Genomic DNA, 54,416 nt, shown 5'->3' with positions numbered 1-54,416 from the left:
TCGGGCGCGTGCGTAAGGCGCGTGAATTCGTCCACGTCGATGCCGATGGGAAAGGCCTGCACCTGCACCGTGCCGCCGAACGCGCGAAGCCGTTGGGCGTCCACCTCCTCGGCGCTGCCTTCGTTGCGCACGTAGCGTGTGAAATGCGACACGTCGGCCTCGCTCTGCAGGCCCACCAGGTCGTAGGCGAACAGCGAACGCATCAACCACTCGTGCTGCGGAATGGCTGCCATGATGAGCGGCGGTGGCATCGGAATGTGCAGAAAAAAACCGATGCGCTGCTTGCAGGCCATGGCACGCAGCTCGGCGGCCAGCGGAATCAGGTGGTAGTCGTGCACCCAGAGGATGTCATCGTCGCGCAAGAGCGGCAGCAGCTTGCGCGCAAACATCTGGTTCACGCGCCGGTAGCCCGCGATGTAGCTGGCATTGAAGTCGGCCAGGTCCAGGCGGTAGTGAAACACCGGCCACAGCACGCTGTTGCTGTAGCCATGGTAGTAGCTGTCATGGTCTTCGCGGCACAGGTCCACGGTGGCCAGGGTGACGGCACCAGCCTGCCGCGTGTGCAGTTCACCCTCGCCGGGTGTCCCTCCTTCGACCACGTTGCCGCTCCAGCCAAACCACAGCCCGCCTGTCTGGTTCAGGGCCTCTCCGAGGGCGACGGCGAGGCCGCCAGCAGCGGGTTTGCGGGGATCGGCGAGGCGGTTGGAGATGACGACAAGGCGGCTCATGGGTCGATCATCGTTGTGGATCGCCCCAGGCCGTTGTCGGACAGGGCCTCAAATCACGCTGTCCCAGGGGGCTGACAGGCGCACGGCAGCGTTGATCACGCCCACCATCGAATAGGTCTGCGGGAAGTTGCCCCACATCTCGCGCGTTTCGGGGTGCGTGTCTTCGGACAGCAGGCCCAGCGGGTTGCGGGCGGCCAGCATGGTCTCGAAGATGGCGCGCGCCTCGGCCTTGCGGCCAATGCGCGCCAGGGCATCGATGCGCCAGAAGGTGCAGATGTTGAAGGCTGTTTCGGGCTTGCCGAAGTCGTCGGCCGCCTCGTAGCGGCGCATGTAGGGGCCGTCGCACAGGCTCTTTTCCATGGCCTCCACGGTGCTCACGAAGCGCGGGTCTTTCGGGTCGATGAGGCCGACCTCGGCCATCAGCAATACGCTGGCATCGAGTTCATGGCCGCCAAAACTTTCGGCAAACGCATGGCGCGCTTCGCACCACGATTTGTCCAGGATTTCGGCGCGCATGCGGTCCGCATGCTGCTGCCAGTGGCTGGCGCGGTCGGCCAGCTGCAGGGTGGCGGCGATCTTGGCCAGCCGGTCGCAGGCGGCCCAGCTCATCAGGGCGGACGAAGTGTGCACCCGGGCACGTGTGCGCAGCTCCCACATGCCTGCATCGGGCTGGCCGTAGACACGCACTGCGTTCTCGCCCACCTGTTCCAGCCGCGTGAATTCGGCCAGGCCCGCGCGGTGCAGCAGGCGGTGGTCGTGAAAGGCCTGGGCCGCGCCCAGCACGATGTTGCCGTACACGTCATGCTGGAAATGCTCTGCCGCCTGGTTGCCCACGCGCACGGGGCCCATGCCCCGGTAGCCCGCCAGCTGGGGCACAAGGCTCTCGGGCAGTTCTTGCTCCAGGCCAATACCGTACAGCGGCTGGATGTGGCCATCGCCGCCTTCCACCACCACGTTGCTGAGCCAGCGCAGATAGTCCTCCATGGTGCCCACTTCGGAGATGCTGTTGAGCGCGCGCACCACGAAGAACGCGTCGCGCAGCCAGCAGTAGCGGTAGTCCCAGTTGCGGCCGCTGTGGGCGGACTCGGGGATGCTGGTGGTCATGGCGGCCACGATGGCACCGGTGTCCTCGTACAGTGAGAGCTTGAGCGTGATGGCCGCACGGATGACGGCTTCTTGCCACTCCAGCGGCACGGCCAGGGCGCGGGTCCAGCTGCGCCAGTAGGCCGTGGTCTCCTGCTCGAACAGGCGCGCGGTGTCGGCAATGCCCTCCACCAGCGTTTCGTCGGCCCCCAGCAGAAAGTTGTGTTCGCGCGTGAGTACAAACGCCTGGCCTGACAGCACGTGCGAGACCGGTGCATCGGTGGACAGGCGCAGCGTCATGCCCTCGCCCACATAGCGGATGTGATTGCTGCCGCGCGTGATTTCGGGTGTGGTCTGGCCCCAGTCGTAGCGCACCTTGAGCGCCACGCGGATGCGCGGCGCGCCCTGGATGGGGCGCACCCGGCGTACCAGCGTCATGGGCCGGAAGTAGCGCGAGCGGCTGTAAAAGCGCGGCGCAAAGTCGGTGATCTCCACCCCATGGCCTGCCTTGTCAAACAGCTGCGTGCGCAGGATGGCGGTATTGGGCTCATACCACTGGTGGGCCGAGGCGAGGTCTTCGAGTTCGATCGCGAAGTGGCTGCCTTCGTCGCCGGGCTGCAGCAGGGCGTTGAACACCGGGTCTCCATCAAAACGCGGCAGGCAGCACCACACCATGCGGGCGTGGTTGTCGATCAGTGCGCTGATGGCGCAATTGCCGATCATCCCCAGGTTGAGCGATCCCGCTTGGGGGTCGTTGGCGGCTGTGTTCATGGTTCGCGCTCCGGGTTCAGGTGGTTCCAATGGGTTCGCGTGGCCGACAGCCAGCCACGCAATGCGGCGGGTGTCATGCAGCGGTGTTGTGCCATGGTCGGCCCTTCGCCCACCTTGATGCCCCAGCCGCCCAGCGCCTGCACGGCGGCAAAGCCAGCTTCGTCGGTGACGTCATCGCCCACGAAGACTGGCATACGTCCTGCAAAGGGTGCCTGGGTCATGAAATCAGCAATGGCCTGGCCCTTGTCGACGCCACGGGGCTTCACTTCAAAGACGCATTTGCCATGCAACAGTTCCACGCCCTCCACATGGCGCATGGCGCGTACCAGGGTGTCGTGGCACAACGCGGCCAGTTGGGGGGCCTGGCGGTAGTGCAGGGCCACGCTGACGCGCTTGGGCTCCACCAGCAGCCCGGGGTTGCGCGCTGCAAGGTCGTACGCAGCCCGAAGAACGGGCTCCAGATCCGGCGGTAGAACGGCCGGAAGCGAAGTGTCGGCCAGGCGGTATTGGGCACCATGCTCACTCGCCAGCGGCAGGCGCAGCGGGGCCAGGAATCCGTCGATGTCGGCCTCAGGCCGCCCGGTCACGATGGCCAGCGCACCCCCCAGGTGGGTGTACAGCGATAGCAGCGTTGGGACCAGCCCGGAGGCGACGCGCACCGCCTCGGGGCGTGGTGCCAGCTCGGTGAGCGTGCCATCGAAGTCCAGAAAAAGCGCATGGGCAGTTGTCAGTAGGGGGAGCAGCTGCATGGGTCAAACCTTAGCAGACGCCGTGAAGCTGACCGGGGGGAAAGGGTGATTCAGCGTTGGTAAACGCGCGCAAGGTGTGCGACCCATTGCAACATTGGGCCGCCATTGCCATTGGTCTGGCAGGACCACCCTTGAAACGCAAAGCTTCTGCCGCAATGTGTAAAAAACCCGCTCTTGCTCTTGCTTGAACCTGATCTCACCCCATGACCGAAGCCCTGCACATCGTCTGCCCGCACTGCCACACCACCAATCGCGTGCAAAGCGCAGATCTGGCCCATGCACCCGATTGCGGAAAGTGCCACCAGGGGCTTTTTGTGGGCGCCCCTCTGGAACTGGATGGGGCGAGTTTTGACAAACATGTGGGGCGCAGCCACATTCCGGTGCTGGTGGATTTCTGGGCGCCCTGGTGTGGGCCGTGCCGCCAGATGGCGCCCGCCTTTGCCCAGGCGGCCCGTGAGCTGGAGCCGCGTGTGCGCCTGGCCAAGCTCAATACCGAAGAACACCAGGCCATCGCGGCACGTTATGCCATCCGCAGCATTCCGACCATGGTCCTTTTTCAGCAGGGGCGTGAGGTGGCGCGTATCTCAGGCGCGCTGGGTGCTGCGGACATCGTGCGCTGGGTGCAGACGGCCGCGGGCTGATGCAAGGGTTTCAGCGAATTCCCAGCACGCGGTCCAGCGACACATTGCCCGCACCGCGCCCTGCCAGGTACAGCATCAGCCCCGCCCACGACAGGTGCGTGGGCCAGGCATCCGGATACACAAAAACCTGAATGACCAGTGTCATGCCCAACAAGGCCACAGCCGACAGGCGCGTGAACAGGCCCAGCACGAGCAGGATGGGAAACACATGTTCGGCCACGGTGGCCATCTGCGCCGCCAGTTCAGGCGGCAACAAGGGCAGTTTGTATTCTTCGCGGAACAGCGCGTAGGCGCTGTCGGAGATCGTGAACCAGCCATCGACCTTGGTGCGGGCAGACAGCCAGAAGATGCCCGCGATGGCCACGCGGTTGACCAGGGCCAGCAGACTGTGGGGGGTGAGCCAGGCAGCGGCATCGGCCAGGCGGGCCAGCAGAACGCGGGGGCCTTTGGTGGGTGCTGTGGGGAAGTGGGGGGATTGGGTGTGGGTGGTCATAGGGCCTCCTCGGCCTGTGGGTGTGAATGTGGATGTGAATGGGGTGGGACCAGGGCCCCCGCGTCCAGCAAGGTGCCCAGGAGCGCGGCAAAGTCAGTGGCGGGATCGGTATCTAAGGCGCGGGTGGCGGCGGCTTCCAGAGTCTGGCCCTCTGCGCAGGCGTCCAAAAAAGCAACCCCTGCGCGCGAAAGCGGGCGCCAGGTCACTTCCGCGTGTGGCCGGGTGAGCAGGCCGCCATCACCCGCCCAGGCCAGCGATTCGGGTAGGGCCAAGCCTTCACGGTGGCTCTGCCACAGGCGATAGGCCGGGTGCCCATTGCACCAGGTCCAGTGCGCAGCGGGGTGGGGATGCAGTTGCAAGGCGGGCAGCGTTTCTGGCGCTTGCCGGGCCCACCAGGCTCGGTCCACGGCGGTAGCGTCGGCTGCCAGATGGCACTCGGTCCAGCCGCGGTCCAGGCGCGCTATGGCGGGCAGGTAGGGCAACCCGGCCGCAGGTTCAAACCCGGCCAGGAAGTCGCCAAACCCAGCGCCGTAGTCCACTAGCAGTCCATCACAAGGCGGTTGCTGGCGCGCATAGACCGCTGCGGCGGCGCGGAACCAGCCTTCGCCCACCAGCTGGCACACCGTGGGGTAGCTGGCCTGCAGGGCATCGACACAGCCCTTGAGCACGGTGTTGCGGTACACGGCAAAGCCGGGCTGGGCCTCCAGGGCCACTAGCCACGCGGTGGTTGGGGGATGGCCCGCGCCGAGCAGGGCGGCCGAGAAACCATCCTGAAAGTCGGTCAGCTGCATGCGGCCTCCTCGGTGTGCGCAGCCATGAGTACATGGTGGGCCTGGTCACGCTCGCCCAGCAGTTCACAGAAGTCGGGCAGGTTGTCATCACGCTCGATGAGGGTGGGGATGGGACCTACGCGCTCGATCACGCGTTGGTACAGCGCCCACACGGCGGGCGCCACTGGGGCGTCGTGGCTGTCGATGAGCAAGGTGTTGCCATGCACCGGGTCGGCATGGTGGCCCGCCAGGTGGATCTCGGCCACGGCGTGCAGGGGAAACGCATCCAGGTACGCCTGCGCGCAAAAGCCCAGGTTGTTCGCGCTGATATGGACGTTGTTCACGTCCAGCAGCAGCGCACAACCGGTGCGCCGCACCAATTCGGCCAGAAAGTCGGTCTCGGCCCATGCGTGGCCATCGATGTGCAGATAGTGCGTGGGGTTCTCGATGGCGATGGGCCGTTGCAGCACATCCTGTGTGCGGGCGATGTTGCTTGCAATGCGGTGCAGCGCCGCGTGCGTGCGGGGAAACGGCAGCAGGTCGGGCAGATACTGACCGCGCCAGGTGGACCACGCCAGGTGCTCCGAGATGATCACAGGCTCCACGCGCCGCGCCAGTGCCGCCAGGCGGCCCAGGTGCGCCGCATCGGGCGGTGCATCGGCCGCAAGGGACAGGGACACGCCGTGCAGCGCCATGGGGTGGCGTGCGCGGATCGCATCCAGATACGCCAGGCGCGGGCCGCCATCGGCCAGGTAGTTCTCGGGGTGCACCTCCCACCACAGGCCGGGGGCGGTGCACTGCAGCGCCTCGCCGTAGTGCTGGGGCTTGAGGCCCAGACCAGCGGTGAGGGGGCGCGGAGTCATGGCATCAGCCTCTTAGGCCTTGGCGGGTGCCAGCGAACCCATGCCCTTGGGCGTCTTGATCGACGCGCAGGTGCCTGCGGGCACGAACTTCCAGGCGTTGCCCTGGTAGTCCATCTTGGAGGTGCCGGCGCAGGTGGTGCCGGGGCCTGCTGCGCAGTCGTTCTTGCCAGCCATCGAGACGCCGTAGCACTTCTCCATGGCGGGCTTGGCTCCTTCCATGGGGGCGGTCTGGGCCATGGCGGCGCCAGAAGTCAGGGCAATGAGGGCGAATGCGCCGAGGCTGAGGGTGCGAGTGGTCATGGTACGGTTCTCCAAGGGTTGGGTAGTGGTTGAATCCGACCGGGTTGCGACACAGAGGTCGCGTTGAATGGCCCGATCTGCGTTGTAATTCGCGCTGTGCAGCAGGCGGGTTACAGCGCTGCGCAAAAGAATCGTGGCGGCATGGCGTAAATATTTTTTCTGTTGCCTGTAACCCATTGGCCTCGGAGTACGAATTCCTTGCAGGGAGACACCATGGAGATAGTGGAAGAGCGCCTGCGCGGTTTGCTGCTGCAAGGGCTGGACGCCGACGCAGCCGCCTACCAGCGCTTTCTGAAAGAGCTGAGCGCACACCTGCGTGCGTTTTTGCGCCGCCGTCTGATGCAGCGGCCCGACGAGGTGGAGGACCTGGTGCAGGAGACGCTGCTGGCGGTGCACAACCAGCGCCACACTTATCGGCCCGAGATGCCGGTGACGGCCTGGGCGCATGCGATTGCGCGCTACAAGCTCATCGATTGGCTGCGCTCGCACGCCGTGAAGGAAGGGCGCAACGACCCGCTGGACGATGCCGATGAGTTGTTTGCCAGCAGCGACAGCGAGGCCGCCGAAGCCCGGCGCGACCTGGGGCAGTTGTTGCGCACCTTGCCCGACAAGCAGCGTCTGCCGATCGAGTGCGTGAAGCTGGAAGGTTTGTCGGTCGTCGAGACGGCGCGCCTCACGGGGCTGTCGGAGTCGGCCGTCAAAGTCGGCGTGCACCGGGGGCTCAAGGCCCTGGCCGCCAAGATCAGGGACATGACTTACGCGCAACAGGGGTCAGGCAAACCGCCGGGTACAGAAGGCCGGTCGTTGTTGCATTCTGATGTGCGTAAGTCCCAGGGGAAATAGCATGAAAACCGATGAATTGATCCACCTGCTCGCCGCCGATGACCGGCCGGTGCAGAACAACGCGATAGAGCAACGGTTTGCCGTGGCCGCCGCAGTTGGCATTGCCGGTGCCGGGGTGCTGATGCTGGCCCTGTTCGGGCTGCGCCCCGACCTGCTGGCGACCATGGCGCTGCCCATGTTCTGGGGCAAGCTGGTGTTTGCAGCTGCACTGGCCGCCGCTGGGCTGGCGCTGCTGCGCCGCATGGCCCGCCCCGGCATGGCGGTGGGGCCTGCGGCGCTGCTGCTGGCAGTGCCGCCGCTGGTGTTGTGGGCCATGGCATTGTGGGCGTTGTCGCAGGTGACTGCGGTAGAGCGTGTGCCGCTGATCCTGGGCAGCACCTGGCGCACCTGTCCGTTCAATATCGCGGCGCTGTCGGTGCCTGCGTTGGCTGCGGGCTTCTGGGCCCTGAAGGGGGCCGCGCCCACGCGCCTGGCCTGGGCGGGCGCGGGCGCCGGGTTGCTGGCGGGCGCGTTGGGCGCTTTGGTGTATGCCCTGCATTGCCCCGAGATGGCCACGCCGTTCCTGGCGGTCTGGTACCTGGCGGGCATGGCCATCCCGACGGCGCTTGGGGCCGTACTGGGGCCGCGCCTGCTGCGCTGGTAATTGCTATCTGGGCAGCGGCGCGGTGGCGGTCAGGTCAGGCCGCTACCCGCCTGTTGTAGGCGCGAAAGACGGTGTCCTGCGTCCAGCCCAGCGATTCGTAGAGCGACTGCGCCGTGGTGTTGGTGTGCGCCGTGGTCAGATCCATGCGCACCTTGCCGTGCGCGCGGGCCGTGGCTTCCGCCGCCACCAGCAAGCTGCGCCCGGCGCCTGTCTTGCGTGCTGCGGGGGCCACGAACAGGTCGTACAGCGTGTAGATGGGCGCTGCCTCCACCGAGCAGAAGGTTGGGTAAAGCTGGCAAAAACCTATCGCTGCTCCCGATGCATCCAGTGCCAGCAGCACCACGGACTCCCCGCGCTCCAGCCGCTGTGCGATGAATGTCCGGGCTCCAGCGAGGTCTGGCGCCTGCTCGTAGAACTGCCGGTAGGCATCAAACAGCGGCGCGATGGTGTCGGCGTCGGCCGGGGCGGCGGGGCGGATGTGCACAGCGGTCATGGAGGCGTTGGAATGGCTGTAGGGCGCGAGCATGCGCCAGGAACTTGCAAAGGTGCACCCCGGGGCGGGGCGCAAGCGGACGCGGATTGTAGGAAGTTTTGCCCTCGGTTTTTGACGGGTGTGCCTTGTTTTCCGCGGCCCTGGGTCAGGTGGCGTTGTTGTTGCCTGTCCACTGCGCCACCGCTTCCACCCGGGCCTGGTGGATCAGCGTGCCCACCTGCGGCCCGCTCATGCCCTTGGCCGCTGCCCGCGCTGCAATGTCGCGCGTGACCACCGACTGCACCGCCGCCAGCACGGCGGSGAGCCGCTGGCGCTGGGGGTAGGCCGACTCTTCAAATCCCAGCCGCCCGCGCGCATCGCATTCGCATGCCAGCAGGATGTCGGCAAAACGCTCGGGCTTGCGAATGGCATCGCAGCGCTCCAGCAGCCGCACCAGGGCGGCGGCCGACAGTTCGTGGCTGCGGTGGATGTGACCGTGTTCACGGGCCACCACATCGGCTGTCTCGCGGCAGTCCACCGGCACGCGCAGGCGCTCGGCCACGACCTTCAGCAGCTCGGCACTGCGCTCCTCGTGTCCGATGTGGCGTGGCAGCACGTCGGCGGCCGTGGTGCCCTTGCCCAGGTCGTGCGCCAGGCAGGCAAACCGCACAGTGAGTGGCGCCTGCAGCCGCGCGGCCATGTCCAGCACCATCATCAGGTGCACGCCCGTGTCCACCTCGGGGTGGTACTCCGCCCGCTGGGGCACGCCCCACAGGCGCGCCACTTCGGGCAGCAGCACCTGCAGCGCGCCGCACTCGCGCAGCACCTCGAACATGCGCGAGGGCTTTTCTTCCATCAGCCCGCGCGCCAGCTCCTGCCACACGCGCTCGGCCACCAGGTGGTCCGCCTCGCCGTGCTGCACCATCTCGCGCATCAGCTGCATCGTCTCGGGCGCCACCGTGAAGTCGGTGAATCGCGCCGCAAACCGCGCCACACGCAGGATGCGCACCGGGTCTTCGCGGAAGGCGTCGGTCACATGCCGCAGCACCCGCGCCTCGATGTCTTGGGCACCAAAATAGGGGTCAAAAATGCCTCCAGAGCTTATCCCATAAGCGCTGGTAGCTATTGCATTGATAGTAAGATCGCGGCGCGAAAGGTCTTCTTCCAGCGTCACATCGGGCGAGCTTTCCACCACAAAGCCCCGGTAGCCGCGCCCGCTCTTGCGCTCGGTGCGGGCCAGTGCGTACTCCTCGCGCGTGTCGGGGTGCAAAAAGACGGGGAAGTCGCGCCCCACGGGCAGATAGCCCAGTTCCAGCATCTGCTCGGGCGTCGCGCCCACGACCACCCAGTCGTGGTCGTTCACGGGCCGGCCCAGCAGCTTGTCGCGGACAGCGCCGCCCACCATGTAGATTTGCATCGGTGTAGTTTAGGCCGGGCCCCCGGCCGTATATTCCAGCCCACCATGTCCCTATCGTCCGACCTCACCATCGCCCAGCTCAACCCCGACGGCAGCGTGCCCGTGCCCACGGCGCCCGACGCAGCCGCCAACGCTGCAGCGGAAGCCCTGCAGCGCGAGGCGCAGTTCGAAGCTTTGAAAGCCAAGGTGGACGACCTGCAGGAGATCCTGGCCAAGCCGCTCAATGAAATCCTGGCCGATCGCGACAAGTTCAAGGAAGCGATGGCCGCGTGGGATGCCTTTGGCGCCATGTGGATGCTGTCGCAGCGCGCCATGAAGCGCGTGGCGCTGGACCTGGCCGCGCAGCAGGGGGTGAGCGAGGAAGAGGTGGTGGCGCGTGCGCTGGCCTATGCCAACCAGGTGCTCAACGCGGAAGAGGAAGACCTGGGCGGCACCGTGGCCCCCGCCCAGTTGGCGCACATCGCGCGGCACAAGCCGTTTTTGCGCAAGCAGTTTCGGTAGCGTGGGCGATGAAAAAACGTGTGACGGTGTTTACTTTTGCCTTGGCGGCTTTGCTGACGGGAATGGCTCTATGGCCGTACGCTCCTCCGCTTGAAACACTGACGGTGGAGAGTGCCACTGTCGGAGTAAAGCACCCGGGGCCGATGGCGCGCGAGGCCGTCTTTCGGACAGCGTCGGGCGCGCAGGTGTCCTGCGCGCGTGGACACAAATCGGGGGGATGCCCTATAGAACACTTGGTTCGAATGGAGGCGCGTCAAGCGCAGCTCACCGTGTGGCACGATGGCGCGCGCGTGTTCCAGATCGCCGACAAGGAGCGGATCCTCTATCCATACGAAGCTGTCTCCGATGGCCGCGCATTTCTATTCGCGATCGCAGCCATTGTCGCGCTGGTGGGATTGGGCCAGATGGCGATTCACATTGGCTGGGCTAACGAATATGACGATGAAGGCAAGCTGATCCAGCGCGAATAGACAGAGTCCTCGCGCTGGGCTTCCTACTGACCCGACCTGAAGTCTTAGTTGAACACCGGCCTGAAAAAACTCCGCTCGTAGCTCACGATGCACCCCGTCTCCTCGGCATAGCGGAACGCCGCCTGGCATTCCGCATCCTGCATCGACTGCTGGCGGTACACCTCGTAGGCCGCGAGGCTGTCAAAGGTGAACAATGCCAGTGCGATGTTGTTCGCGCCCTCGCTGGGCATGAAGTAGCCGTGGTGCTGGCCGCCGAACTTCTCGACCAGCGGTATCCACAGTTTTCCGTAGTGCTCAAACTCCTTGAGCTTGCTGGTGTTGAGCACGTAGCGCAGGTAGATGGTGACGGCCATGGCGGTGCTCAGCCTTCGGTATGGCGCAGGCGATAGGGTTCTTCGAAGTCCAGAAAGTCCTTCTCGGCCAGGGCGTCGTCGATCCAGGCCTTCACGCCGGGCAGGGCGCGCACGCGCTGCACATAGGCGGCGATGTGGGGTGGCACGGGCAGGGCGTAGGTGTGCAGGCGCATGCACACGGGGGCAAAGTAGGCGTCGGCCACGGTGAACTCGCCAAACAGCATGGGGCCGCCATGTTCCTGCAGCAGCGCGCTCCACATGTCCACCAGGCGTTGCACGTCGGCGCGCACGCCGGCCTGGTCGCGCCAGATCAGGGCGCCGGTGTCGGCCAGGTTCGCCTCGATGTTCATGGGGCAGTTGCTGCGCAGGGCGGTGAAGCCGCTGTGCATTTCGGCGCAAATGCTGCGGGCGCGCGCACGGGCCTTGGCGTCCGTGGGCCAGAGCTTTTTGTCAGGGTGGGTTTCAGCCACGTATTCGGCAATCGCCAGCGTGTCCCACACCACCAGGTCACCATCTGCCAGGACGGGCACCTTGCCCGTGGGGTTCACGGCGCCAATCGCGCGCTTGAACTCTGAATCGGCGTCAAAGCTGTCAAAGCGCACGCGCACTTCTTCAAACACGATGCCCGCCTGTTTGAGCAGCACCCAGGGGCGCATGGACCAGGAGGAGTAGTTCTTGTTGCCGATATAGAGCTTGAGCATGGGGCACCTGCCGATGGAAAACAGAGAAAAGAAAGTCAGCCCGCCATGCTAGCGGCAGTGGCGCGCGCCAGCGATGCGAAAACACGGCCTGAATGATGCGTGGCACGCATCACGGGCAATGGCGCAGCGGTTCAGACCGGCCAGACCACCCCGTTGTCGTTCAGGATGGCATCGAGCGGCAGGTCGAACTCTTCGGGCTCGAAGTCGTCCAGGTAGCCATTGGTGAAGCCCAGGCCCACCGTGAACGGCTTGGGCTGCAGGGTGGCCAGCGTGCGGTCGTAAAAGCCGCCGCCATAGCCCAGCCGATAGCCCCCGGGGGCGTAGCCCACGCAGGGCACGAACAGCAGGGTGGGCACGATGACCTCGGTGTCCTTGGGCTTGGGGATGCCGTAGGCGTCTTCCTCCATGGGGCAGCCGGGGTACCAGGCGTGGAAGGTGAGGGTTTTGTGCAGCTTGTTCACCACCGGCAGCCCGATGCGGCGCAGTTGGGGTTCGTCCAGCAACTCGCCATCTTCCTTCCAGCGGTGCAGCGCGGGCAGGGGGTCAAATTCGCCCTTGATGGGCCAATAGGCTCCAATGACCGTATCCGGCCGGTTCACCAGCCAGATGCGCATCACCTGTTGTAACAGGTCGGCTCGCTGTAGGCGGTCGGGCAGATTGAGGCGTTCTTCTATCAACGCGCGCCGAAGGGCTGCTTTGTCCATCAGATAATTCCCCCATGCAATTTCTCAGAGCGATTCTGACACCCCTTGTCGCCGCCACCGTGCTGGCAGCCACCGCGCCCCTTGTCATGGCGCAAAACCGTGGGGACGATACCCTGCTGGAGATGCAGCAGGCCTTCCGCAAAGGCGACCGCAACAAGCTCGCGCAGCTGCTGCCCACTGCGCGTGGTCATGCGCTGGAGCCCTGGGCCGCTTACTGGGAGCTGCGGGTGCGCCTGGGCGAGGCGTCACCACAGGAGATCCAGTCTTTCCTGCAGCGCTACGCCGGCAGCTACCAGGAAGACCGCCTGCGCAATGACTGGCTCTTGTTACTGGGCCAGCGCCGCGACTGGAGCCAGTTCGCCGAGCAGCACCCCAGCTACCGCATGTCGGACGACCGCGAGGTGCGCTGCTACGCGCTGCTGATCGACCAGATCAAGGGCACAGCCAGCCCCACCGTGGCCGAGGACGTGCGCAGCAACTGGTACGCCCAGCGCGACGGCGACGACGGCTGCACCCACGCCGCACGCGAGCTGCATGGCTACAAAAAACTCTCAGCCCTGGACGTGTGGCGCAAGGCCCGCCTGGGGGTCGAGGCCAATCGCCCCCGCGTGGTGCGCGCGGCGGTCGAGATCGTCTCGCCCGAATCGTTGCCGCAGGTCAAGGACGTGCTGGATGCGCCGAGCAAATACCTGCTGTCGCGCGCCACGGCCGCCGGCAAGGCCAAGCAGGAACTGGTGCTGCTGGCCCTGTTGAAACTGGCCACCGGCGACCCGGACGGCGCGGCCTACCAGCTCGACAGCAAGTGGAGCGTGCACCTCTCGGCCGAGGAGCGCAATTGGGCCTGGGCCGTGATCGGCAAGACCGCTGCGCAAAAGCTGGCCAGCAACGCCCACAGCTACTTTGCGAACGTGACCAAGGACAGCGACCTCAACGACGACCTTCTGGGCTGGAAGGTTCGCGCCGCCCTGCGCGCCGGCCAGTGGAAGGCCGTCGGAAAGGCTGTGGACGCCATGGGCCCCGAAGCCCGCCAGGACAGCACCTGGGTGTACTGGAAGGCACGCTCGCTGCTCGCAGGCCGCGTGACCGACGCCGAACGCGCCGAAGCGCGCCAGCTGCTCGAAGGCATCGCCAGCACGCGCGGCTTCTACGAGCAACTGGCGCTCGAAGAGATTGGCCAGCGCATCACCGTGCCGCCCGCGCCTGCCCCCCTCACCGCCGAAGAAAAAGCCGCCGCCCGCGCCAACCCGGGCCTGAACCGCGCGCTGTATGCCATCCTGCTGGGCCTGCGCAGCGAAGGCGTGCGCGAGTGGAACTACACCACCAACCTGCACCAAAGCGGCGGCATGCCCGACCGTGAACTGCTGGCCGCCGCCGACTTCGCCTGCCAGCGCGAGGTGTGGGACCGCTGCATTAACACCAGCGAACGCACCAAGAGCGTGGTGGACACCACCCAGCGTTTCCCCACGCCGTTTCGCAGCGCGGTGGTGGAGCGCGCCAACGGCATCGGCCTCGACCCGGCGTATGTCTACGGCCTCATCCGCCAGGAAAGCCGCTTCATCATGGACGCACGCTCCCACGTGGGCGCCTCGGGCCTGATGCAGGTCATGCCCGCGACCGCGCGCTGGACGGCCAAGAAGATCGGTTTGAACAACTTCACCGCCGACCAGATCAACGACCGCGACACCAACATCACCATCGGCACGGCCTACCTCAAGCTCGCGTTGGACGACTTTGCGGGCTCCATGCCCATGGCCGCTGCCGCCTACAACGCCGGCCCCGGCCGCCCGCGCAGCTGGCGCAACGGCCCGGTGCTGGACGCCGCCATCTGGGCCGAAAACGTGCCCTTTGCCGAAACGCGCGACTACGTGAAGAAGGTGCTGGCCAACACCACCAACTACGCCGCCATGCTCACCGGCCAGCCCCAGTCGCTCAAGAGCCGCCTGGGCACCATCGGCCCGCGCGACGCGGCGGCGCCCGAAGTGAACAAGGATCTGCCTTGAGTCTTTGTGCCACGTTTGTAAACAAATTGCTATAAAAATAATAGCTATTACCGCTTGTTGAGTAAGCGGTGGATGCCTTTTTGACCATGAATGGAGGGATGGAGATGATGAAGAAGCTGTCGTGGCTGGCGATAGCCGCCCTGGTGTCAGGGCTGGGGGTGGGCGTGCAGGCGCAGCCCGTCTACAAATGGGTGGATGCCGAGGGCAAGACCCACTACGGTTCGCAGCCCCCGCCGTCCAAGGCAGACGCCGAGCCGCTGAAGCTCCAGGGCAGCAACGGCACGACCAAGAGCTCGTCATCCTCGTCCGGCAAGCCGGGCCAGCAGTACAACGCCGACGGCACCAAGAAGATCTCGAAGGACGTGGAAGAGTTTGGCCAGGGCATGAAAAAGGCCCTGGAGACGGTGGACAGCAAATCGGTGACGCTGAACTGCTCCGCCGCCGTGGACAACATCCACTACCAGGCCGACCAGATGCTGGAAGTGGGCCAGAAAAACGTGCGTGACGGCTACATGGCCCAGGCCGACTTCGACAAGACCGCACCCAAGATCCGCGAAGCCAAGGGCAAGTACAGCATGTCGGACTGCCAGGGTGCGTCGGGCAACAAGAAGGCGTTTTACCAGTGCATGTCCAGCAGCAACAACCATGTGATGGGCTGCGACAAGCAGCACAAGCATTGAAGGCCTGCTGAGGCGTTTCGCAGCGTCCCCCGATGATAGGGACGCAGCGGCCCCGCTAAGCCGGGTCCACGGTGGCACTGATCCTGGGGGCTGGCCAGCTGCAGCGGGCAATGCGCAACACCAGGATTCCGGGGGAAGCCATGTCTAGGTGTTGTGCAGCATGTCGCCCTGGCGGGTGGCCGCACCGGACCGCACCAGTTCGTCGGCCAGGCTGCCGAGCCATTCGGCCTCGGCCTGATCGGCGAAGTGGCGCTCGCGCAGCATGCCGAAGTACGGCGTGGCCTGCGCCCAGCCCGCCAGCTCGGCCATGGGGATCTGCTGCCACTCCAGCAGTTTGTACTTGAGCAGCACCTTGGCTGCATAGAGCGCATGTTTGGAGGGATTGCGCACAAAGCCGTCCAGGCGGCGGCGGGCGCCGTCGATGGCGCGCGGGGCATCGGCAAACACCGGCCCGTGGCCCGGTATGACGACTTGCGGCGCCAGCTTTTCGATCACATCCAGCGTGGCGGCAACGTGTGCGAATGCGTCGTCGCCTTCCAGCTCGGGAAACACCACACCAAAGCCGTTTTCCCACAGCGCGTCGGCCGAGATCAGCACACGGCCCTGGGGCTCGAACAACACCACCGAATGCGGATCGTGCCCCGGTGCGGCATGCACCTGCCAGGGCTTGTCGCCCAGCAGCACGCAGGATTCCGGCATGAGCAGCGTATCGGCCCGAAAGGGCGGGCATTCCTGTCCTGTGGGGGTGTAGCTCAGTGCGTAGGCATCCCACTGGCGCACATGGTCGGCCTGGCCGGGCGGAATGGCTGTGAGCACGCCGGGCCAGGCCTTTTGCAGCGCCGCATTGCCGCCGCAGTGGTCGCTGTGCAGGTGGGTGTTGAGCACGCGGTCCAGCGGGCGGCCTTGCAGCGTGCCGCGCACCAGCTCCACGGTCTGCTCGGCATGGCTGCAGTAGCCGGTGTCCACGATGGCCGTGTCGTGCTGGCCGATGAAAAGGATGTTATTGGCCGACAGCCAGCCGCGTTCGAGGACGGTGATTTCAGGAGGCAGGAGATCGTGGGGCGCGATGGTGGGCATGGGTGCAGGAATTCGGGGCGTCGGTGGCGGGCATCATCCGTGCCGCGCCGTGGGCTGCGGTCCAGCGTACCGCAGGTAGTGCCTGCCCGAAGTCCTCCAAAACCCGCAAACGAAGGTGCAGCCATGGCTTCGCAAGCCCCAAGCTGTATCAGAACGTCACGCCCGCCACCAGGATGACGTTGGCATACGGCGTGCACTCGCCGGTACGCACCATTGCGCGGGCCTGCTGGGTGAGGCGCTTGAACTCCTCGTGCGATACGGCCTGGGGCTCCACCGGCAAGTGGCACCAGGCGGGCAGCTGCCCCCCATTGCGCTCCACGGCTTCGGTGGCGATCAGCGCTTTTTCGACCTGCATTTCTTCCAGCACCACCCGCAGCACATCGGCCACGGCCGGGATGCCCGGGGTGAGCGCCAGGTCGATGCGGCGCGGGCCGGGCGGAATGGGCAGGCCCACGTCGCCGATCACCAGCATGTCGCCATGGCCCAGGCTGGCGATGGCGTGGGAGAGTTCGGCGTGCAGCAAGGCGGTGCGTTTCACAGGGGGCTCCAGGCGGGTGGTTGGGGGCTGTGCGCGACGGCTGCGCGGGTGGGAATGGAGGGCTGGGCGCCGGGTTGCGTGACGCACAGCGCGGACGCGCGGATGCCATCGCGCACGGCGGTATCAAGCGGCTCGCCGCGTGCCAGCGCCACAGCCAGTGCGCCCAGGAAGGTGTCGCCTGCGGCAGTGGTGTCCACGGCCTGCACGACGAGGCCGGGGTGGTAGCGGCAACCTGTGGCATCCGCCGCCACGGCACCGGCGGCGCCCAGGGTCACCACCACCTGGGCGGGGCCCTTGGAGCGCAGGGCTTGTGCGACCTGCGCTGCGTCTGCGGGGGTGGCGACGCTCTGGCCTGCCAATGCTGCGGCCTCCACTTCGTTCACGACCAAGATATTGACCAGCGGCCACAGCGCATCGGGCAGCGGCTGAATGGGAGAGGGGTTGAGCAGCACCGGGCAGCCTGCGGCATGGGCCACGTCGGCGGCGGCCAGCACCTGCGGCATGGGGATTTCCAACTGCAACACCAGGCCGCCCGCGCCTTGCACACTGCCGCGCAAGGCCTCTGCATTCAGCACAAACCTGCCATTGGCGCCGGGCACTACCACGATGCGGTTTTGCCCCGTGGTTTCCACGGTGATGGCGGCCACACCGGTGGTGACTTCGGTATCGGCCTGCACGCCACGGTGGTCAATGCCATCGGCGTCAAGCCCGGCGCGCAGCGTGTGGCCGTAGCCATCGTCGCCCACGCGGCCGAACAGAAACACCTGGGCGCCCTGGCGGGCGCAGGCCACGGCCTGGTTGCCGCCCTTGCCGCCAGGCACCAGGAGCAGGGCATCGGCCAGCACGGTCTCGCCGGGGCCGGGGGCATGTTGCACCTGCAGCACCAGGTCCATGTTCAGGCTGCCGACCACGGCGATGCGGGGGGGCGGGAGGTTGGCGGTCACAGCAGTCACGGCGGTCATGCAGGCCTCCCTCCACGGCGGGCGTCGGGGGCGACCATGGTGGCGGGGGCCGTGGAAGAGCGCACGCGCAGCTCGGGCTGCAGCATCACCTTGCGCGCGTCCTGGCGCTTCCCGTCGATGCGCTCCAGCAGCATGTCCACCGCCAGCGCGCCGATGCGCTGCTTGGGCTGGGCCACGGTGGTCAGCGGCGGGCTGGTGAAGGCGGTCAGTTCAATGTCGTCAAAGCCCACGATGGACAACGCCTCGGGCACGCGCAGCTCGCGTTCGTGCGCCGCGCACAGTGCGCCCATGGCCATGAGGTCGTTGCACACGAAGACGGCGGTGGGCGGCTCGGGGGCGCGCAGCACGGCGTGCATGGCTTCATACCCGCCCTGGCTGGTGAAGTTGCCATGCCATAGCAGGCCGTCGCCTGTGCCGCAGCCTGCGTCGGCCAGCGCAGTGCGCCAGCCGGCGATGCGCTGCTCGCTGGGAGCAATACCGGCCGGGCCGCCAATGCAGGCAATGCGCTGGTGGCCCAGCGACAGCAGGTGCCGCGTGGCCAGCAGGCCGCCTTGCATGTGGGCGGTTTCCACCAGGTCGCAGGGCTGCTGCTCGGCCAGCTCGATCTCGCGGTCCACCAGCACGGTGGGGATGGACAGGCCCGCCAGCTGCGTGGGCAGCGTGGCGTCGTGCCCGGTGGAGACCACGATGAGCCCGTCGATGCGCCGCTCGGCCAGCACCTGCAGATACGTGCCCTGGCGGTGCGCCTCGTCGTTGGTGTTGCACAGAATGAGGTTGTAGCCCGCGCCAAAGCAGCGGTCTTCCACGCTGTGCACGATCTCGGCAAAGTAGGGATTGGAGCTGTTGGGGATCAGCATGCCCAGCGTGCGCGTGTTGTTGCTCTTGAGGCTGCGCGCAATGGCGCTGGGCACATAGCCCAGCGCGCGGATGGCTTTCTCGACCCGCTCGCGTCCCTCGGGACTCACGTGGCGTGTGCCGTTGACCACGTGCGACACCGTGGTGACCGATACATCGGCGTGGCGCGCAACGTCCTTGATAGTAGCCATGCGAAAAGTGAGAAGTCGTTGGGTTGGAGTGGTGTCAGACCGTGATTCAGTGCGCAGCGCGGCGCTGGCGCAGCGTGTCCACGATGACGGCCGCCACGATCACAAAACCCGTGATGATGCGCTTGCTGGGCTCGCTGGCGCCCACCTGGGCCAGGCCGGCCTCCAGCACCGCGATGATGAGCACGCCAAAGGCCGTGTTGATCACCGAGCCGCGCCCGCCCATGAGGCTGGTGCCGCCAATCACCACGGCGGCGATCACCTGCAGCTCCATGCCGGTGCCTGCGTTGGGGTCTGCGGCTTCGAGCCGGGCCGACTGCATCAGCCCTGCCAGCCCCGCGAGCAGGCCAGTCATGGCAAACACGATGATGCGGATGGGGCGCGGGTCCACACCCGCCAGGCGCATGGCTTCCTCGTTGGTGCCGATGCCCACCACACAGCGGCCGAACACCGTGCGCGACAGCACCAGCTGCGCCACCACCACCAGCACCACCGCCAGCAAAAACGCGAACGAGATGCCGCCAAAGAAGGGGGCCGACAGCCACGAGATCGCATCGCCCACGTACTGCGTGCGCGAGTCAGTGACCACATACGCGCTGCCGCGCACGGCTTCGAGCATGCCCAGCGAGACGATGAACGAAGGCAGCCGCCAGGCCACCGAGATGGCCCCCGTGATGGTGCCGCACACCAGGCCCGTGGCCAGCGCCAGGGCGGCGGCGGCGGGCACTGTCCAGCCCCACTGCAGGATGGCGGCGGCCGAGGTGGCTGCGGCCAGCGCCATCACCGAGCCCACCGACAGGTCGATGCCCGCGATGATGAGCACAAAGGTCATGCCCACGGCCATCACGGCCAGGGCCGGGATCTCGTTGGCGATGGTGATGAAGGTTTCGGTGCTCCAAAAGTACTCGGACAGCGACGAGAACAGCGCCACCATGCCTGCCAGCACGGCCAGCAGGCCCAGGTAGGTGCCCAGTTGGCTGCGCCAGACCGAGGCGGAGGAAGGTGCTGGCGCGGATGCGGCAGCCGACGTGATGGGGGCGTTCATGCGGTGACAGGAGAAGGGGTTAAAGAGGTTGTGTTGGTGCGCCCGCCGGGCTCGGAAAACGCCGCCGCCAGCAGGGATTGTTCAGACCACTCACCGCGCTCGAACACCGCCACCAGGCGGCCAGCGCTCATCACGCCGATGCGATCGGCCATGGCCATCAGCTCGCGCAGGTCGGACGACACCATGAGCAGCGCGCGGCCTTCGGAGGCCATGCGGTCCAACTCGCCATACAGCTCGGCGCGTGCGCCCACGTCCACGCCACGCGTGGGTTCATCCAGCAGCAGCACGCGGCCTTCGCGGTGCAGCCAGCGGGCAAACACCACCTTTTGCTGGTTGCCGCCCGAGAGCTGGCCCACAGGCTGCTCGGCGCTGCGGCAGCGGATGCCCAGCGTGCGCACAAAACCTTGCACCAGGCGGTTTTCCAGCCCACGCTGCAGCCAGCCGCCGCGCGAGACGGCCGACAGGTCGGACAGCGTGGCGTTGATGCGAATAGGCTGCGCCAGCAGCAAGCCCTGGGATTTGCGGTCTTCGGTGACCAGACCCACGCCTGCGGCGATGGCCTGCAGGGGGGAGGCGAAACCACGCGGGATCGTGCGCGGTGCGGCTTGGGAAGCCTTCGGGTTTTTGTTTGCTATGTTTTTTGTGGCTGATGGCGCTTGTTCATCAAGCGCCAGGGCCTGTTTTTGTTCAAATTCGGGGTGCAGTGTGACGCTGCCCCGGTCTGCCCGGTCCGCGCCAAACAGCAGCCGGATCAGTTCGGTGCGGCCCGATCCGACCAGCCCGGCTATGCCAAAGATCTCGCCCGCGCGCAGCTCCAGGCTCACGTCCTGCACGGCGGTGCCCCGGCCCAGGCCCTGGGCGCTCATCACCACCGGGCCGACGGGGCGGCGCGGGCGGTGGTCCAGGTCGCTCACCACGCGGCCCACCATGCGCTGCACGAGGTCGTCCTCGCTCATGCCGGCCATGGGGCGCACGTCCACCAGGCGGCCGTCGCGCAGCACGGCCACGCGGTCGGCAATGCGGCGCAGCTCTTCGAGCCGGTGCGACACATAGACGATGGCCACGCCGCGTGCGGTGAGGTGCGCGATCTGCTCGAACAGGTAATTGGTCTCGCGCGGCGTGAGCATGGCCGTGGGCTCGTCGAGCACCAGGATGCGTGTGTCGTCCTGCAGGTTGCGCGCAATCTCCACCATCTGCTGCTGGCCAATGCCCAGCTGCGAAACGGGCGTGGCGGGGTCGATGCTGTCAAGCCCGATCTTGGCCAGCTGCGCGCGTGCAGCCGTGTGCAGCGCATCGCGCTGCAGCCAGCCCAGGCGGTGGGGCAGGCGGCCCATCAACAAATTCTCGGCCACGGTGAGCGTGGGCACCAGGCCCAGCTCCTGCATCACCATGCGCACGCCTTGGCGCTCGGCATCGCGGCGCGAGGTGGGCGTGTAGGTTTGGCCGCCGAGCAACATGCCGCCGCGCGTGGGCTGCTCCAGCCCGCACAGGATCTTGGACAGCGTGCTCTTGCCCGCGCCGTTCTCGCCGGTCAGCGCCAGCACCTCGCCCGCAAACAGCTCCACATTCACGCCATCGAGCACCGTGGCGGTGTAGTCCTTGCCCACGGCCTGGATGGCGAGCAAGGGCGTGGACTGGGAAGTGGGGGAGGGGATTGGCATGGTGGGGTTCGCTGAGGCGGGCCGCGGAGTGGCGTTCATTCTTTGGGCGGTGAACAAAGCTCCGCGAAACGGTTCTGGCGAGGCACCGTGTCGCAGTTAGTACGGGTAGTACGACAAGACACGGCAACAACGCCAGAAGCGTTTTGTTCGCCGCTCTCTGGCTTCTCTGCTGGTTGCTACTTACTTACTGCCCTTGGTCACCAGCACCACATCCGTCTTGACGGCTGCAGGCAACTGCGCCTGGGGCGTCTTGGCGGCCAGCGCCTTCTGGGCCAGCTCGATGCCGAACACGGCCTGCTTGGCGGCGTACTGGTCGGCAGTGGCCAGCACGCGGCCATCGGCCAGCATGGGCTTGATGGCGCCGATGTTGTCGTAGCCCACCACCTGCACCTTGCCGGCCTTGCCAGCGGCCTTCACGGCGGCCACGGCACCCAGGGCCATGCTGTCGTTGCCGGCCAGCAGGGCGACCAGGTCAGGGTGCTCGCGCATCATGCCGGCGGCCACGGTGTTGCCTTTTTCGATCTCCCAGTTGCCGGACTGCACGCCCACCACGGTGATGTTGGCGGCCTTCATCGCGTCCTGGTAGCCCAGGGTGCGCTGCTGTGCATTGAAGGTGGTCGACACGCCTTCGATGATGCCGACCTTGTCGCCGGCTTTCAGCGTCTTGGCCAGGTGGTCACCCACCAGCTTGGCGCCCGCGCGGTTGTCGGGGCCCACGAAGGGCACGGTGATGTTCTTTTCCTTCAGCGCATCGGTATCGAGCTGGTTGTCGATGTTGACCACGATGATGCCCTTGTCGATGGCGGCCTTGACCACGGGCACAAGGGCCTTGGAGTCGGCCGGGGCCAGCACGATGGCACTGACCTTTTGCGCCATGGCCTGCTCGATCATCTTGATCTGCGCGGCGGTGTCGGTCTCGTTCTTGATGCCGTTGGCCACCAGCGTGTATTCGCTGGCGTGCGCCTTCTGGTGCGCCTTGGCGCCGTCTTCCATGGTGCGGAAGAACTCGTTGGCCAGCGACTTCATGACAAGCGCGATCTTGGGCTTGTCCTGCGCAAACGCAGGGCTGGCCAGCAGGCTGCCCACAACGGCGAGGGCGGCGGCGGTCTGAACGGAACGGCGGGTGAACTGCATGGGTTGTCTCCTGTTGGAATGGTGGGCGAGAAAGGCGAGCGGACAGCGGTGCGCAAGGTGCGCGAAACCCGGGGAAAAGCCACGAATGCGCGCGACCCGGTGCCTTGTCGCCAGTGGATCATATCCAAAGCAAACGTTTGCGCAAACGTTTGCTAATCAGTAAAAACCCGAACAAACGGGAGCTGAGAGGGGTTGCTGGACGGGTTCTCCGTGGCCCTTCACCCGTGCCGAAACCGTGCTGTGTCTCCCCGTTTTCACAGGAAACGGGCAAAGAAAAAGGGCGCCGGAGCGCCCTTGGTTGCAATGGAGGGGCTGCCACGCTGATTTGCGCAGCCACCGGGTGAAACGCTCTAGGCCTTGCGCAGCTCCCTGCGCAAGATCTTGCCCACATTGCTCTTGGGCAGCTCGTCGCGGAACTCGATGTACTTGGGGCGCTTGTAGCCGGTGAGGTTCTCCTGGCAGTAACGGGCCACGTCTTCCTCGCTGAGGGTGGGGTCGTTCTTGATGATGAACACCTTGATGGCCTCGCCCTGTTTCTCGTCGGGGATGCCGATGGCCGCGCATTCCACCACGCCAGGGCACAGGCTGATGACCTGCTCCAGCTCGTTGGGGAATACGTTGAAGCCGCTCACCAGGATCATGTCCTTCTTGCGGTCGATGATGCGGGTGTAGCCCTGGGCGTCCATGATGCCGATGTCGCCCGTGCGCATGAAGCCGTCGGGCGTGAAAGCCTTGGCATTTTCTTCGGGCTGGTTGTAGTAGCCCGTCATCACGTTGGGGCCGCGGATGCAGATCTCGCCCGACTCGCCCTGGGCCAGGCTGTTGCCTGCGTCGTCCTTGATGGCGATGTCGATGCCCGGCAGCGGCAGGCCGATGGTGCCGCTGAACTCGGTGTTGGTCACGGGGTTGTTGGTGCCGATGGCGCAGGTTTCGCTCATGCCCCAGCCTTCGATCATGGTGCTGCCCGTGGCCTTTTGCCACTGCTTGGCCGTGCCTTCGCTGGCCGCCATGCCGCCAGCCTGCGACACGCACAGGTGCGAGAAGTCGAGTGTCTTGAACTGCGGGTTCTGCAGCAGCGCGTTGAACAGCGTGTTCACGGCGGGCAGCATGTGGAAGGGGCGCTTCTTCAGCTCGGCAATGAACTTGGGGATGTCGCGCGGGTTGGGGATCAGCGTGAGGCTGGAGCCCTGGCGGATGGCCAAGAGGCACAGCGTGAGCGCGAAGATGTGGTACAGCGGCAGCGCGGCGATGGAGTTGGCTTTACTGAGGTCACCCACCTTGGACAGCGCCGGGGTGAACCAGGCTTCGGCCTGCAGCGTGGCGGCCACGATGTTGCGGTGGGTCAGCACCGCCCCTTTCGACAGGCCCGTGGTGCCGCCGGTGTACTGCAGGAAGGCAATCGAATCGAGCGTGGCCTGGCTCGGGGTGAGCGACTTGTGCTCGCCCAGCGACAACGCCTTCTTGAAGGTGACGACCTTGCGGCCACCCGTCAGTGGCAGTTCGTAGGCGGGCACCATCTTGGCCAAATGGCGCACGGCAAAGGTGATCCATTTGCCGAACCAGAAGCCCAGCAGGTCGCCCATGGACGCCATCACCACATGTTTGACGGCCGTGTGGTCAATGACCTCGGCCAGCGTGTGCGCAAAGTTCTCCAGGATCACGATGGCCGTGGCGCCCGAATCCTTGAGCTGGTGCTCCAGCTCGCGGGCGGTGTACAGCGGGTTCACGTTGACGCAGGTGTAGCCCGCGCGCAGCACGGCGGCCATGGTCACGCCGAATTGCGGAATGTTGGGCAGCATGATGGCCACGCGCGCACCGGGTGCGAGGCCCAGGCTTTGCAGGTAGGCACCCAGGGCCGCCGAGTGGCGTTCCAGTTCGCCATAGCTCATCCACTGGTCCATGCAGACCGAAAACGGGCTCGATGCGTGTTTGCGGAAGGACTCTTCCAGCAGGTGGGCCACAGAGCGGTATTGCTCGGGCTGCACGTCGTGCGGTACGCCCGGGGGGTAGCTCTTGAGCCAGATCTTTTCCATGCGCTTGTTTCCTTCGCTTGTGCTCGCCAAATGCCATTGATAGGTGGGCACAGATTGTGGAAGCAGGTGGGGATGATCGGTTACCGGGCTTGTCCTAGTGTGTTTGCGAGTTGGGTCCCGCAGGTGACAGCATCCGCGTCGAACAGCTGCTCCATCAGGCTGCGTTCACGCGCTTCGATGGTGGCCAGGAACTGCTCCACCCCGCCGCGCTGGCGCGCGAGCTGGCCGAAGGTGTCAAACCCCGCCTCCAGAAACCGCTGCAACGCGCCCATGCCCGCAGCGTTGGCCGGGCCGCGCATCATGCGCAGCATCATCCGCAGGCCGGGCGTGCGCGTGAGGCGCGCCAGGTCATTGCCCATGGCCAGCACGCGCTGCAGCTGCTGCTGGCGGGTGTGGCGCTGGCCTACGGTGCGCCAGGCGGCGGTGTAGCGGGTCGGGTCGCTGGCTGCGTCCGCAGCATGCGCCAGCCACGCACGGCCCATGTCCTGGTCCAGCCCCTCGGTCTGCGCATGCAGCACCGCCAGGGCCATGGCCGTGGCCACCACGGGCTGGGGGAACATGGTCTGCAGCGTGCCGGCGATGCGGCCAAACTGCAGATCGCGGTCGGTGTAGTCGGTGTCGCTGTACAGCTCTTCCAGAAAAAACCGGGCCGCCGGGCCAAACGAGGGCGAGCCCATCAGGTCCGCATAGGTGCCCCGAAAGCGCCGCGCCTGCAGGCTTTTGACGCTGCACACCGCGGCCCCCAGCGCCGGGTCGCCCGTGCGGTGCAGGCGCAGGGCGGTCACGTCGGCAATGCAGTCGCGGATGGTCTGGGCGGCATCCATGGGGCGGGGTCCTTTCTGCGTTCTGCGGGGTGCGGTGTCGGGCTGTGGTCAGACCGCACAATGCGGCTGGTCAATTACAACATTTGCCCATCACCACCATGATCGCGCGCTGGCAACGAATCCTGCTCCTGTTCATCCTGCTGACCATGGCCGCCTGGCTGGTGTGGCAATGGCCGCATTCGCCGTTGCGCGCCGTGCTGGGAGCGCTGTTGCCGCTGGGCATTTACCTCTTGGTGATGGCGGTGGAGTTTGTGCTGTTGCACCACACCAACCGAGCCGATGCCGCGCCGCGTGCGCGCCCCTCGCAGGTGCTGGACGCCTGGTGGGCCGAGGTGTGGGTGGCGTTGCTGGTGTTCTGCTGGCGCCAGCCGTTTCGCTACCAGTCACTGCCCGACTGGCTGCCCGCCACGCCAACGGGCAAGCGTGGTGTGGTGCTGGTGCATGGTTTCATGTGCAACCGGGGTCTGTGGCTGCCCTGGTTCGCGGGCCTGCGCGCTGGGGGCCATGCCCATGTGGCGGTGAACCTGGAGCCGGTGATGGGCTCGATTGATGAATACGCCGACATCATTGAAGACGCTGTGTTGCGGGTGACGGCCGCCACGGGCCAGGCGCCGGTGCTGTTGTGCCACAGCATGGGCGGGCTGGCGGTGCGGGCGTGGCTGCGGGCGCACCAGGCCGATGGGCGGGTGCATCGGGTGTTGACGCTGGGCACGCCGCATGGGGGCACGTGGCTGGGGCGTTTCAGTCGCGCTGTGAATGGGCGGCAGATGAGCCTGGCGGGGGACTGGGTGTTGGCGTTGCAGCGGGCGGAGCCGGCGGGGCGGGCTGCGTTGTTTACCTGCTGGTATTCGAACTGCGACAACATCGTGTTCCCGGCGACCACGGCGGCGTTGGCGGGGGCGGACAACCGGTTGGTGGAAGGGGTGGCGCATGTGCAGATGGCGTTTGACCCTGGGGTGATGAAGGCTTGTCTTGAGGAGATGGGGCGGGGGTGATTTTTTGATTGTTTTGGCCTCTAGCGCTTATGTATAAAGCGCTAGCAGCTATTGTTTTTGTAGTTGTCGAGTTTTCGCCTACCGTTCGGGCTGAGCCTGTCGAAGCCTGGGCGCGCTGGTTTGAAGCGCATGCTTGTGGCGAGTGCGGAGGCCGGGAGTCACCCCAGCACCCGCTCTCAACCCAGGCACGCCTTTCAAACCAGCGCGCCCAGGCTTCGACAAGCTCAGCCCGAACGGTTGAAGGTTTGCTATAGAAGTAATAGCTTCCAGCGCTTTATGGACAGGCGCAAGCAGCCAATTTCATCAAAAAAACTCAAGCCACCACCGCATCCCGCTCATCCGCCGCAAACTCCGGCAACCCCCGCAGCCGCTCATAGATCGGCGCAAAGTCCGCCGCCGTCATCTCAAACAGCTGCTCAAAACTATCGATCACAAAATACGTCTGCTGGTACGTATCAATCTTGTACTTCGTGCGCATCGTCCTCTCCAGCGCCAGCGGAATCCGCTGCGGCTCCGGGCTCTGGACCGAATACGCCAGCTCGCCCGACGAACTCAAAATGCCCGCGCCGTATGCCCGCAGCTCCCCCGCCTCGCGGATCAACCCGAACTCGATGGTGTACCAATAAAGCCGCGAGAGCATCTCGCACGACCCCAGCCCCTGCGCCTTCAGCCCGCCCTGCCCATACCGCTGTACGTAGTCCGCAAACACCGGGTTGAACAACAACGGCACATGCCCGAACAGGTCATGAAAAATGTCAGGCTCGACGATGTACTCGAACTCCTCGGGCTTGCGGATCCAGTCCGTCACCGGGAACTTGCGGTTGGCCAGCAGGGTGAAGAAGGGCACCTCCGGGATCAGCCCGGGCACGCCCACCAGCTCCCAGCCTGTGGCCTTGTAGAGGCGCTCGTTGACCTCTTCGAAGCGCGGAATGCGGTCGCTGGCGCCCAGCGAGGGCAGGGCGTCAATGAACGCCTGGCTGGCCAGGCCCGGCAATAGCGCGCGCTGGCGTTCGTACAGGCGCCGGTACGTGTCGTGATCGGCGGCGGTGTAGCTCGCGTAGTCCTGCGGGCAGGTGTAGTCCTCGCTGGCACGCGAGTAGTCGCCACGCGGGGGGCGGGTGGATTGACCATAGACGACAGGGGCTTGTCCCATTTTTTTCTCCTTTGCCGCCATGGTCGGCGCACCGTGACAGTGGTGCGCACCAGCCCACGCGGCTGCTAATCGATCTTGATTTTTGCGGCCCGGATCAGGAACTCGTACTTGCTGTTTTCCGAGCGCACAAACTGCGCAAACCCGTCGAGCGTGAGCTCTTCGGGCGTGATACCCATCTTCTTGAACTTCTCTTTGCCGGCTGGCGAGTGCATGGCAGCGGTGAACGCGTTGGCGTAGCGGCGCGCATCGGCGTCGGGCAGCGAGGCGGGCGCAAACAGGCCGAACCAGGTCGACACGTTGAAGCCCTGCACGCTGTCGTTGATGCTCGGCACGTTGGGCAGCGCCTCGTTGCGGCTCAAGGTGGTCACGCCCAGCGCCAGCAGCTTGCCCGACTGGATCTGCGGCAGCGCCGAGGCCAGGTTGTCAAACACCATCAGCACCTGGCCGGACTCCAGCGCAGCCAATGCGGGCTTGGAGCCCTGGAACGGCGTGTGGCCCATCCTGGTGTTGGTGAGCGACTTGAACATCTCGGCCGAGATGTGGCCGATGCTGCCGTTGCCGCCCGAGCCGTACTTGGCCTGGTCCGGGTTCTTCTTGAGGTACTGCACCAACTCCGGCGTCGTCTTGATGCCCAGCTTGGCGGCCTGCTCGGCATTCACCACCAGCACGTTGGGCGTGCGTGCCACAAGGGCGATGGGTTTGAAGTCCTTGAGCGCGTTGTAGGGGAAGTTCTTGTACAGCCAGGGGTTGACGGCGTGGGTGGCCACGGCGCCCATCAGCACCTGGTTGCTGGTCTTCCCGGCTTTGGCGACCTGGTCGGCGCCGGTACTACCACCCGCCCCCGGTTTGTTCTCCACGGTAATGGAGCCAAGCTGGGCTGCAGCACCTTCGGCCACGATGCGGGCCGAGATGTCCAGCGGACCACCAGCGGGGTAGGGCACCACGATGGTGAGCGGGGCAGAGGGGCTTTGGGCCATGGCAATGGTGGCCACACAGGTCAGGCCAACACTGAACAGGGTGCTACGGAGCGACATCGGGATCCTTTTGAGTTCCGGGGAGCGCGCAGTATAGGCATCTGTTCAGGGTTAACCCTGGATGTCTGATGTCTTACGTGTTCAGTACGCCGCGGCGGATCTGGTCGCGCTCCAGCGATTCGAACAGCGCCTTGAAGTTGCCTTCGCCAAAACCGTCGCGGTAGTCGCCTTCGCGCTGGATGAATTCAAAGAACACCGGCCCCAGCATGGGGGTGGAGAAAATCTGCAGCAGCAGGCGCGGCGTGCCATCGGCGGTGGTGCCGTCCAGCAGAATGCCGCGCGCCTGCAGTTCGGGCACGGGCTGGCCGTGGGCGGGCAGGCGGGTGTCCAGCATTTCGTAGTAGACGTCGTTGGGCGCGGTGGCCAGCGAGACGCCGGCCATGCCCAGCTTGTCCACCACGTCCTGCAGGTTGTCGCAGATCAGCGCGATGTGCTGGATGCCTTCACCGTTGAACTGCATCAAGAATTCTTCGATCTGGCCGCCGCCCTGCTTGGATTCTTCATTCAGCGGGATGCGGATCTTGCCGTCAGGCGCGGTCATGGCCTTGGACGTGAGGCCCGTGTATTCGCCCTGAATGTCGAAGTAGCGGATCTCGCGGAAGTTGAACAGCTTCTCGTAGAAGTTGGCCCAGAAACCCATGCGGCCGCGGTACACGTTGTGCGTGAGGTGGTCGATGAGGTTCAGGCCGTGGCCCACAGGGCGGCGGTCCACGCCTTCGATGAATTCGAAGTCGATGTCGTAGATGGACTTGCCGTCTTCAAAGCGGTCAATCAAATACAGCGGTGCGCCGCCAATGCCCTTGATGGCGGGAAGGCGCAGCTCCATCGGGCCGGTGGGGATCTCGATGGGCTGGGCACCCAACTCCAGCGCGCGGTTGTAGGCCTTGTGGGCGTCCTTCACGCGGAAGGCCAGGCCACAGGCCGAAGGGCCGTGCTCGGCGCCAAAGTAGGCGGCCTGGCTGTGGGGCTCGCGGTTAAGGATGAAGTTGATGCCGTTCTGGCGGTACAGCACCACGTCCTTGGAGCGGTGCTTGGCCACGAGCGTAAAGCCCAGCTTCTCGAACACACCTTCCAGCACGCCAGGGGTGGGCGAGGTGAATTCGACGAATTCGAACCCCATCAGGCCCATGGGGTTGTCCCAGGCTTCGAGCTGGGCGGCGGTTTGTTGCGGCAAGGCGGCGTTCATGGGGTGTCTCCGGCATTCGTTGAGGAATGTCATGGACTGTAGGCGCGCCCTGCCTCATGTTTCTGGCGAAATCAAGAGGCTTTGGCCTCCGATTTGCAGGAATGTTGTGAATGATCAAATTTCAGCGCAAGACCAGGGCGCTACCCCGGTATGTGGCGGCTGTCTCTTGCGTGGGGCCAGGGGAGCTCAGGAGCCTGACGCAGCAGGTGGCAGGCGCCGCAGCGCCAGGGCGGCGTCGATGCGTTGCTGCTCCTCGGCGGAGAAAAGCTGCTGGCGCAGTTGCTGCAATGCGGGGCCTTCGCCTTGTTGGCCGCGCGCCTGGTTGTACTGGTCAAGCCGCTGCTGCCAGTGTTGTTCTTCCCGGTCGAGCTGGGCCATGGCGTGGGCAGCGGCCTCGCCGTATTGCGCGCTGCGTGCTGCATGGCGGGTGCGCTCGTCGGTGTTTTGTGCGTTGAACGCGGCGGTCTGGGCGGCGGCGTTCATATGTTCGGTGGTCGCGGCGCGCTCTGCGCGGCGTGCTTGGGGCAGTTCGTTCTCTGCATCGCGCAAGGCCTGGGCGCGTTGCTCGGCGGTGAGCTGGGGGTTGCGTTCGATTTCCAGGCGCGCCAGGGTGTATCGGTCCAGTTCCGCCTCGCGGGCGAACAGGGCGTCGTGCTCGGGGCCGTCAAAAAACTGCTGGCGCACCTTGTGGCGCGCTTCTAGCGCCTCGCGCAGGGCAGCGGGGTCGTTCGGGTCCTGGGGCGTGCGCAGCTGGCCCAGCGCCACGCGGTAGTCCACGTAGCGCTCGGCCAGTGCCAATGCGCGCGTGGCCAGGGCTGCGGGGAAGTGCTTGCCCACCAGCCCGGCCAGGCGTTGTTTGAGTGCGGCGGGGTCTGTCGCGCCGTCCTCCAGGGCTTCTGTGAGCAGCGCCTCCAGCGTGTCGCGCAGGCCGTGCACCAGCAGGGGGTCTTCACTGCGGTCGGGGTCGGTGGCGCGGCGGGTGGCAAAGAAGCTGCTCTCCATGGGCCGTGCCGACGGGGGCTGGCCCGCCCCGGTGGCCTGCGCGGCAGCGGCGCCGGGCTCCGGGCGCAGGCCCGCCGCGCCCGGCAAGCCTTGCTGCGAACCCAGCCACCAGACCACGGCGGCCGTGGCGACGGCCAGGGCCGCTCCTGCCGCGAAGGCACGGGCGCGTTTCACGGCTTACAGGCCCTGCGTCTTGAGGCGGTTGGCCTGCTGGCGGTACAGCGTCACCGGGTCTGTCGAGAACCAGTCGCGCAGGCCCAGCAACTGGTTCACTTCATCGAGGTGGTTCTGGCGGTAGTCGCCCAGGTGTTTTCCCAGGCGGGAGGAGCAGGCCGACACCAGGCCATCGTTGGCTTCGCCGAACACCAGGCCCAGCACGCCCAGCAGCGCGTCGCTTGCATCCAGCACGTTGGTCAGGGTCTTGGTGCCCGTCCAGGAGTAGTAGCGCACGCCGTTGACGAGTTCTGCGCCACTGCCGCAGCCCGAGGTGGGCACGCCTTGTGGAAAGCGGCGGTTGAAAGTGGCGGAGCCGGCCGTGGTGAGCGAGTCCAGCGCTGCGGTGGGCATCTGTGGCAGGCCCGAGCCGCCCGAGGTCAGGTTGATCAGTGCGACCAGCGCCGATGCGGCCCCGCTGGCGATGGTTTCGGAGACCGAACCTGCGGGCGCCACGCCGCGCATGATGTCGGCCACCCGCGATCCACGGTTGACCCCACCGACCGAGGTCACCGAGGCAACCTTGCCCGGCGCCACCCCGGCCACGTAGCGTGCCGTAGGCCCACCGTGCGAATGCCCCACCAGGTTCACCTTGGCCGCGCCCGTGATGGCCAGGATGGTGTTCACCTGCGCGAGCAGTTGTTCGCCCCGGACCTCGGTGCTGTTGGCGGCCGACACCTGGGCCACGTAGACCTTCGCGCCGCCCTGGCGCAGGGCGTCGGGGATGCCGTAGAAGTAGTCGACGCCCAGGGCCGAATCAAACCCGAAGAGTCCATGTACGAGCACGATGGGGTAGCGGGTCTGGGTGGTGCCCGTCTGGGCCTGCGCGCTGGCGCCGACGAGCAGCAATGCGGCCGTCGCGGCCAGAAAAAATCGCCTCGACAAGCGGCTGAGAAATCCGGTCATGCAGTTGTCTCCATAAATATGTTTTTTTGTGCCTACAAAAAAGAACGACCGTTCGTTTTTGCAGGATTTATTCTTCTTTTCTTCGTGCGTAGTCACTATCGGGACATACCCCAGCCTGCAATTCAAAAAGCGCAAAAAGTAAAAACTTCATAAAATATTGCGCCATGCAAGCCTTAAACGCACTCGACAAGCTGGACAGGGCCATCCTGCGCCGCCTGCAAGAAAATGGCCGTGAGACGTACGACGTCATCGGCGAGCAGGTGGGCCTGTCGCCCAGTGCGGTGTTGCGCCGCGTCAAGCGCCTGGAAGAGAGCGGCGTGATCGACCGGTACGTTGCATTGGTGCCCCCCGAGGCCGTGGGCCTGGGGCTGACCGCCTACCTCAACGTTCGCCTCGAAAAACACACCGAAAGCCACAAGCGCAACCCCATGGACCTGTTCCGTGCCAGCGTGCAAACCTGGCCTGAAGTGGTGGAGTGCGCATCGCTCACGGGCGAAATGGACTACCTCCTGCGTGTGGTGGTGGCCGACATGGCGCACTACAGCCGGTTCATCATGGACACGCTGCTCAAGCACCCCAGCGTGCAGGACTGCAAGACCAGTTTTGTGCTGGACCGTGTGAAGGCGACCACGGCGGTGCCTGTGTGACAATCCGCGCGCCCTCGATGGTGGGGGAGAACCTGTTCAAGGTCTTTTCGGGGATCGCATTGGAGTGCAATCGGGATGAGTGGATGCTTCGGATGCGCCGCATGGGCTCATGCCCATGCAAGCAGCGGGGCGTCCAATCGCCCGATTTCACGCCAACCCTTCGGGCAAGGTACTTGTGCAACCCCGAAAAGACCTTGAACAGGTTCTTACGGATTGTTCATGATCGCCATCGATAACCTGCAATTCGGCTATGGCCGCCATGCGCTTTACCAAGGCTTTGGTGCGCGGATCGATCAGCCCGGCATCTACGGTCTTTTCGGGCGCAATGGCAGTGGCAAGTCCACCTTGCTCAAGCTGATCTGTGGCCTGCTCACGCCCTGGGCCGGGCAGGTGCAGGTGTTGGGGCAGGTTCCGCGCCAACGTGCGCCGCAGCTGCTGGCGTCCATCTGCATCGTGCCGGAAGAGTTCCACCTGCCCAATCTGACCCCCGGTCAACTGGCCGCCACACAAGGGGTGTTTTACCCTCGGTTTTCTGCACAGCGGTTTGGCGAATACCTGGCAGAGCTGGAGGTCCCTAGTGCGAGCCGCTTCGAGGCCATGAGCCTGGGCCAGAAAAAGAAGGCCGCCATTGCCTTCGCGCTGGCCACCGGCACGCCGCTGCTGCTGATGGACGAGCCCACCAACGGGCTGGACATCGTGGGGCGGGGCCAGTTTCGGCAGCTGATGCAGCGGCCCGAGCATGCCGATCGGGTGGTGCTCATCAGCACCCACCAGGCGCACGACCTGGAGAGCATCCTGAGCCACATCTGGTTCATCGACCAGGGCAGGCTGGCCTTGTCGGCTCGCATGGAGGATCTGGCGCAGTGGTTGCACATGGGGGTTGCCCGCAGTGCCCAGGAGCTGGATTCCATTCGTGGCATCGTTTTCCAGGAGTCCATTGGTGCCCACACGGCTTACGTGGCGGCACGCGGGGCAGAAAGCCCGGGCCCTCAAGGCGCCGTGCAGCTGGAGCTTTTGTACAAGGCGCTCAGCCTGGGCCGCGACGCTTTGCTCGCAGTGCTTCCTGCGGATGTGAAGGAGGCTGCATGACAGCGTCCGCAAAATCGGCGGTCGGAAAAGCCCCGGACCAGGGCACCTCCGCCTTCTTCAGCGCACCGCGTTTCTTGCGGCTGGCGCGGGCACATTGGGCCGAGCAGCGCAGGCAGTATCTGGGCCATCTGCTGGTCGTGGGCATTCTTTATGTGGTGGTCTTGTTGTTCATGCTCACGCTCTCGTCGGGGCGCGAGTTTCAGACCTGGACACAGCAGCTGTTCTATTTTTGGGGCCTGCTTCTCACGGGTTTTGTGTTTGCTGCCCGCTATTTCGACGCGATGACGCGGCGTGAGTCCGCACTGCTGATGCTCATGCGCCCCGCATCCGTGTTCGAGAAATGGCTGCTGTGCGTGCTGGTGGTGGGCGTGCTGTACCCGCTGGGCTACAGCGTGCTGTATCTGGCGATCTCGTGGCCCGTCCAGCACATCGTGCTGGCCATTGGCGCGCTGTACCCGCCGACAGGGGGCTTTAGCGCCGCGGACCACGCGCTGTTTCTGCCGCTGTGGCCCTCCGACGGGGCTTCGGCTGCGCTGCTGGCGCGCCAGCAGATGGGCTGGTTCATTGGTCTGTGGGCCTTGCAGGCCCTGGTAGTCGCGGGCTCGTTGTACTTTCAGCGTGCGGCCATGCTCAAGACATTGGCCCTGGGTTTTGTGCTTTTCCTGGCAACGCTCCTGATCGCCGCCCTGGCAGGAGCCAGCGATGCGGTGCTTTTTGCGTGGTGGCTTCGCAGGCCGGTGACCTCGCCCGCGAGCGTGCAGATCCTCAACGGCGTGCTGTGGCTGGGTTTGCCCACGCTGCTGTGGCTGCAAGCCTATCTCCACCTCCGTGACAAGGAGCTGCACTGATGGGCTATTGGTTGCAAATCCATGTGCAGCGCCAAAAAGGTGTGTGGCTTTTCGCGCTGGTGCTTGTGGGATTCTGGGCGCTGGTGGCCTTGAGCGGCTGGAGCCGGCTCAAGCCCTCCTCGACCGCCGAGCGGGTGCAGTTGATTCGTGCGGCAGACCTGGTGGGGGTGACGCGCCTGCGCCTGGAGGAAGACGGGGAGGCCGGGGGCTACCGGCCTGACGTTTCGGTGCGGGTGGGGTTCGCCTCGGATGTCAGCATCCACCCCCGCGTATCCGACCGGGATACAGCGCCTGAAGCCCCCGAGCCCGCCCGATGGATCACTGCCTTTCGCGAAGGAGAGACGCTGGTGCTGCGGGCCCGTGCGCCGCGCACAGAGGCCAGGCAGGGCCATCGGGCCCTGGCATGGATTCAAAAAATCGAATTGCCCGCGCATTTCCGGCACCTGCAGATCGAGCGGGCCTCCATCGAGGTCCGGGAGCCTGTGGAGAGCCTGGCAATACTGGGCGAACAGATTACGGTGGCAGGCTTTGTGAGGGAACTGGATCTGCGCTCGCCCCTGTGCGGCCCCAGCGAGCACCGGAACGGGCCGCGCGAGGAGGGCCTGGAGGTTCAAGCCGAGAACATGCGGGCCGTGCGCGTGCAGGCGCACGCCGGCCGGGTGCGCCTGCAACGGTCCGAAGGGTTGCGGCGCCTGGAACTGCGGCTGGGCGACACCGTGGCACTGTCGCTGGACCGCGTGGCAGCGCTTGATCTGCCTCCCGGGCGTGCGGCCTTGGTGGGTGCCACGGACGCAAAGGCTTGTGCAGACACGGCAGCCATGGCCAGCGCACCGGGCGCGTCCCGCCCCCTGGAGCTGGTTGCAGCCCCCTAACGCCCGGTCGCCTCGTTTTTCAGCTTGTTGCCAAGGCGCCATCGCTATACCCTGGGCACAGAGGGTGGGGATGGGTGCGCCTCTTCCCGGATAGGTCTGGGCCATGCCCCGGGTGCCCCGCAAAAAAGTCGCGGAAGCGACCACGTTCCCCGTGGAGTGGCGGGCTTTGTTATCAAAAGGGTAGCTAAAAATCGTTTTCGGATAAGCGCTGGAAGCTGTTTTCTTTCATATTGGATGCCACCCTCTTATTTTGCTGCAACGCAGCAAATTGGACTGGAAATAATGAGGGAAAACCCTTATATTTGTAGCCATGATCGCAACGAAAGACTGGCTCAAGGCTTCCTGGTATGCAGGCAGGGATCTGCTGCGCCCCGTCACAGGTGGCCCGTCTGGCCATGAAATTCGCGTCAAGAAGGAGGTGCCCGTGATGGTCCCCATTCGCGCTTTGGGCCCTTCCTACCGGGAGCGGATCACCCAGCATTTGCTCCAACTGGAGCCCGCAGACCGTTACCTGCGTTTTGGCTATGCCGCCAACGATGAGCAGATCCGCCGCTATGCCGAGCAGCTCGACTTCAATCGAGACGAGATCTTTGGCATCTACAACCGCCGCCTCGAACTCATCGCGATGGCGCACCTGGCTTTCTCGGAGCACCCTGAGTACAAACATTGCGCCGAATTCGGTGTGTCCGTGCTCAAGCAGGCGCGCGGGCGAGGCTTCGGGGCACGCCTTTTCGAGCGGGCCGTGATGCATGCGCGCAATGAAGGCGTGAACATGGTCTTTATCCATGCGCTCTCCGAAAACACCGCGATGCTCAAAATTGCCCGCAAGGCCGGAGCCACCGTGCGCCGTGATGGCTCGGAGTCCGAGGCCTACCTCCAGATCGAGCCAGCCAGCCTGGACACACGCATGGCCGAGATCGTGGAACAGCAGTTTGCAGAGGTGGACTACCAGCTCAAGAAGCAGGCCAAGCAGTTTTGGGACTTCCTGGCCGGTGTGCAGGAAGTGCGCAGTGGCGTGCAGCACGCGCGCCACCAGTCGGCCGAATAATCCATCCATCCCCACGCTCGCGGTGTGCGGGCTGCGGGGATTGCGTAGCGGGCCGTCACAACTATCCGCTATCCTAGGGGCTTGATTCACTACCGCACGTCCTGCACCAAAGAGCGTGTTATGCACTTTTTCGTACCCACGTTGGGCCCTGAGGCCAGTGATCGCGAGGCGCGGGCCGCTGCTAAGGCCGGGCGCCTTGGCAAGGTCAGCAACGATGCGAGCGCTGGCCTCAGGGCCCAACCCTTTGGGAAAGCCGGGGAAAGGCCCGGCCACGTTGTTGCAGCACGCTTGCGGTATCCATACCGCTGCACGTACTGCGCCTAGTTGCCGGGCCTTTCCCCGGCTTTCGTGGGCACGAAAAAGTGCATAACACGCTCTCAAACAGTGTCTGACCCGCACCCTGCGCACCCCGGGCGCTTGCCCGAGAGGGAAGACAAGCGCACCTTCCTGCAGAAAGTGGCCGAGTTCATCCATCCGGGGCCGGACTCCACGGAAGAACTCATCGAAACCCTGGCCGAAGCCGAAGACAACCAGGTCATTGGGGCCGAGTCGCGCGTAATGCTCGAGCGCGTCATCCGCATGGCCGACATGACGGCGGGCGACGTGATGGTGGCTGCACCCCGCATGGACCTCGTCAACATCGATGCACCGTTTGACGAGATGCTGCACCTTGTCATCAACACCGCGCACTCGCGGTTTCCTGTGTACCAGGGCGAGCGCGAGAACATCATCGGCATCCTCATGGCCAAGGACCTGCTCAAGCTGCAGCGGGCGCCCGAGCTGAACATCCGCGCCTTGTTGCGCCCCGCTGTCTTCGTGCCCGAAAGCAAGGGCCTGAACGACCTGTTGCGCGAATTCCGCGGCAACCGCAACCACCTGGCCATCGTGATCGACGAGTTTGGCCGCGTGGCCGGGCTCATCACCATTGAAGATGTGCTCGAACAGATCGTGGGCGAGATCGAGGACGAGTTCGACATCCCCGAGGACGACGGCGACATCTTTGGCCTGGCCGACCGCACCTACCGCGTGAGCGGCGACACCTCGGTGGAGCGGGTTTGCGAGGCATTTGATGTGCTGGTTCAGGGCAGCGACCCCGACGAAACCTTCGAAACCATCGGCGGCCTGATTGCCCACGAAATGGGCCATGTGCCCAAGCGCGGCGAGCACCTGCAGTTGGGCGGCCTGCACTTCGTCGTGCTGCACACCAAGGGCGGCGCCGTGCGCTGGTTCAAGGTGTCGCGGATCGAAGAAGCCAGCGCCAGCGACTGATGGCCCGCGCTTCCTCGACGCCGGGGCTGCCACTGGCCCTGCAGGCGCTGCTGGCCGTGGCTGCCGGCGTTGCGCAGGCAGCCTCGCTGGCCTGGCCCTGGGGCGGCGAACCCCTGTGGTGGCTGCAGATCGCATCCATGGCGGTGTTGGCCTGGCTGGTGCGCCCACGTGCCACGGTGTCGGTCCCTTGGCAGCGCGGCGTGGTCATCGGGGGCTTGTTTGCCACGGCCTGGCTCGCCGGGACCTTCTGGTGGCTGTTCATCTCCATGCACTCCTACGGCGGGCTGGCCGCTCCCTTGGCCGTGGCCGCGGTGCTGGGGCTGGCCGCGTTCCTCGCCAGCTACTACGCGGCGATGGTGGGGCTTTTTTGCCGCCTGACGCTTGCCAATAGGGTGCTAACGGCTATCATTTTTGGAGCGTTCTGGCTCCTGGCCGAGCTGGCGCGCGGCATCTGGTGGACGGGGTTCCCCTGGGGGGCTGGTGGTTATGCCCATGTTGACGGGCCGCTGGCGGCGCTGGCGCGCTACGTCGGCGTTTACGGCATCGGGGCCGTGGCTGCAATGCTGGCGATGGGCGCAGTGCAGATCCGGCGGGCCGACTTCCTTGGCTGGCGCCTGTGGGTGCTGCTGCTGGCACTGGGGGCGGTGCTGTCTCTGGCTACGGTAGACCGCCTTTGTGCCATCCATCTTTGCCACACCCCCATGCAGCGCCCGGCGCCTCCCCTGAGCCTGGAACTGCTGCAAGGCAATATCCCGCAGGACGAAAAATTCCAGTCGGGCAGCGGCGTGCCACTGGCACTGAAGTGGTATGCCGAAGCGCTGCGCGACGCCAAGGCCGACCTGGTGGTGGCGCCCGAAACCGCCATCCCGCTGCTGCCCCAGCAGCTCATTCCGGGCTACCTGGAGGGCATCCAGCAGCGTTATGCACAGGGTCCGCAGGCCGCGCTGCTGGGCATTCCCCTGGGCAATGAAGCGCTGGGCTACACCAACTCGGTGCTCGGCCTGAGCCCCGCCACCCAGGCCACCCCCTACCGCTACGACAAGCACCACCTGGTGCCGTTTGGCGAGTTCATTCCGCCGTTCTTCAAGTGGTTCACGGCCATGATGAACATCCCGCTGGGGGACTTCAACCGGGGCCTGGTGGGGCAACCCTCCTTTGCCTGGGCGGGCCAGCGCATTGCGCCCAATATTTGTTACGAAGACCTTTTTGGGGAAGAGCTGGGGGCGCGTTTCATCGACCCGGCGCAGGCGCCCACGGTGTTTGTCAACTTCAGCAACATCGGCTGGTTTGGCGACACCGTGGCCATTGACCAGCACCTGCACATCAGCCGCATGCGTACCCTGGAGTTCGAGCGCCCCATGGTGCGCGCGACCAATACCGGCGCCACGGCCATCATCGACCACCGGGGTGTGGTGACGCAGCAACTGGCCCGCTACACGCGGGGCGTGCTCAAGGGCGAGGTGCAGGGCCGGGGGCTGGATGCGCAAAGTGGCTGGCACATCACGCCGTATGCGTGGTGGGTGTCGCGCTGGGGGCTGGTGCCCCTGTGGATTTTCGGGGGGGTGGCCCTGTTTTTTGCCCTGGTGGCAAGGAGGCTGCAGACACTGCGCGGAAATTGATCCAGGTCATGCGCCGCCGGGGTGTCCCGGCGCCTTGCCGGGCCAAAACCGGGATGTGTCTTTCTCTGCCTTGATAATGGAGCCCCACAAGCGGGGGCTTGTGTTGACATACAACGATGATTTGAAGCGGGCCCACCGCTGTTCTGGAGCACGACTGAAGATGGCTGATTCCTTTTCCTACGAACAACTGATCGCCTCGGGCGAGGGCCGGCTGTTCGGCGCTGACAGCGGGCGCCTGCCGCTGCCGCCCATGCTGATGTTTGACCGCATCACGCACATCGACAGCGATGGTGGCGCGCACGGGCTGGGAAAGATCCGCGCCGAGCTGGACGTCAAGCCCGATCTCTGGTTCTTTGCCTGCCACTTCCAGGGCGACCCGGTCATGCCCGGTTGCCTGGGGCTGGACGCCATGTGGCAGCTGATCGGCTTTTACCTGACCTGGCTGCAGCTGCCAGGGCGTGGCCGGGCGCTGGGTGCGGGCGAGGTCAAGTTCACGGGCGAAGTGGGCCCCGATGTGAAACTGGTCACCTACGAAATCGACATCAAGCGTGTCATCAAGCGCAAGCTGGTCATGGCCATTGGCGATGCCCGCCTGCTGGCCGATGGCAAGGAAATCTATGTAGCCAATGACTTGCGCGTGGGCTTGTTCAAGCGCGAGGAAGACGGCAAGGACGCAGCATGAGCACCAAGAAGCGCGTAGTCATCACCGGCGCGGGCATCGTCTCGTGCATTGGCAACGACCTGGCCACCGTGGAAGCCTCACTGCGTGAAGGCAAAAGCGGCATCAAGGCCGTCGAAAAATTCACCGAGCTGGGCCTGCGCAGCCAGGTGGGTGGCGCGCCCGAGATCGACATCGAGACGCGCATCGACCGCAAGCAACTGCGCTTCATGGGCGATGCGGCCGCGTATGCGCAGATCGCGCTCGAAGACGCCATTGCCCAGGCAGGCCTTGCGCCCGAACAGGTGAGCCATCCGCGCACCGGCCTCATCATGGGTTCGGGTGGGGGCTCTCCCGCCAACCAGATCGAAGCAGCCGACACCCTGCGCGAAAAGGGCATTCGCCGCGTCGGCCCCTACCAGGTCACGCGCTGCATGAGCTCCACCGTGTCCGCGTGCCTGGCCACCAACTTCAAGGTCAAGGGGATCAATTACTCCATCACCTCGGCCTGCTCCACCTCGGCCCACTGCATCGGTGTGGCCGCGCAGCAGATCGCCTGGGGCATGCAGGATGTGATGTTTGCGGGTGGTGGCGAAGAATTGAGCTGGGGTATGTCGCTGCTGTTTGACGGCATGGGCGCCATGTCCAGCAAATACAACGCCACGCCCGAGAAGGCCTCGCGCGCCTACGACGCGAACCGCGACGGTTTTGTGATCGCGGGTGGCGGCGGCGCCGTGGTGCTGGAAAGCCTCGAACACGCCCAGGCGCGCGGCGCCACCATCCTGGCCGAAGTGGTGGGCTTTGGCGCCACCAGCGATGGCGAGGACATGGTGGCCCCTTCGGGCGACGGTGCCATTGCGTGCATGCAGCAGGCCATGGAAGGGCTCGACGCCCCCATCGACTACATCAACACCCACGGCACCTCCACGCCGGTGGGCGACATGCAGGAAGTGCGCGCCATGCGTGCCCTGTTTGGCGACAAGGTGCCTCCTTTCTCGTCCACCAAGTCGCTCACTGGCCACTCGCTGGGTGCAACGGGTGTGCAAGAGGCGATCTACTGCGTGATCATGCTCAACAAGGGCTTCATCGCCGGTTCTGCCAATGTGGAGACGCCCGACCCGGCACTGGGCGATATGCCCCTGGTCACCCAGACGCGCGACGCGCAGCTGACCACCGTGCTGTCCAACAGCTTCGGTTTTGGTGGCACCAACGCCAGCCTGGTGCTGCGCCGCTGGAACGACTGACCGCAGCCTTCCCACACCAAACGGCCTGCCTGTCTCCGGACAGGCAGGCCGTTTTCACGTGGGACTTGCGCAAATTGGGATGTGGCACCAGCCTCGCCCTGGGGCGAACCGCTGGCCTGAGCCCTGTTTTGCACCAGTCATGTCATGGGCTACCGGGCCGTCAGCGCCGTGCGGGCTTGGGGTTGGGTTGCAGGGCTTCGTGCAGCAGGGTGGGCAGCATGGCCAGCATGCGCGTGGCCTGCAGGCCCGGCGGCAAGGCCCGTGCGTGGTAGCTGTACAGCGACATGGGCGCCAGCTCGTGCAGCTCCTGCGCCACCATTTGCGCGGGGTCGAGTCCCTTGGCAGTGAGGAAGTCCACGACCGTCCAGCCCATGCCCCGGCGTACCAGCTCCAGCGCCAAGCGCGAGGTCTGCACCTGAATCCCTGGTCCAGCGGGCGATCCCAGCCGTTGCGCAATCTCATCAATGGCCTGGCGCATGGGGTCGTCGCCCACCAGGCGGATCACGGGCACTTGCGCCAGCCGCGCCCCCGGGGTGGCGGCGCGGGGCGCGCGGGCCCACACGCTGGTCGCCACCGCCAGATACAGCCTGCCGCTGACCAGCAGGTCGCTGGCAATCTGGGGGTGGGGGTGTTTGTAGAAGCCCAGGCAGAAGTCCACGCTGCGCGTGAGCAGTGCCTGTGTCATCTGGTCCTGGTGGATGGTGCGCACTTCCACGCCCACCTGCGGGTGCTGCTCGGCGTGGTGCTGCAGCAGGCGCGGCAGAAATTCGTGGGTGATCGACGGGATGGCGCCCAGGCGCACATCGCCCGAATCGCTGGTGGCCAGGTTGCGGGCAGTGCGTTTGAGCGCGTCCAGCTGCCGGTAGATGCCGGTGGATTCGGCAGCCAGCACCTGGGCCTCGGGTGTGGGTGTCAGGCCCGAAGGCGTGCGGTTGAACAGCCGGTAGCCCAGCTGCAGCTCGGTGTGCGCAATCGCCTTGCTGACCGCCGAAGGCGTGATGCACAGCAGGCGCGCCGCTGCACTCATGTTGCCGGTCTGCAGCACGGCCTGAAAAACTTCCAGTTGCCGCAGGTTCATTTCGGCGCTGCTCCGGGGTGCTTGCCTGTGTGGCCTAAAAACTGGGGCCGGGCGGAGGCGTCTGGGGTGTGAGTGAAATTCATAAGGGTGGGTCAATTATTCCGCATGACTGTGTTCTGCTTTCTCATAGGATGCGGCACCGCTTCGACGGCGGGGTTTGCACAGAGCGGCGCAACGCGCGCTGCCAACCAAAAAATCAGGAGACATCTTCATGCGTATTTCCTCTTCCCCCACCGCCAGCCGCTGGCTCGCGGGCCTGCTGCTGTCGGCTGCGTCGGCCGTGGCCATGGCCCAGGCTGCCAAGCCCAATGTGGTCGTGCTGGCCACCGGCGGCACCATTGCCGGTGCGGGCGCCTCGGCCGCCAACAGCGCCACCTATGCCGCCGCCAAGGTGCCGGTGGACAAGCTGCTGGCAGGCCTGCCGGAGCTGGCCAGTGTGGCCAAGGTGTCCGGCGAGCAAGTGTTCCAGATCGCCTCCGAGAGCTTCACCAACGAGCACCTGCTGCGCCTTGGCCAGCGTGTCTCGGCCCTGGCCAAGCAGGCCGATGTGGACGGCATCGTGATCACCCACGGCACCGACACGCTCGAAGAAACCGCCTACTTCCTGAACCTCGTCGTGCGCACGACCAAGCCCATCGTGGTTGTGGGCTCCATGCGCCCTGGCACGGCCTTGTCGGCCGACGGCGCGCTGAACCTGTACGACGCCGTGAGCGTGGCCGCCAGCAAGGACGCTGTCGGCAAGGGTGTGCTCGTCACGATGAACGACGAGATCCAGAGCGGCCGCGACGTGAGCAAGACCATCAACATCAAGACCGAGGCCTTCAAGAGCCAATGGGGCCCGCTGGGCATGGTGGTGGAAGGCAAGAACTACTGGTTCCGCGCGCCCGTCAAGCGCCATACCGCCCAGTCCGAGTTCAACATCGACGACATCAAGGCCCTGCCTGCGGTGGACATTGTCTATGGCTACGGCAACATGAACACCACGGGCATCGAAGCCTATGGCAAGGCGGGCGTGAAGGCGCTGATCCACGCCGGCACGGGCAACGGCTCGGTGGCTGCGCAGGCGGTGGATTCGCTCAAGGCGCTGCGTGCGGCTGGCGTGCAGATCGTGCGCTCGGCCCGCGTGCCCGACGGTTTTGTGCTGCGCAATGCCGAGCAGCCTGACGACAAGTACGACTGGGTGGTTGCCCACGACCTGCGCCCCCAAAAGGCGCGCATCCTGGCCATGGTGGCCCTTACCAAGACCAACGACAGCAAGGAACTGCAACGGATCTTCTGGGAGTATTGAGCCCCCCTGAGTCGCCTTCGGCGCATTCCCCCCGAGGGGGGACGCACCCGGTGGCCTGGCAGAGCCAGTTCCACGGGTGCACCGGCTTGAAGGCATGCCCTCTGGAAGCGCCATAGGTGATGAACCGCGCAGCGAATATTTGAAACGAGACTTGGCGCACAACACGTGCGCCGACGGGCTGCCCGCAAAGGTGGTCACCGGTACGCACCGGCTTATAGCCCGCGTGACTGGTTGGGAAGGCTGGGGCTCCAAAAGGGCTCCGGCCTTTTTTCATGGGAGGGCGGATGCTGCTTGTTTGTCGAGCCCCAGCCGCAGCGCCGTAAAATGACCGGTTGCGCGCGCGACGCCCGCGCTTGCAACCGTTGTTGGCTGCAGGCAGTGGGCCTGGCACACGCACCGCCTTTTCTTTTCTCCCTTACTTGCCCGGCCCTGGCTTGCCAGCGCCACAGACGCCATGTTGACATTCCAGCAAATCATTCTGAAGCTGCAGTCCTACTGGGACGCGCAGGGTTGCGCCCTCTTGCAGCCCTACGACATGGAAGTGGGTGCCGGCACCTCGCACACCGCCACCTTCCTGCGCGCCATCGGCCCAGAGCCCTGGAAGGCCGCCTACGTGCAGCCCAGCCGCCGCCCCAAGGACGGCCGCTATGGCGAGAACCCCAACCGCCTGCAGCACTACTACCAGTACCAGGTGGTCCTGAAGCCCGCGCCGGCCAACATCCTGGAGCTGTACCTGGGCAGCCTTGAAGCCCTGGGCTTCGACCTCAAGAAGAACGACATCCGCTTTGTCGAAGACGACTGGGAAAACCCCACGCTCGGCGCCTGGGGCCTGGGCTGGGAGGTGTGGCTCAACGGCATGGAAGTCACGCAGTTCACCTACTTCCAGCAGGTCGGCGGCATCGACTGCAAGCCCGCCACGGGCGAGATCACCTACGGCCTGGAGCGCCTGGCCATGTACCTGCAGGGCGTGGACAACGTCTACAACCTGAAGTGGACCGACACGCTGAGCTATGGCGATGTGTACAAGCAAAACGAGGTGGAGCAGTCCACCTACAACTTCGAGCACAGCGACGCGGACTTCTTGTTCACCGCCTTCAATGCGCACGAAAAGCAGGCCAAGTACCTCATGGAGCAGCAATTGGCCTTGCCCGCCTACGAGCAGGTGCTCAAGGCCGCGCACAGCTTCAATCTGCTGGACGCGCGCGGCGCCATCAGCGTGACCGAACGCGCCGCGTACATCGGCCGCATCCGCAACCTGGCTCGTGCCGTGGCGCAAAGCTACTACGAGAGCCGCGAGCGCCTGGGCTTCCCCATGGCGCCGCGCGAGTGGGTGGAACAAATGGCGAAAAAGGCTGCGTGAGCCAGCTTAGGAACTGCTGAAATGAATATCCAGAATCTTCTGATTGAATTGTTTGTAGAAGAGCTTCCTCCTAAGGCGCTTAAAAAGCTCGGCGAAGCGTTTGGCAAGGAGCTCTATCGTGGGTTAGAGGGCCGCGAATTTCTGACAGAAAGCTCTGTGCTAACAACTTTTGCGTCGCCCCGTCGACTTGCAGCTCACATCACCGCGGTTCAATCGGACTCTCTTCCGAAACCTATGGAAGTGAAGCTGATGCCGAAATCGGTGGGCCTCGCTTCTGATGGAAGCCCGACCCCCGCCTTGATCAAGAAGTTGCAAACCGCGCTTGGATACCACGCTGAGGTTGATTTCGCCTCCATCATCAGGGAGCGGGTTTCGGAGGTGAATGACGGGAAGAACATTGTTCTTGTCCACAAGGACATTGCGACAGGTGTTCCTCTAGAACGCCGATTGGAGGGAATCCTTGAAGAAGCCCTGGCCAAGCTCCCCATCCCCAAGGTCATGAGCTACCAGCTCGAGACTGACTGCGAACTGCCCGGCTGGAGCAGCGTGAACTTCGTGCGCCCCGCGCACGGCCTGGTCGCGCTGCATGGCAGCACTGTGGTGCCGGTGAAGGCGCTGGGTCTGACGGCGGGCAACAGCACGCAGGGCCATCGTTTTGAAGCCGCCGTGTCACCCGTGGTGCTGGCAGACGCCGACAGCTACGCCGCCACGCTCAAGAAGGACGGCGCCGTGATCGCCTCTTTTGCCGAGCGCAAGGCCGAGATCGCCCGCCAGCTGGCCGCTGCTGCCGCCCAGGTGGGCAACGGCGCGCGCCCCATCGAGGACGAGGCATTGCTCGACGAAGTGACCGCGCTGGTCGAACGGCCCAACGTGGTCACCTGCTCGTTCGAGACGGAGTTTCTCGACGTGCCGCAGGAGTGCCTCATCCTCACGATGAAGGCCAACCAGAAGTACTTTCCGCTGCTGGACGCCGCGGGCAAGCTCACGAACAAGTTCCTGGTGGTCAGCAACATCAGCCCCGAAGACACGAGCTTTGTGACTGGTGGCAACGAGCGCGTGGTGCGCCCGCGCCTGGCCGACGCGAAGTTCTTCTTCGACCAGGACCGCAAGAAGACCCTGGCTTCGCGCGTCGAGGGCCTCTCCAAAGTGGTCTACCACAACAAGCTGGGCACGCAGGGCGAGCGCGTGGAGCGTGTGCGCGCCATCGCCAAAGCCATCGCTGCACAACTGGGCGATGCTGCTCTGGTCGCTGATGCCGACCTGGCCGCACAACTGGCCAAGACCGACCTCGTCACCGACATGGTGGGCGAGTTCCCCGAACTGCAGGGCATCATGGGCGGCTACTACGCCCTGAACGACGGCCTGGGCGAGACGGTGGCGCACGCCATCGAAGACCATTACAAGCCTCGCTTCGCGGGCGACACGCTGCCGCGCAACACCGCCGGCGTGGTGGTGGCGCTGGCCGACAAGCTCGAAACCCTGGTGGGCATGTTCGGCATCGGCAACCTGCCCACGGGCGACCGTGATCCGTTCGCGCTGCGCCGCCATGCACTGGGCGTGATCCGGATGCTGGTCGAAAAAGACCTGCCGCTCCAGCTCAACGACCTGCTGGCCGGTGCCGTGCCCGCCTTTGGCAACAAGATCACCGATGCATCGGCGCCCCTGGCCGACTTCATCTACGACCGCCTCGCCGGAAGCCTGCGCGAACAGGGCTACCGCGCGCAGGAAGTCGATGCTGTCATGGCCCTGCGCCCGCAGCGCCTGGCCCTGGTCGAAAAGCAGCTGGCGGCCGTGCGCGCCTTTGCCGCACTGCCCGAAAGCCCGGCCCTGGCCGCGGCCAACAAGCGCGTGGGCAACATCCTGAAGAAGGCCGAGGTCGAAGGCCCGGTGGATGCCCATGTGAATCCCGACCTGCTGCAGGAAAAAGCCGAGCAGGACCTCTACGCCGCGCTGCAGCGCTTCGTGCCCGAGGCCAATGCGCAGTTCGACGCGGGCGACTACACCGCCAGCCTGCAGACCCTGGCCGTGCTGCGCGCGCCGGTGGACGCGTTCTTCGACGACGTGATGGTCAACGCCGAGCAGATGGACCTGCGCCTGAACCGCCAGGGCCTGCTCAAGAGCCTGCACGAGGCCATGAACCGCGTGGCCGACCTTTCTCGCCTGGCGGTTTGACCGGTTTGCACAAGCTGCTAGGCTGGCGGTTCTCACAAGGCAAACCCCTCCTATGAAACTCGCCATTCTCGACCGCGACGGCACCCTCAACCCGCTGGCGGACGACTATGTCACCGCTGCCGACGAGTGGACCGCCGTGCCGGGTGCGCTCGAAGCCATTGCGCGGCTCAACCATGCGGGCTGGCATGTGGTGGTGGCCACCAACCAGCCGGGCCTGGGTAGGGGCTTGTTTGATGTGGTGGCACTCAATGCCATCCACGCCAAGATGCACCGGCAGGTGGCGGCGGTGGGCGGGCGCATCGACGCCGTCTTCTATTGCCCCCACGCGGCCGATGAAGAATGTGCGTGCCGCAAGCCCGCCCCCGGCCTGCTTGAGCAGATCAGTGACCGCTATGGTGTCGAACGTGACGATGTGCAGGTGGTGGGTAGCTGCGTCGCGCACCTGCAGGCAGGCGCCGCACTGGGCGCACAACTGCACCTGGTGTGCACGGGGCAGTCGGCGCAGGTGCACCCGGGCGGACCCCTGCCTGCGGGGGTCCCGCCGGGCACGCGGGTGTATGCCAGCCTGGGGGATTTTGTGGACCAGCTTTTGCCCGCCGTGCAGTTCGCCGCGCCACCGCTGGCTGCGACGCCCCTGCCCACGCCGGGCGGTGTCACTTCTTGATGCTATTCATTTAATAGCTGTTGGCGCTTGGTAGAAAAGCGCTGGCGGCCAAAATAACCATAAAAATGGCCTTTATCCGTTCTGTCATTCACCTTCTCTGGATGGGCATCACCGTGGTGCCCTATGCGCTGACCATCATGCTGGGCACGCTGCTGGGGGTGCGCGGCAAGCCGCTGTACCGCATCGCGCGCGCGTGGCTTTCGCTGTGCATCAGCGGTGCCCGAGTGATCCTTGGCATCCGCACCAACGTGGTGGGCATGGAGAACCTGCCGCAGGGCGAGAACGCGGGGGCGGTGCTGCTGGTCAAGCACCAGTCCACGTACGAGACCTTTCTGATGCCCGCGATCATGCCCCACCCCCTGGCCTACGTGTTCAAGAAGGAGCTGCTGCGTGTACCGTTCTTCGGCTGGGCCATCGGCCGGCTGGACATGATCCACATCGACCGCGACCAGCGCACGCAGGCTTTCCACAAGGTGGTGCAGCAGGGCAAGGACCTGCTGGCCCAGGGCATCTGGATCATCATGTTCCCTGAAGGCACGCGCATCGAGCGCGGCCAAAAGGGCAACTACAAGACCGGCGGCACCCGCCTGGCCATCGACACCGGCGCACCCGTGGTGCCGATTGCCGTTACTTCGGCCAAGGTCTGGCCGCGCAAGGCCTTCATCAAGCGCCCGGGCGTGGTGGATGTGTCCATCGGCAAGCCCATTCCCAGTGCAGGCCGCAAGCCCGACGAACTGATGCGCGAGGTGGAGGCCTGGATCGAGGCCGAGATGCGCCGCCTGGACCCTGATGCATACCCCGCCGTGGTCATCCCGCCCGCCCGGACCACCGACGCGGCCAACGGAAAGTAAGCCCACCGTGATGCAGCGGCTTGTGCAGTTGGCGCTCGACCTTTTCGACCCGCCCCTCTCACCGGTTGTGGCTCCGGCAGCGGCACCGGTCGTGAATGCTGCAGATCTCAAGCAAAAAAAGCCACCAACGCTGGATGAGAAAGCGCTGGTAGCTCCTAAAACGATAGTGAATCGGCCGGCGGCGCCCGCAGTGCCTCTGCCCTCGCTGCTGTCCCCCGCCGAATTTCGCCACCCGCAGGCCAGCCGCGAAGTGCTGCTGGGCGACGCCGTGGTGGCCTATGCACTGACGCGGGCACGCCGCCGCACCATCGGCTTCACCGTGGGGGCCGATGGCTTGGCGGTGCGTGCGCCCAGCTGGGTCACGCTGGGTGCGGTGGATGCTGCGCTGCGCGAGAAGTCCGACTGGATCTTGCGCAAGCTGTCGGATGCGCGCGAGCGCCAGCAGCGCCTGGAGGGCGGGCGCATCGTCTGGGCCAACGGAGCCGTGCTGCCTTATTTGGGTGAACCGCTGACGGTGGTGCTGGACCCCAGCCACGGCTTTGCGGGCAAGGGCGGGGCGCTGGTGGCGGCTGCCGAGCCGGGTGGTGCCGCCATGCCCACCCTGCAGATCGGCCTGCCCCACAGTGCCAATCCGGTGCAGATCCGCGACGCCGTGCAGGCTTGGCTGATGCGCGATGCACGGCGCCACTTCACGGCCCGGCTGGACCACTTTGCGCCGCTGCTGGGCGTGCGCTGGGCCAGCCTGCGGCTGTCGAGCGCGCAGACCCGCTGGGGCAGCGCCAAGGCCGATGGTTCCATCCGCCTGAACTGGCGCCTGCTGCACTACCGCCCGGCTGTCATCGACTACGTGGTGGCGCACGAGCTGGCCCACCTGCGCGTGATGGACCACAGCCCGCGCTTTTGGGACACCGTGGCCACCGTCGTGCCCGACTATGCGCAGCTGCGCAGCCGCTTGCGTGACGAACCGGCCCCTTTGTGGGATTGAAAGGACCATGACGATGACCGAACCAACGATTCCCCCGGCCGAAGGCTATGCAGGCGACATCACGCCCCAGCAGGCCTGGCAATGGGTGCAAAACGGCCAGGCCGTGCTGGTCGATGTGCGCAGCGACGCAGAGCGCGAATGGGTGGGCCAGGTGCCCGGCGCCGCCGCCGTGGCCTGGAAACAATGGCCAGGCATGGCGATGAACGCCGACTTTGATGCGCAGATGCGCGCCGCCGTCCCTGCCGGCACCCCCGCCGTGCTGCTGTGCCGCAGCGGCGTGCGCTCCATCGCCGCCGCCCGCCGCGCCACGGAACTGGGCCTGACCGCCTACAACATCCTCGAAGGCTTCGAAGGCGATGCGGATGCCCAGGGCCACCGCGGCCAACGCGGCGGCTGGCGCTTCCACGGGCTGCCGTGGAAGCAGGGATGATGCTCCTAAAAAAATAGCTGCCAGCGCTTGTCTATCAAGCGGTAGCAGCTATTTCGATTCAAATTTTGCCTTGCGACGGCATGGGAACCGCATTCGTTGCAGTCCCTTTCCCACAGGCTTTCACGTCACCCCCGTCCCCGCCAGTGCACCCGTGGAACCGGCTACGCCGGGCCACCGGGTGCGTCCCCCTCGGGGGAAGGCGCCGAAGGCGACTCAGGGGGATCACTTAAGTGCGGGGATGCGCAGCTTCTGGCCGGGATAGATCTTGTCGGGGTGGCTCAGCATGGGCTTGTTGGCCTCGAAGATCGCAGGGTATTTGTTGGCGTCGCCGTAGAACTTCTTGGCAATGGCGCTGAGCGTGTCGCCGCGCACCACGTCGTGGTACTGGGCTTCGGGCTCAGGATTGGTCACCTCCATCAGGTTCTCGACGCTGGTCACGCTGGCCACGTTGCCGCAGCACAGGGTGACTTTTTCCTTGGCGGCCTGCGTGGGGGCCGTGCCCTTCACGGTGACTTTGCCTTCGGGGCCTTCAAAGGCCACCTGCACATTGCTGGCGCCCAGGTTCTGGGAAGCGATGTAGGTCTCGATGGCCTTGGACGCCTTGGCGTTGAGTTCATCCTGCGTGGGGGCGGCTGCGGTGGCGGCCTGTGCTTCTTTGCCGCCGAACAGCTTTTCGCCGGCTTCCTTGATGAAACTGAAAAGACCCATGTCGTACCTCCTAATGTTGCAGAAACAGGAAGGACCACTGTAGCGGCAATGGGCGGCTGCAACGTGTCGGACGGGGGCGCGACACGATTTTTCACAATTTGTGGACGGCGAGGAGTAATGCGGCGGTGGGCTGTCGCCCTCGGGCAGGGGCGCATCGCAAAACTCGGGATAATCCGCCGCATGACTTTTCTGGCCATCGACGTCGGTAACACCCGTCTCAAATGGGCGTTGTACGACGCTCCCCGCCCCGGGGCTGCGCTCATTGCGCATGGCGCCGAGTTCTTGGACCACATCGACCGCCTGGCCGAAGGCAGCTGGGCGGCGCTGCCCCACCCCGAACGCATGCTGGGCTGCGTGGTGGCGGGGGATGCCGTCAAGCGCCGTGTGCAAGAGCAGATGGAACTCTGGGACGTCGCACCTTCGTGGGTGGTGTCGTCGGCGCAGGAGGCGGGACTGACCAATGGCTACGACCACCCCTCGCGACTGGGCTCGGACCGCTGGGTGGCCATGATCGGCGCACGCCACCGTGTGCTGGCCCAGGGGCCTGCGCGGCCTCTGGTGGTGGTGATGGTGGGCACAGCGGTCACGGTGGAGTGCATCGACGCCGAGGGACGCTTCATGGGCGGGCTCATCCTGCCGGGCCACGGCATCATGCTGCGTGCGCTCGAATCCGGCACTGCTGGCCTGCATGTACCCACGGGCGAGGTGCGCATGTTCCCCACCAATACCAGCGATGCGTTGACCAGCGGTGGCACCTACGCCATCGCGGGGGCCGTGGAGCGCATGGTGCAGCACGTGATCCAGCACTGCGGCGAGGAGCCTGCTTGCCTGATGACCGGCGGCGCGGGCTGGAAGATGGCGCCCAGCATGACGCGCCCGTTCGAGCTGGTGGACAACCTGATTTTTGATGGGCTGCTGGAGATTGCCTCGCAGCGGTTTGGGGGTTGAGGGCTCAGGTCAGCGCCAATGCAGTGTTGTGACTACCGCTGATTCAGTGGTTGCTCTTGGCGCTGCTGCATAAACTGGCGCGGCCCAAGCCAGCGACCGCCGCGCAAGGGCCGCCCCGCCGCGCTGGCGGTGTCCCCCTTCCCGCATCGCGCCAGCGAGGCGAGAGAAGGGGGAAGGCGCGAAGCGCCTCAGGGGGATGTACCGAATTTACTCTTCTTCCAGCTCCGCCCGTGCCATCTCCACATCCAGCCGTTCCATGGCGTCCATGGGTTCGGCGGCGGCGGCCTTTTCATACAGCGCGGTGGCTTCCTTCATTTTCTTGTCGCCTTCCAGCATGACGAGGGCATTGGCGTACTCGATCATCGCAATGGCCGAACCCGGGTTGAGCTTGAGCGCCTCCTGGAACAGCTTGAGGCCGGTGTCCTTCTTGGCGCCATAGGTCATGCCGCCAATCAGCGAGCCCACCTTGTCGATCACTTCGGCATGGAACGCGCCCAGCGCAATGCGCGCATCGGCATGTTTGGGTGACAGGGCAATGGCCTTTTCCAGGGATTCCTTCACTTTGCCGCCCAGGCCCTGGGCCAGGGCCTTGGCGACGCTGATGCCCTGGCTATAGCGGCCCAGTGCATAGGCGTGCCAGTACCAGGCGTTGGCGTTGTCGGGCTCTTTGGACGCCTGGGCCTCGGCACGCTCGGCCACCTGGGTGAAGAAATCGAGACGGGTTTTTTCCTTGGGCTCCAGGTAGTTGGCGTAGATGGAGGTGGCCTTGTTGGCCGCGGTGATGCCCGCGCCTCCGGCCGCCAGGCCCGCTGCGGCGGCTTTTTCAAAATCACCGTTGTGGAACAGCGCCCAGGCTTCCAGCACGGCAGCGTCCTTGGGGCAGGGTTCGGCATCACCGCCATGCAGCCGTGCCCAGTGCTTCTTGACGCTCGCAGCGTCGAAGGTGTAATCACCTGCGTGGGGGAAGGGGGTCCATTTGGCCATGGTGTATGTCTCCGGAAGTTTTTGTTGGCGAGTGGCTTGGGGGCGCAGCTGCGCACGCCGTCAGCTTGGCGTGGTGGCGTAGGCGCCCACCAGCTCCAGCAGGTGGGCCCGCTGGCCGCTTTCGAGGTAGGGCATGAGCAGGTTGAGCACATGGTGGGCGCCACGCAGCAGCGCCGCCTGTGCGCTTTCGGGCTCCAGCGCGCGGCGTGGGTCGCGCACGTACTCGAAGCTGAGCCAGTAGGTGAGCACCACGACCATGCTGGTGGCGGTGGCTTCCAGCTCGCGCGAGTCGATGTGCAGGGTATCCGCGCGGCCCATGCCATCGAGCATGGCACGCACGGCGCGGGTCTTGTTCTTGAGGATGGCCTGAAAGTGGGTTTCCAGGCGCCGGTTCTTGGACAGCAGGTCGTTGAGATCGCGGTACAGAAAACGGTACTGCCAGATCAACTCGAACAGCGAGTGCATGAAGAACCAGGCATCCTCCACATTGCGCACGCCATCGGCGGCGGCCAGCAGTTCGGTGAGCGAGCTTTCGTAGCGATCAAACAGCGCGTTGATCAGCTCGTCCTTGGCCGGGTAGTGGTAGTACAGGTTGCCGGGGCTGATGCGCAGCTCGGCCGAGATCAGGGTGGTGGAGACGTTGGGTTCGCCGAACCGATTGAACAGGTCCAGCGTCACTTCCAGAATGCGTTCTGCGGTGCGGCGTGGCGCTTTCTTCACCATGTGTGCGGGCCCCTTCGCGTCGTTGTGCTTCGTTGTTTCGGTGTCTCTGATGCCTACTCTAACCCACGCAGTCATGCTGCAGTGCGGCATGCCGTCTTGCGGCAAACCCATGCTGCAATTGCTTTTAACGCACTTCATGGGTTTCAGCAAAAAAAGAAAAGCGGCCAGCGCGCTGTTGCACGTGGGCCGCTTTCAGCGGGCGGGCTGCTGCCCGCCTGCGCTAGTCAGTGGTGAGCGATCAGCTGGCCGATGGGGTGCTGGCGCCAGTGTCGGCTGCGGCACGGGCTGCGGGCTTCCTGGCCGCAGCCTTCTTGGCAGGGGCCTTGGCGGCTGGCTTGGCTGCAGCCTTGGCAGGGGCTGCCTTCTTGACTGCGGGGGCCCTCTTGGCAGGCGCCTTGGCGGCGGGCTTGGCTGCAGCCTTGGCGGGTGCGGCCTTGCTGCCCTTGGCCAGTGCGTCCACACGGGCGCTCAGGGCTTCGAGGTCGCGGGCCGATGGCACGCCCAGCTTGGACAAGGCCTTGGCTACGCGGTCTTCGAAGATGTTTTCGAGCTTGTCCCACTGGCCTTGGGCCTTGGAGCCGATGTCGCTGGCCATGGTGGTCACGCGGCTGGTGGCTTCGGTGATTTTTTCTTCGGCCACGGCCTGGGTCTTGCGCTGGATGGTCAAGCCTTCTTTGACCAGGGCTTCAAACACCTTGCCGCCTTCTTCCTGCGCCTTGGAGAAGGCGCCCAGGCCGGCAAGCCAGATCTGCTGGGCGGAGTCCTTGACGGTGCTGGACAGTTGGGCGTTGCTCTTCTTTTTGTCGGCGCTGAGTTTCTGCAGTTTCTTGACCATGGGGCCTCCGTTGTGCGGTTGGTTGGGTTTGCCAGGGCGGGTTGCCTCTGACGCATGGCCGCACTGTACGCCGCACGGCGCACAAGGTGTAGGCGTGCGCTCCTAAAA

56 protein-coding genes (1 of these 56 running past the window's edge) are annotated in these 54,416 nt (G+C 65.4%); 25 read left to right on the top strand and 31 right to left on the bottom strand.

Annotated elements, in window-relative coordinates; translation table 11 throughout:
- The 3 genes in view from otsA to otsB are tightly spaced (at most 48 nt apart) and all read right to left on the bottom strand, a layout consistent with a single transcriptional unit that may run on beyond the window.
- Positions 1 to 728, bottom strand: the 5' portion of a protein-coding gene (gene otsA / locus ASE39_RS17685; RefSeq protein ID WP_057271986.1) for an alpha,alpha-trehalose-phosphate synthase (UDP-forming). The gene continues 652 nt to the left of window position 1, outside the view; only the first 728 of its 1,380 coding nucleotides appear in the window; it begins with the start codon at positions 726 to 728; its stop codon lies off the left edge, out of view.
- Positions 729 to 776: 48 nt separating this feature from the next.
- Positions 777 to 2,582, bottom strand: coding sequence for a glycoside hydrolase family 15 protein (locus ASE39_RS17680; RefSeq protein ID WP_057271985.1), 1,806 nt, complete (start codon positions 2,580 to 2,582; stop codon positions 777 to 779).
- Positions 2,579 to 3,331 carry a trehalose-phosphatase gene (gene otsB / locus ASE39_RS17675; protein WP_010462716.1) on the bottom strand — a complete coding sequence of 251 codons (753 nt, stop codon included), beginning with the start codon at positions 3,329 to 3,331 and terminating at the stop codon, positions 2,579 to 2,581. The genes ASE39_RS17680 and otsB overlap by 4 nt, the downstream gene beginning before the upstream one ends.
- Positions 3,332 to 3,534: 203 nt before the next feature.
- Between otsB and trxC the strand changes: the two genes are divergently transcribed.
- On the top strand, positions 3,535 to 3,972 hold the full coding sequence (trxC, locus tag ASE39_RS17670; protein WP_010462715.1) for a thioredoxin TrxC: 438 nt from the start codon (positions 3,535 to 3,537) through the stop codon (positions 3,970 to 3,972).
- Between the two features lie 10 nt (positions 3,973 to 3,982).
- On the opposite strand, the gene ASE39_RS17665 is transcribed toward trxC, so the two are convergent.
- From ASE39_RS17665 to ASE39_RS17650, 4 genes are read right to left on the bottom strand one after another with little or no spacing between them, the layout of a single operon-like run.
- Positions 3,983 to 4,465, bottom strand: a complete 483-nt coding sequence (locus ASE39_RS17665; protein ID WP_057229306.1) for a DoxX family protein — start codon at positions 4,463 to 4,465, stop codon at positions 3,983 to 3,985.
- Positions 4,462 to 5,256 carry a DNA-binding domain-containing protein gene (locus ASE39_RS17660; RefSeq protein WP_057271984.1) on the bottom strand — a complete coding sequence of 265 codons (795 nt, stop codon included), beginning with the start codon at positions 5,254 to 5,256 and terminating at the stop codon, positions 4,462 to 4,464. The genes ASE39_RS17665 and ASE39_RS17660 overlap by 4 nt, the downstream gene beginning before the upstream one ends.
- Positions 5,247 to 6,098, bottom strand: a complete 852-nt coding sequence (locus ASE39_RS17655) for a DUF692 domain-containing protein (protein WP_057271983.1) — start codon at positions 6,096 to 6,098, stop codon at positions 5,247 to 5,249. The genes ASE39_RS17660 and ASE39_RS17655 overlap by 10 nt, the downstream gene beginning before the upstream one ends.
- A gap of 12 nt (positions 6,099 to 6,110) precedes the next feature.
- Entirely contained in the window at positions 6,111 to 6,398 is a 288-nt protein-coding gene (locus tag ASE39_RS17650) for a DUF2282 domain-containing protein (RefSeq protein ID WP_057271982.1), read from the bottom strand.
- A gap of 213 nt (positions 6,399 to 6,611) precedes the next feature.
- On the opposite strand from ASE39_RS17650, the gene ASE39_RS17645 reads away from it, so the two are divergent.
- Together ASE39_RS17645 and ASE39_RS17640 are read left to right on the top strand one after the other, a co-directional pair.
- Positions 6,612 to 7,241: a sigma-70 family RNA polymerase sigma factor gene (locus ASE39_RS17645; protein ID WP_010462707.1), complete on the top strand. Its 630-nt coding sequence runs from the start codon at positions 6,612 to 6,614 to the stop codon at positions 7,239 to 7,241.
- Between the two features lies 1 nt (position 7,242).
- Positions 7,243 to 7,884: a DUF1109 domain-containing protein gene (locus ASE39_RS17640; protein ID WP_057271981.1), complete on the top strand. Its 642-nt coding sequence runs from the start codon at positions 7,243 to 7,245 to the stop codon at positions 7,882 to 7,884.
- 34 nt (positions 7,885 to 7,918) lie between these two features.
- Here the strand turns inward: ASE39_RS17640 and ASE39_RS17635 are convergent, their stop codons facing one another.
- Together ASE39_RS17635 and ASE39_RS17630 are read right to left on the bottom strand one after the other, a co-directional pair.
- Positions 7,919 to 8,377, bottom strand: coding sequence for an N-acetyltransferase (locus ASE39_RS17635; RefSeq protein ID WP_057272124.1), 459 nt, complete (start codon positions 8,375 to 8,377; stop codon positions 7,919 to 7,921).
- A 145-nt stretch (positions 8,378 to 8,522) separates the two neighbouring features.
- The gene (locus ASE39_RS17630; RefSeq protein ID WP_057271980.1) at positions 8,523 to 9,773 is read right to left on the bottom strand and encodes a multifunctional CCA addition/repair protein; all 1,251 of its coding nucleotides are present in this window, start codon (positions 9,771 to 9,773) and stop codon (positions 8,523 to 8,525) included.
- 45 nt (positions 9,774 to 9,818) lie between these two features.
- Between ASE39_RS17630 and ASE39_RS17625 the strand changes: the two genes are divergently transcribed.
- Together ASE39_RS17625 and ASE39_RS26590 are read left to right on the top strand one after the other, a co-directional pair.
- Positions 9,819 to 10,274: a hypothetical protein gene (locus ASE39_RS17625; RefSeq protein ID WP_010462699.1), complete on the top strand. Its 456-nt coding sequence runs from the start codon at positions 9,819 to 9,821 to the stop codon at positions 10,272 to 10,274.
- Between the two features lie 8 nt (positions 10,275 to 10,282).
- Positions 10,283 to 10,744 (top strand): hypothetical protein, encoded by a 462-nt coding sequence (locus tag ASE39_RS26590; protein WP_140426823.1) that lies wholly within the window; start codon positions 10,283 to 10,285, stop codon positions 10,742 to 10,744.
- Between the two features lie 44 nt (positions 10,745 to 10,788).
- Here the strand turns inward: ASE39_RS26590 and ASE39_RS17615 are convergent, their stop codons facing one another.
- From ASE39_RS17615 to ASE39_RS17605, 3 genes are all read right to left on the bottom strand, one after another.
- The gene (locus ASE39_RS17615) at positions 10,789 to 11,097 is read right to left on the bottom strand and encodes an NIPSNAP family protein (RefSeq protein WP_057271978.1); all 309 of its coding nucleotides are present in this window, start codon (positions 11,095 to 11,097) and stop codon (positions 10,789 to 10,791) included.
- Positions 11,098 to 11,105: 8 nt separating this feature from the next.
- Positions 11,106 to 11,798: a glutathione S-transferase family protein gene (locus ASE39_RS17610; RefSeq protein ID WP_057271977.1), complete on the bottom strand. Its 693-nt coding sequence runs from the start codon at positions 11,796 to 11,798 to the stop codon at positions 11,106 to 11,108.
- Between the two features lie 131 nt (positions 11,799 to 11,929).
- Complete coding sequence (locus ASE39_RS17605; protein ID WP_010462696.1) at positions 11,930 to 12,502, bottom strand: 5-formyltetrahydrofolate cyclo-ligase; 573 nt, start codon at positions 12,500 to 12,502, stop codon at positions 11,930 to 11,932.
- Positions 12,503 to 12,516: 14 nt separating this feature from the next.
- On the opposite strand from ASE39_RS17605, the gene ASE39_RS17600 reads away from it, so the two are divergent.
- Both ASE39_RS17600 and ASE39_RS17595 read left to right on the top strand, forming a co-directional pair.
- Positions 12,517 to 14,502 carry a lytic transglycosylase domain-containing protein gene (locus ASE39_RS17600; protein ID WP_057271976.1) on the top strand — a complete coding sequence of 662 codons (1,986 nt, stop codon included), beginning with the start codon at positions 12,517 to 12,519 and terminating at the stop codon, positions 14,500 to 14,502.
- 104 nt (positions 14,503 to 14,606) lie between these two features.
- Positions 14,607 to 15,182, top strand: a complete 576-nt coding sequence (locus tag ASE39_RS17595; RefSeq protein ID WP_241777080.1) for a DUF4124 domain-containing protein — start codon at positions 14,607 to 14,609, stop codon at positions 15,180 to 15,182.
- A 144-nt stretch (positions 15,183 to 15,326) separates the two neighbouring features.
- On the opposite strand, the gene ASE39_RS17590 is transcribed toward ASE39_RS17595, so the two are convergent.
- The 9 genes from ASE39_RS17590 to ASE39_RS17550 form a co-directional block, all read right to left on the bottom strand.
- Entirely contained in the window at positions 15,327 to 16,259 is a 933-nt protein-coding gene (locus ASE39_RS17590) for an MBL fold metallo-hydrolase (protein ID WP_057271975.1), read from the bottom strand.
- Between the two features lie 148 nt (positions 16,260 to 16,407).
- On the bottom strand, positions 16,408 to 16,797 hold the full coding sequence (gene rbsD, locus ASE39_RS17585; protein ID WP_057271974.1) for a D-ribose pyranase: 390 nt from the start codon (positions 16,795 to 16,797) through the stop codon (positions 16,408 to 16,410).
- A complete protein-coding gene (gene rbsK / locus ASE39_RS17580) occupies positions 16,794 to 17,759 on the bottom strand; it encodes a ribokinase (protein WP_057271973.1) in 966 nt (321 codons plus the stop codon). Before rbsK ends, rbsD begins: the two co-directional genes overlap by 4 nt.
- Complete coding sequence (locus ASE39_RS17575; RefSeq protein ID WP_057271972.1) at positions 17,756 to 18,805, bottom strand: LacI family DNA-binding transcriptional regulator; 1,050 nt, start codon at positions 18,803 to 18,805, stop codon at positions 17,756 to 17,758. Before ASE39_RS17575 ends, rbsK begins: the two co-directional genes overlap by 4 nt.
- 46 nt (positions 18,806 to 18,851) lie before the next feature.
- On the bottom strand, positions 18,852 to 19,847 hold the full coding sequence (locus ASE39_RS17570; protein ID WP_010462683.1) for an ABC transporter permease: 996 nt from the start codon (positions 19,845 to 19,847) through the stop codon (positions 18,852 to 18,854).
- Positions 19,844 to 21,508, bottom strand: coding sequence for a sugar ABC transporter ATP-binding protein (locus ASE39_RS17565; protein WP_199864301.1), 1,665 nt, complete (start codon positions 21,506 to 21,508; stop codon positions 19,844 to 19,846). The genes ASE39_RS17570 and ASE39_RS17565 overlap by 4 nt, the downstream gene beginning before the upstream one ends.
- Before the next feature lie 180 nt (positions 21,509 to 21,688).
- Positions 21,689 to 22,642, bottom strand: coding sequence for a sugar ABC transporter substrate-binding protein (locus tag ASE39_RS17560; RefSeq protein ID WP_057229278.1), 954 nt, complete (start codon positions 22,640 to 22,642; stop codon positions 21,689 to 21,691).
- A 350-nt stretch (positions 22,643 to 22,992) separates the two neighbouring features.
- Entirely contained in the window at positions 22,993 to 24,675 is a 1,683-nt protein-coding gene (locus tag ASE39_RS17555; RefSeq protein ID WP_057271970.1) for an AMP-binding protein, read from the bottom strand.
- 80 nt (positions 24,676 to 24,755) lie between these two features.
- The gene (locus ASE39_RS17550; RefSeq protein ID WP_057271969.1) at positions 24,756 to 25,499 is read right to left on the bottom strand and encodes a hypothetical protein; all 744 of its coding nucleotides are present in this window, start codon (positions 25,497 to 25,499) and stop codon (positions 24,756 to 24,758) included.
- Positions 25,500 to 25,597: 98 nt separating this feature from the next.
- Between ASE39_RS17550 and ASE39_RS17545 the strand changes: the two genes are divergently transcribed.
- Complete coding sequence (locus tag ASE39_RS17545; RefSeq protein ID WP_057272123.1) at positions 25,598 to 26,494, top strand: alpha/beta fold hydrolase; 897 nt, start codon at positions 25,598 to 25,600, stop codon at positions 26,492 to 26,494.
- Positions 26,495 to 26,807: 313 nt separating this feature from the next.
- Here ASE39_RS17545 and phhA read toward each other — a convergent pair whose 3' ends face one another.
- The 5 genes from phhA to ASE39_RS17520 all read right to left on the bottom strand — a co-directional run bounded on the left by phhA (position 26,808) and on the right by ASE39_RS17520 (position 31,988).
- Positions 26,808 to 27,647, bottom strand: a complete 840-nt coding sequence (gene phhA / locus ASE39_RS17540; RefSeq protein ID WP_057272122.1) for a phenylalanine 4-monooxygenase — start codon at positions 27,645 to 27,647, stop codon at positions 26,808 to 26,810.
- A 65-nt stretch (positions 27,648 to 27,712) separates the two neighbouring features.
- Positions 27,713 to 28,681: a tripartite tricarboxylate transporter substrate binding protein gene (locus tag ASE39_RS17535; RefSeq protein ID WP_057229271.1), complete on the bottom strand. Its 969-nt coding sequence runs from the start codon at positions 28,679 to 28,681 to the stop codon at positions 27,713 to 27,715.
- 73 nt (positions 28,682 to 28,754) lie between these two features.
- The gene (gene hppD / locus ASE39_RS17530; protein WP_057271968.1) at positions 28,755 to 29,867 is read right to left on the bottom strand and encodes a 4-hydroxyphenylpyruvate dioxygenase; all 1,113 of its coding nucleotides are present in this window, start codon (positions 29,865 to 29,867) and stop codon (positions 28,755 to 28,757) included.
- Positions 29,868 to 30,053: 186 nt separating this feature from the next.
- Positions 30,054 to 31,043 (bottom strand): lipase secretion chaperone, encoded by a 990-nt coding sequence (locus tag ASE39_RS17525; protein ID WP_057271967.1) that lies wholly within the window; start codon positions 31,041 to 31,043, stop codon positions 30,054 to 30,056.
- Positions 31,044 to 31,046: 3 nt separating this feature from the next.
- On the bottom strand, positions 31,047 to 31,988 hold the full coding sequence (locus ASE39_RS17520; protein WP_057271966.1) for a triacylglycerol lipase: 942 nt from the start codon (positions 31,986 to 31,988) through the stop codon (positions 31,047 to 31,049).
- 164 nt (positions 31,989 to 32,152) lie between these two features.
- On the opposite strand from ASE39_RS17520, the gene ASE39_RS17515 reads away from it, so the two are divergent.
- The 9 genes from ASE39_RS17515 (at position 32,153) to fabB (ending at position 41,282) form a co-directional block, all read left to right on the top strand.
- A complete protein-coding gene (locus tag ASE39_RS17515; RefSeq protein ID WP_010462660.1) occupies positions 32,153 to 32,635 on the top strand; it encodes an Lrp/AsnC family transcriptional regulator in 483 nt (160 codons plus the stop codon).
- Between the two features lie 219 nt (positions 32,636 to 32,854).
- Positions 32,855 to 33,724, top strand: a complete 870-nt coding sequence (locus tag ASE39_RS17510) for an ABC transporter ATP-binding protein (RefSeq protein WP_035197118.1) — start codon at positions 32,855 to 32,857, stop codon at positions 33,722 to 33,724.
- Entirely contained in the window at positions 33,721 to 34,572 is an 852-nt protein-coding gene (locus tag ASE39_RS17505; RefSeq protein ID WP_057271965.1) for a hypothetical protein, read from the top strand. Before ASE39_RS17510 ends, ASE39_RS17505 begins: the two co-directional genes overlap by 4 nt.
- Complete coding sequence (locus ASE39_RS17500; protein WP_057271964.1) at positions 34,572 to 35,444, top strand: hypothetical protein; 873 nt, start codon at positions 34,572 to 34,574, stop codon at positions 35,442 to 35,444. Before ASE39_RS17505 ends, ASE39_RS17500 begins: the two co-directional genes overlap by 1 nt.
- Positions 35,445 to 35,754: 310 nt before the next feature.
- Positions 35,755 to 36,492 (top strand): GNAT family N-acetyltransferase, encoded by a 738-nt coding sequence (locus ASE39_RS17495; RefSeq protein WP_010462653.1) that lies wholly within the window; start codon positions 35,755 to 35,757, stop codon positions 36,490 to 36,492.
- A gap of 384 nt (positions 36,493 to 36,876) precedes the next feature.
- A complete protein-coding gene (locus tag ASE39_RS17490; RefSeq protein WP_010462651.1) occupies positions 36,877 to 37,761 on the top strand; it encodes a CBS domain-containing protein in 885 nt (294 codons plus the stop codon).
- On the top strand, positions 37,761 to 39,380 hold the full coding sequence (gene lnt / locus ASE39_RS17485; protein WP_057271963.1) for an apolipoprotein N-acyltransferase: 1,620 nt from the start codon (positions 37,761 to 37,763) through the stop codon (positions 39,378 to 39,380). The genes ASE39_RS17490 and lnt overlap by 1 nt, the downstream gene beginning before the upstream one ends.
- 160 nt (positions 39,381 to 39,540) lie before the next feature.
- Positions 39,541 to 40,062, top strand: coding sequence for a 3-hydroxyacyl-[acyl-carrier-protein] dehydratase FabA (gene fabA / locus ASE39_RS17480; protein ID WP_008907199.1), 522 nt, complete (start codon positions 39,541 to 39,543; stop codon positions 40,060 to 40,062).
- Positions 40,059 to 41,282: a beta-ketoacyl-ACP synthase I gene (gene fabB / locus ASE39_RS17475; protein ID WP_057229260.1), complete on the top strand. Its 1,224-nt coding sequence runs from the start codon at positions 40,059 to 40,061 to the stop codon at positions 41,280 to 41,282. The genes fabA and fabB overlap by 4 nt, the downstream gene beginning before the upstream one ends.
- Before the next feature lie 160 nt (positions 41,283 to 41,442).
- Here fabB and ASE39_RS17470 read toward each other — a convergent pair whose 3' ends face one another.
- Positions 41,443 to 42,360, bottom strand: a complete 918-nt coding sequence (locus tag ASE39_RS17470; RefSeq protein ID WP_010462640.1) for a LysR family transcriptional regulator — start codon at positions 42,358 to 42,360, stop codon at positions 41,443 to 41,445.
- A gap of 211 nt (positions 42,361 to 42,571) precedes the next feature.
- Here ASE39_RS17470 and ASE39_RS17465 point away from each other — a divergent pair, with 211 nt between their 5' ends.
- The 7 genes from ASE39_RS17465 to ASE39_RS17435 all read left to right on the top strand — a co-directional run bounded on the left by ASE39_RS17465 (position 42,572) and on the right by ASE39_RS17435 (position 50,110).
- Positions 42,572 to 43,648, top strand: coding sequence for an asparaginase (locus tag ASE39_RS17465; RefSeq protein WP_010462639.1), 1,077 nt, complete (start codon positions 42,572 to 42,574; stop codon positions 43,646 to 43,648).
- Positions 43,649 to 44,102: 454 nt separating this feature from the next.
- A complete protein-coding gene (gene glyQ / locus ASE39_RS17460; RefSeq protein WP_056413984.1) occupies positions 44,103 to 45,008 on the top strand; it encodes a glycine--tRNA ligase subunit alpha in 906 nt (301 codons plus the stop codon).
- Positions 45,009 to 45,029: 21 nt separating this feature from the next.
- Positions 45,030 to 47,180, top strand: a complete 2,151-nt coding sequence (glyS, locus tag ASE39_RS17455; protein ID WP_057271962.1) for a glycine--tRNA ligase subunit beta — start codon at positions 45,030 to 45,032, stop codon at positions 47,178 to 47,180.
- Positions 47,181 to 47,232: 52 nt separating this feature from the next.
- Positions 47,233 to 47,844, top strand: coding sequence for a D-glycero-beta-D-manno-heptose 1,7-bisphosphate 7-phosphatase (gene gmhB, locus ASE39_RS17450; RefSeq protein WP_057271961.1), 612 nt, complete (start codon positions 47,233 to 47,235; stop codon positions 47,842 to 47,844).
- Positions 47,845 to 47,909: 65 nt separating this feature from the next.
- Entirely contained in the window at positions 47,910 to 48,695 is a 786-nt protein-coding gene (locus ASE39_RS17445; RefSeq protein ID WP_057271960.1) for a lysophospholipid acyltransferase family protein, read from the top strand.
- 10 nt (positions 48,696 to 48,705) lie between these two features.
- Complete coding sequence (locus ASE39_RS17440; RefSeq protein WP_057271959.1) at positions 48,706 to 49,680, top strand: SprT family zinc-dependent metalloprotease; 975 nt, start codon at positions 48,706 to 48,708, stop codon at positions 49,678 to 49,680.
- Between the two features lie 13 nt (positions 49,681 to 49,693).
- Positions 49,694 to 50,110, top strand: a complete 417-nt coding sequence (locus ASE39_RS17435) for a rhodanese-like domain-containing protein (RefSeq protein ID WP_057271958.1) — start codon at positions 49,694 to 49,696, stop codon at positions 50,108 to 50,110.
- A gap of 222 nt (positions 50,111 to 50,332) precedes the next feature.
- On the opposite strand, the gene lysM is transcribed toward ASE39_RS17435, so the two are convergent.
- Positions 50,333 to 50,818 (bottom strand): peptidoglycan-binding protein LysM, encoded by a 486-nt coding sequence (gene lysM, locus ASE39_RS17430; RefSeq protein WP_010462625.1) that lies wholly within the window; start codon positions 50,816 to 50,818, stop codon positions 50,333 to 50,335.
- Between the two features lie 180 nt (positions 50,819 to 50,998).
- Here lysM and ASE39_RS17425 point away from each other — a divergent pair, with 180 nt between their 5' ends.
- Positions 50,999 to 51,766: a type III pantothenate kinase gene (locus ASE39_RS17425; RefSeq protein WP_010462623.1), complete on the top strand. Its 768-nt coding sequence runs from the start codon at positions 50,999 to 51,001 to the stop codon at positions 51,764 to 51,766.
- Between the two features lie 207 nt (positions 51,767 to 51,973).
- Here the strand turns inward: ASE39_RS17425 and ASE39_RS17420 are convergent, their stop codons facing one another.
- The 3 genes from ASE39_RS17420 to ASE39_RS17410 form a co-directional block, all read right to left on the bottom strand.
- On the bottom strand, positions 51,974 to 52,750 hold the full coding sequence (locus ASE39_RS17420) for a hypothetical protein (protein ID WP_010462621.1): 777 nt from the start codon (positions 52,748 to 52,750) through the stop codon (positions 51,974 to 51,976).
- A gap of 60 nt (positions 52,751 to 52,810) precedes the next feature.
- On the bottom strand, positions 52,811 to 53,473 hold the full coding sequence (locus ASE39_RS17415; protein WP_010462619.1) for a TetR/AcrR family transcriptional regulator: 663 nt from the start codon (positions 53,471 to 53,473) through the stop codon (positions 52,811 to 52,813).
- Between the two features lie 238 nt (positions 53,474 to 53,711).
- Positions 53,712 to 54,308, bottom strand: a complete 597-nt coding sequence (locus ASE39_RS17410) for a phasin family protein (protein ID WP_057271957.1) — start codon at positions 54,306 to 54,308, stop codon at positions 53,712 to 53,714.
- Between the last annotated feature and the right edge of the window lie 108 nt (positions 54,309 to 54,416).

It is taken from the genome of Acidovorax sp. Root267, from assembly GCF_001429215.1.
In the GTDB taxonomy this organism is placed as follows: Bacteria; Pseudomonadota; Gammaproteobacteria; order Burkholderiales; family Burkholderiaceae_C; genus Acidovorax; species Acidovorax radicis.
This window is presented reverse-complemented; position numbering and strand designations above follow the sequence as displayed.

Excerpts from the sequence above, each read along its gene's own strand:
- ASE39_RS17535 (WP_057229271.1), bottom strand. The coding sequence starts at position 28,681 with ATGTCGCTCCGTAGCACCCTGTTCAGTGTTGGCCTGACCTGTGTGGCC.
- gmhB (WP_057271961.1), top strand. The coding sequence starts at position 47,233 with ATGAAACTCGCCATTCTCGACCGCGACGGCACCCTCAACCCGCTGGCG.
- ASE39_RS17520 (WP_057271966.1), bottom strand. The coding sequence starts at position 31,988 with ATGACCGGATTTCTCAGCCGCTTGTCGAGGCGATTTTTTCTGGCCGCG.
- ASE39_RS17655 (WP_057271983.1), bottom strand. The coding sequence starts at position 6,098 with ATGACTCCGCGCCCCCTCACCGCTGGTCTGGGCCTCAAGCCCCAGCAC.
- lysM (WP_010462625.1), bottom strand. The coding sequence starts at position 50,818 with ATGGGTCTTTTCAGTTTCATCAAGGAAGCCGGCGAAAAGCTGTTCGGC.
- ASE39_RS17565 (WP_199864301.1), bottom strand. The coding sequence starts at position 21,508 with ATGCCAATCCCCTCCCCCACTTCCCAGTCCACGCCCTTGCTCGCCATC.
- ASE39_RS17590 (WP_057271975.1), bottom strand. The coding sequence starts at position 16,259 with ATGCCCACCATCGCGCCCCACGATCTCCTGCCTCCTGAAATCACCGTC.
- otsB (WP_010462716.1), bottom strand. The coding sequence starts at position 3,331 with ATGCAGCTGCTCCCCCTACTGACAACTGCCCATGCGCTTTTTCTGGAC.
- ASE39_RS17680 (WP_057271985.1), bottom strand. The coding sequence starts at position 2,582 with ATGAACACAGCCGCCAACGACCCCCAAGCGGGATCGCTCAACCTGGGG.
- ASE39_RS17500 (WP_057271964.1), top strand. The coding sequence starts at position 34,572 with ATGGGCTATTGGTTGCAAATCCATGTGCAGCGCCAAAAAGGTGTGTGG.
- ASE39_RS17560 (WP_057229278.1), bottom strand. The coding sequence starts at position 22,642 with ATGCAGTTCACCCGCCGTTCCGTTCAGACCGCCGCCGCCCTCGCCGTT.
- ASE39_RS17615 (WP_057271978.1), bottom strand. The coding sequence starts at position 11,097 with ATGGCCGTCACCATCTACCTGCGCTACGTGCTCAACACCAGCAAGCTC.
- ASE39_RS17545 (WP_057272123.1), top strand. The coding sequence starts at position 25,598 with ATGATCGCGCGCTGGCAACGAATCCTGCTCCTGTTCATCCTGCTGACC.
- trxC (WP_010462715.1), top strand. The coding sequence starts at position 3,535 with ATGACCGAAGCCCTGCACATCGTCTGCCCGCACTGCCACACCACCAAT.
- ASE39_RS17595 (WP_241777080.1), top strand. The coding sequence starts at position 14,607 with ATGATGAAGAAGCTGTCGTGGCTGGCGATAGCCGCCCTGGTGTCAGGG.
- ASE39_RS17570 (WP_010462683.1), bottom strand. The coding sequence starts at position 19,847 with ATGAACGCCCCCATCACGTCGGCTGCCGCATCCGCGCCAGCACCTTCC.
- ASE39_RS17465 (WP_010462639.1), top strand. The coding sequence starts at position 42,572 with ATGCGTATTTCCTCTTCCCCCACCGCCAGCCGCTGGCTCGCGGGCCTG.
- ASE39_RS17510 (WP_035197118.1), top strand. The coding sequence starts at position 32,855 with ATGATCGCCATCGATAACCTGCAATTCGGCTATGGCCGCCATGCGCTT.
- glyS (WP_057271962.1), top strand. The coding sequence starts at position 45,030 with ATGAATATCCAGAATCTTCTGATTGAATTGTTTGTAGAAGAGCTTCCT.
- ASE39_RS17470 (WP_010462640.1), bottom strand. The coding sequence starts at position 42,360 with ATGAACCTGCGGCAACTGGAAGTTTTTCAGGCCGTGCTGCAGACCGGC.
- ASE39_RS17575 (WP_057271972.1), bottom strand. The coding sequence starts at position 18,805 with ATGGCTACTATCAAGGACGTTGCGCGCCACGCCGATGTATCGGTCACC.
- ASE39_RS26590 (WP_140426823.1), top strand. The coding sequence starts at position 10,283 with ATGAAAAAACGTGTGACGGTGTTTACTTTTGCCTTGGCGGCTTTGCTG.
- ASE39_RS17600 (WP_057271976.1), top strand. The coding sequence starts at position 12,517 with ATGCAATTTCTCAGAGCGATTCTGACACCCCTTGTCGCCGCCACCGTG.
- phhA (WP_057272122.1), bottom strand. The coding sequence starts at position 27,647 with ATGGGACAAGCCCCTGTCGTCTATGGTCAATCCACCCGCCCCCCGCGT.
- rbsK (WP_057271973.1), bottom strand. The coding sequence starts at position 17,759 with ATGACCGCCGTGACTGCTGTGACCGCCAACCTCCCGCCCCCCCGCATC.
- ASE39_RS17415 (WP_010462619.1), bottom strand. The coding sequence starts at position 53,473 with ATGGTGAAGAAAGCGCCACGCCGCACCGCAGAACGCATTCTGGAAGTG.
- ASE39_RS17640 (WP_057271981.1), top strand. The coding sequence starts at position 7,243 with ATGAAAACCGATGAATTGATCCACCTGCTCGCCGCCGATGACCGGCCG.
- lnt (WP_057271963.1), top strand. The coding sequence starts at position 37,761 with ATGGCCCGCGCTTCCTCGACGCCGGGGCTGCCACTGGCCCTGCAGGCG.
- fabB (WP_057229260.1), top strand. The coding sequence starts at position 40,059 with ATGAGCACCAAGAAGCGCGTAGTCATCACCGGCGCGGGCATCGTCTCG.
- ASE39_RS17605 (WP_010462696.1), bottom strand. The coding sequence starts at position 12,502 with ATGGACAAAGCAGCCCTTCGGCGCGCGTTGATAGAAGAACGCCTCAAT.
- ASE39_RS17660 (WP_057271984.1), bottom strand. The coding sequence starts at position 5,256 with ATGCAGCTGACCGACTTTCAGGATGGTTTCTCGGCCGCCCTGCTCGGC.
- fabA (WP_008907199.1), top strand. The coding sequence starts at position 39,541 with ATGGCTGATTCCTTTTCCTACGAACAACTGATCGCCTCGGGCGAGGGC.
- ASE39_RS17505 (WP_057271965.1), top strand. The coding sequence starts at position 33,721 with ATGACAGCGTCCGCAAAATCGGCGGTCGGAAAAGCCCCGGACCAGGGC.
- ASE39_RS17665 (WP_057229306.1), bottom strand. The coding sequence starts at position 4,465 with ATGACCACCCACACCCAATCCCCCCACTTCCCCACAGCACCCACCAAA.
- hppD (WP_057271968.1), bottom strand. The coding sequence starts at position 29,867 with ATGAACGCCGCCTTGCCGCAACAAACCGCCGCCCAGCTCGAAGCCTGG.
- ASE39_RS17645 (WP_010462707.1), top strand. The coding sequence starts at position 6,612 with ATGGAGATAGTGGAAGAGCGCCTGCGCGGTTTGCTGCTGCAAGGGCTG.
- ASE39_RS17425 (WP_010462623.1), top strand. The coding sequence starts at position 50,999 with ATGACTTTTCTGGCCATCGACGTCGGTAACACCCGTCTCAAATGGGCG.
- glyQ (WP_056413984.1), top strand. The coding sequence starts at position 44,103 with ATGTTGACATTCCAGCAAATCATTCTGAAGCTGCAGTCCTACTGGGAC.
- ASE39_RS17420 (WP_010462621.1), bottom strand. The coding sequence starts at position 52,750 with ATGGCCAAATGGACCCCCTTCCCCCACGCAGGTGATTACACCTTCGAC.
- ASE39_RS17435 (WP_057271958.1), top strand. The coding sequence starts at position 49,694 with ATGACCGAACCAACGATTCCCCCGGCCGAAGGCTATGCAGGCGACATC.
- ASE39_RS17555 (WP_057271970.1), bottom strand. The coding sequence starts at position 24,675 with ATGGAAAAGATCTGGCTCAAGAGCTACCCCCCGGGCGTACCGCACGAC.
- ASE39_RS17515 (WP_010462660.1), top strand. The coding sequence starts at position 32,153 with ATGCAAGCCTTAAACGCACTCGACAAGCTGGACAGGGCCATCCTGCGC.
- ASE39_RS17440 (WP_057271959.1), top strand. The coding sequence starts at position 48,706 with ATGCAGCGGCTTGTGCAGTTGGCGCTCGACCTTTTCGACCCGCCCCTC.
- ASE39_RS17625 (WP_010462699.1), top strand. The coding sequence starts at position 9,819 with ATGTCCCTATCGTCCGACCTCACCATCGCCCAGCTCAACCCCGACGGC.
- ASE39_RS17495 (WP_010462653.1), top strand. The coding sequence starts at position 35,755 with ATGATCGCAACGAAAGACTGGCTCAAGGCTTCCTGGTATGCAGGCAGG.
- ASE39_RS17610 (WP_057271977.1), bottom strand. The coding sequence starts at position 11,798 with ATGCTCAAGCTCTATATCGGCAACAAGAACTACTCCTCCTGGTCCATG.
- ASE39_RS17410 (WP_057271957.1), bottom strand. The coding sequence starts at position 54,308 with ATGGTCAAGAAACTGCAGAAACTCAGCGCCGACAAAAAGAAGAGCAAC.
- ASE39_RS17550 (WP_057271969.1), bottom strand. The coding sequence starts at position 25,499 with ATGGATGCCGCCCAGACCATCCGCGACTGCATTGCCGACGTGACCGCC.
- ASE39_RS17650 (WP_057271982.1), bottom strand. The coding sequence starts at position 6,398 with ATGACCACTCGCACCCTCAGCCTCGGCGCATTCGCCCTCATTGCCCTG.
- ASE39_RS17635 (WP_057272124.1), bottom strand. The coding sequence starts at position 8,377 with ATGACCGCTGTGCACATCCGCCCCGCCGCCCCGGCCGACGCCGACACC.
- ASE39_RS17445 (WP_057271960.1), top strand. The coding sequence starts at position 47,910 with ATGGCCTTTATCCGTTCTGTCATTCACCTTCTCTGGATGGGCATCACC.